53 protein-coding genes (1 of these 53 only partly in view) are annotated in these 56,691 nt (G+C 64.5%); 30 read left to right on the top strand and 23 right to left on the bottom strand.

Annotated elements, in window-relative coordinates:
• The 9 genes from trbL to AC1VNY_RS07140 all read left to right on the top strand — a co-directional run.
• On the top strand, positions 1–631 hold the 3' portion of the coding sequence (gene trbL, locus AC1VNY_RS07180) for a P-type conjugative transfer protein TrbL (RefSeq protein ID WP_482404651.1). 527 nt of this gene lie to the left of the window's left edge; only the last 631 of its 1,158 coding nucleotides appear in the window; the start codon falls outside the window, past its left edge; it ends in the stop codon at positions 629–631.
• Between the two features lie 3 nt (positions 632–634).
• Positions 635–1,339: a conjugal transfer protein TrbF gene (gene trbF, locus AC1VNY_RS07175; protein WP_482404650.1), complete on the top strand. Its 705-nt coding sequence runs from the start codon at positions 635–637 to the stop codon at positions 1,337–1,339.
• Positions 1,336–2,361: a P-type conjugative transfer protein TrbG gene (gene trbG / locus AC1VNY_RS07170; protein WP_482404649.1), complete on the top strand. Its 1,026-nt coding sequence runs from the start codon at positions 1,336–1,338 to the stop codon at positions 2,359–2,361. The genes trbF and trbG overlap by 4 nt, the downstream gene beginning before the upstream one ends.
• A gap of 86 nt (positions 2,362–2,447) precedes the next feature.
• Positions 2,448–3,647 (top strand): TraB/TrbI/VirB10 family type IV secretion system protein, encoded by a 1,200-nt coding sequence (locus AC1VNY_RS07165; RefSeq protein ID WP_482404648.1) that lies wholly within the window; start codon positions 2,448–2,450, stop codon positions 3,645–3,647.
• 4 nt (positions 3,648–3,651) lie between these two features.
• Positions 3,652–3,885 (top strand): DUF2274 domain-containing protein, encoded by a 234-nt coding sequence (locus AC1VNY_RS07160; protein WP_482404647.1) that lies wholly within the window; start codon positions 3,652–3,654, stop codon positions 3,883–3,885.
• Positions 3,886–4,274: 389 nt separating this feature from the next.
• Positions 4,275–4,592, top strand: coding sequence for a DUF485 domain-containing protein (locus tag AC1VNY_RS07155; RefSeq protein WP_482404646.1), 318 nt, complete (start codon positions 4,275–4,277; stop codon positions 4,590–4,592).
• Positions 4,589–6,283 (top strand): cation/acetate symporter ActP, encoded by a 1,695-nt coding sequence (gene actP, locus AC1VNY_RS07150; protein ID WP_482404645.1) that lies wholly within the window; start codon positions 4,589–4,591, stop codon positions 6,281–6,283. The genes AC1VNY_RS07155 and actP overlap by 4 nt, the downstream gene beginning before the upstream one ends.
• A gap of 37 nt (positions 6,284–6,320) precedes the next feature.
• On the top strand, positions 6,321–7,676 hold the full coding sequence (fahA, locus tag AC1VNY_RS07145) for a fumarylacetoacetase (protein WP_482404644.1): 1,356 nt from the start codon (positions 6,321–6,323) through the stop codon (positions 7,674–7,676).
• Between the two features lie 15 nt (positions 7,677–7,691).
• On the top strand, positions 7,692–7,844 hold the full coding sequence (locus AC1VNY_RS07140; protein WP_482404643.1) for a hypothetical protein: 153 nt from the start codon (positions 7,692–7,694) through the stop codon (positions 7,842–7,844).
• Here AC1VNY_RS07140 and AC1VNY_RS07135 read toward each other — a convergent pair.
• Positions 7,807–8,883 carry an AraC family transcriptional regulator gene (locus AC1VNY_RS07135; RefSeq protein ID WP_482404642.1) on the bottom strand — a complete coding sequence of 359 codons (1,077 nt, stop codon included), beginning with the start codon at positions 8,881–8,883 and terminating at the stop codon, positions 7,807–7,809. The two genes, AC1VNY_RS07140 and AC1VNY_RS07135, sit on opposite strands and share 38 nt — an antisense overlap.
• 270 nt (positions 8,884–9,153) lie before the next feature.
• On the opposite strand from AC1VNY_RS07135, the gene AC1VNY_RS07130 reads away from it, so the two are divergent.
• Both AC1VNY_RS07130 and AC1VNY_RS07125 read left to right on the top strand, forming a co-directional pair.
• Positions 9,154–9,900 carry an enoyl-CoA hydratase/isomerase family protein gene (locus tag AC1VNY_RS07130; protein WP_482404641.1) on the top strand — a complete coding sequence of 249 codons (747 nt, stop codon included), beginning with the start codon at positions 9,154–9,156 and terminating at the stop codon, positions 9,898–9,900.
• Between the two features lie 2 nt (positions 9,901–9,902).
• On the top strand, positions 9,903–11,114 hold the full coding sequence (locus tag AC1VNY_RS07125) for a CaiB/BaiF CoA transferase family protein (RefSeq protein ID WP_482404640.1): 1,212 nt from the start codon (positions 9,903–9,905) through the stop codon (positions 11,112–11,114).
• Between the two features lie 227 nt (positions 11,115–11,341).
• Here AC1VNY_RS07125 and AC1VNY_RS07120 read toward each other — a convergent pair whose 3' ends face one another.
• Positions 11,342–12,436, bottom strand: a complete 1,095-nt coding sequence (locus tag AC1VNY_RS07120) for a site-specific integrase (protein WP_482404639.1) — start codon at positions 12,434–12,436, stop codon at positions 11,342–11,344.
• A gap of 134 nt (positions 12,437–12,570) precedes the next feature.
• On the opposite strand from AC1VNY_RS07120, the gene dusA reads away from it, so the two are divergent.
• Positions 12,571–13,566 (top strand): tRNA dihydrouridine(20/20a) synthase DusA, encoded by a 996-nt coding sequence (gene dusA, locus AC1VNY_RS07115; protein WP_482404638.1) that lies wholly within the window; start codon positions 12,571–12,573, stop codon positions 13,564–13,566.
• 69 nt (positions 13,567–13,635) lie between these two features.
• Here dusA and AC1VNY_RS07110 read toward each other — a convergent pair whose 3' ends face one another.
• The 5 genes from AC1VNY_RS07110 to AC1VNY_RS07090 all read right to left on the bottom strand — a co-directional run bounded on the left by AC1VNY_RS07110 (position 13,636) and on the right by AC1VNY_RS07090 (position 18,052).
• Entirely contained in the window at positions 13,636–14,553 is a 918-nt protein-coding gene (locus AC1VNY_RS07110) for a LysR family transcriptional regulator (protein ID WP_482404637.1), read from the bottom strand.
• 162 nt (positions 14,554–14,715) lie between these two features.
• Complete coding sequence (locus tag AC1VNY_RS07105) at positions 14,716–15,837, bottom strand: muconate/chloromuconate family cycloisomerase (protein ID WP_482404636.1); 1,122 nt, start codon at positions 15,835–15,837, stop codon at positions 14,716–14,718.
• A 124-nt stretch (positions 15,838–15,961) separates the two neighbouring features.
• Positions 15,962–16,831 carry an intradiol ring-cleavage dioxygenase gene (locus tag AC1VNY_RS07100; protein WP_482404635.1) on the bottom strand — a complete coding sequence of 290 codons (870 nt, stop codon included), beginning with the start codon at positions 16,829–16,831 and terminating at the stop codon, positions 15,962–15,964.
• 70 nt (positions 16,832–16,901) lie between these two features.
• Entirely contained in the window at positions 16,902–17,426 is a 525-nt protein-coding gene (locus AC1VNY_RS07095; RefSeq protein ID WP_482404634.1) for a flavin reductase family protein, read from the bottom strand.
• Positions 17,423–18,052 carry an FAD synthetase gene (locus AC1VNY_RS07090; RefSeq protein WP_482404633.1) on the bottom strand — a complete coding sequence of 210 codons (630 nt, stop codon included), beginning with the start codon at positions 18,050–18,052 and terminating at the stop codon, positions 17,423–17,425. The genes AC1VNY_RS07095 and AC1VNY_RS07090 overlap by 4 nt, the downstream gene beginning before the upstream one ends.
• 263 nt (positions 18,053–18,315) lie before the next feature.
• Here AC1VNY_RS07090 and AC1VNY_RS07085 point away from each other — a divergent pair, with 263 nt between their 5' ends.
• Together AC1VNY_RS07085 and catC are read left to right on the top strand one after the other, a co-directional pair.
• Positions 18,316–19,893 carry a 4-hydroxyphenylacetate 3-hydroxylase N-terminal domain-containing protein gene (locus AC1VNY_RS07085; protein WP_482404632.1) on the top strand — a complete coding sequence of 526 codons (1,578 nt, stop codon included), beginning with the start codon at positions 18,316–18,318 and terminating at the stop codon, positions 19,891–19,893.
• 98 nt (positions 19,894–19,991) lie between these two features.
• Positions 19,992–20,282 (top strand): muconolactone Delta-isomerase, encoded by a 291-nt coding sequence (catC, locus tag AC1VNY_RS07080; protein ID WP_026192617.1) that lies wholly within the window; start codon positions 19,992–19,994, stop codon positions 20,280–20,282.
• Between the two features lie 46 nt (positions 20,283–20,328).
• Here the strand turns inward: catC and AC1VNY_RS07075 are convergent, their stop codons facing one another.
• The 5 genes from AC1VNY_RS07075 to AC1VNY_RS07055 form a co-directional block, all read right to left on the bottom strand.
• Entirely contained in the window at positions 20,329–21,312 is a 984-nt protein-coding gene (locus AC1VNY_RS07075; protein ID WP_482404631.1) for a cysteine synthase A, read from the bottom strand.
• Between the two features lie 398 nt (positions 21,313–21,710).
• Positions 21,711–22,301 (bottom strand): TIGR02281 family clan AA aspartic protease, encoded by a 591-nt coding sequence (locus tag AC1VNY_RS07070; RefSeq protein WP_482404630.1) that lies wholly within the window; start codon positions 22,299–22,301, stop codon positions 21,711–21,713.
• A gap of 25 nt (positions 22,302–22,326) precedes the next feature.
• Positions 22,327–22,530, bottom strand: a complete 204-nt coding sequence (locus AC1VNY_RS07065) for a DUF1289 domain-containing protein (RefSeq protein WP_026192618.1) — start codon at positions 22,528–22,530, stop codon at positions 22,327–22,329.
• Between the two features lie 256 nt (positions 22,531–22,786).
• Positions 22,787–24,394, bottom strand: a complete 1,608-nt coding sequence (locus AC1VNY_RS07060) for a sensor histidine kinase (RefSeq protein WP_482404629.1) — start codon at positions 24,392–24,394, stop codon at positions 22,787–22,789.
• A 305-nt stretch (positions 24,395–24,699) separates the two neighbouring features.
• A complete protein-coding gene (locus AC1VNY_RS07055; RefSeq protein ID WP_304499696.1) occupies positions 24,700–25,572 on the bottom strand; it encodes an NAD(P)-dependent oxidoreductase in 873 nt (290 codons plus the stop codon).
• Between the two features lie 202 nt (positions 25,573–25,774).
• Here AC1VNY_RS07055 and AC1VNY_RS07050 point away from each other — a divergent pair, with 202 nt between their 5' ends.
• The 5 genes from AC1VNY_RS07050 (at position 25,775) to AC1VNY_RS07030 (ending at position 30,690) form a co-directional block, all read left to right on the top strand.
• Positions 25,775–26,212: a VOC family protein gene (locus AC1VNY_RS07050; RefSeq protein WP_016843272.1), complete on the top strand. Its 438-nt coding sequence runs from the start codon at positions 25,775–25,777 to the stop codon at positions 26,210–26,212.
• A 131-nt stretch (positions 26,213–26,343) separates the two neighbouring features.
• Positions 26,344–27,474: an Mrp/NBP35 family ATP-binding protein gene (locus tag AC1VNY_RS07045; RefSeq protein ID WP_411783276.1), complete on the top strand. Its 1,131-nt coding sequence runs from the start codon at positions 26,344–26,346 to the stop codon at positions 27,472–27,474.
• 195 nt (positions 27,475–27,669) lie between these two features.
• Positions 27,670–27,906 carry a hypothetical protein gene (locus tag AC1VNY_RS07040; RefSeq protein ID WP_482404628.1) on the top strand — a complete coding sequence of 79 codons (237 nt, stop codon included), beginning with the start codon at positions 27,670–27,672 and terminating at the stop codon, positions 27,904–27,906.
• Between the two features lie 307 nt (positions 27,907–28,213).
• Entirely contained in the window at positions 28,214–29,302 is a 1,089-nt protein-coding gene (locus AC1VNY_RS07035; RefSeq protein ID WP_482404627.1) for a TRAP transporter substrate-binding protein, read from the top strand.
• A 299-nt stretch (positions 29,303–29,601) separates the two neighbouring features.
• Complete coding sequence (locus AC1VNY_RS07030; protein WP_411783275.1) at positions 29,602–30,690, top strand: TRAP transporter substrate-binding protein; 1,089 nt, start codon at positions 29,602–29,604, stop codon at positions 30,688–30,690.
• Positions 30,691–30,757: 67 nt separating this feature from the next.
• Here the strand turns inward: AC1VNY_RS07030 and AC1VNY_RS07025 are convergent, their stop codons facing one another.
• From AC1VNY_RS07025 to AC1VNY_RS07015, 3 genes are read right to left on the bottom strand one after another with little or no spacing between them, the layout of a single operon-like run.
• Entirely contained in the window at positions 30,758–32,311 is a 1,554-nt protein-coding gene (locus AC1VNY_RS07025; RefSeq protein WP_482404626.1) for an efflux transporter outer membrane subunit, read from the bottom strand.
• A 12-nt stretch (positions 32,312–32,323) separates the two neighbouring features.
• Positions 32,324–35,569, bottom strand: coding sequence for an efflux RND transporter permease subunit (locus AC1VNY_RS07020; protein ID WP_482404625.1), 3,246 nt, complete (start codon positions 35,567–35,569; stop codon positions 32,324–32,326).
• Positions 35,570–35,614: 45 nt separating this feature from the next.
• The gene (locus AC1VNY_RS07015) at positions 35,615–36,805 is read right to left on the bottom strand and encodes an efflux RND transporter periplasmic adaptor subunit (protein WP_482404624.1); all 1,191 of its coding nucleotides are present in this window, start codon (positions 36,803–36,805) and stop codon (positions 35,615–35,617) included.
• Positions 36,806–37,156: 351 nt separating this feature from the next.
• Between AC1VNY_RS07015 and AC1VNY_RS07010 the strand changes: the two genes are divergently transcribed.
• Entirely contained in the window at positions 37,157–37,831 is a 675-nt protein-coding gene (locus AC1VNY_RS07010; protein ID WP_411783274.1) for a response regulator transcription factor, read from the top strand.
• A 2-nt stretch (positions 37,832–37,833) separates the two neighbouring features.
• On the top strand, positions 37,834–39,162 hold the full coding sequence (locus tag AC1VNY_RS07005) for a sensor histidine kinase (protein WP_304555839.1): 1,329 nt from the start codon (positions 37,834–37,836) through the stop codon (positions 39,160–39,162).
• Between the two features lie 32 nt (positions 39,163–39,194).
• On the opposite strand, the gene AC1VNY_RS07000 is transcribed toward AC1VNY_RS07005, so the two are convergent.
• The 6 genes from AC1VNY_RS07000 to AC1VNY_RS06975 all read right to left on the bottom strand — a co-directional run bounded on the left by AC1VNY_RS07000 (position 39,195) and on the right by AC1VNY_RS06975 (position 45,772).
• Positions 39,195–40,475, bottom strand: a complete 1,281-nt coding sequence (locus AC1VNY_RS07000; RefSeq protein ID WP_482404623.1) for a M20/M25/M40 family metallo-hydrolase — start codon at positions 40,473–40,475, stop codon at positions 39,195–39,197.
• Positions 40,476–40,692: 217 nt separating this feature from the next.
• Entirely contained in the window at positions 40,693–42,294 is a 1,602-nt protein-coding gene (locus tag AC1VNY_RS06995) for a TRAP transporter large permease (RefSeq protein WP_482404622.1), read from the bottom strand.
• Complete coding sequence (locus AC1VNY_RS06990) at positions 42,291–42,830, bottom strand: TRAP transporter small permease subunit (RefSeq protein ID WP_028334243.1); 540 nt, start codon at positions 42,828–42,830, stop codon at positions 42,291–42,293. Before AC1VNY_RS06990 ends, AC1VNY_RS06995 begins: the two co-directional genes overlap by 4 nt.
• A gap of 342 nt (positions 42,831–43,172) precedes the next feature.
• Complete coding sequence (gene moaA / locus AC1VNY_RS06985; protein ID WP_016844402.1) at positions 43,173–44,207, bottom strand: GTP 3',8-cyclase MoaA; 1,035 nt, start codon at positions 44,205–44,207, stop codon at positions 43,173–43,175.
• Between the two features lie 255 nt (positions 44,208–44,462).
• On the bottom strand, positions 44,463–44,930 hold the full coding sequence (locus tag AC1VNY_RS06980; RefSeq protein WP_482404621.1) for a hypothetical protein: 468 nt from the start codon (positions 44,928–44,930) through the stop codon (positions 44,463–44,465).
• Between the two features lie 161 nt (positions 44,931–45,091).
• Positions 45,092–45,772, bottom strand: a complete 681-nt coding sequence (locus tag AC1VNY_RS06975) for an HAD hydrolase-like protein (RefSeq protein WP_035633942.1) — start codon at positions 45,770–45,772, stop codon at positions 45,092–45,094.
• Between the two features lie 76 nt (positions 45,773–45,848).
• On the opposite strand from AC1VNY_RS06975, the gene AC1VNY_RS06970 reads away from it, so the two are divergent.
• The 6 genes from AC1VNY_RS06970 to AC1VNY_RS06945 all read left to right on the top strand — a co-directional run bounded on the left by AC1VNY_RS06970 (position 45,849) and on the right by AC1VNY_RS06945 (position 50,674).
• Positions 45,849–46,682 carry an SDR family NAD(P)-dependent oxidoreductase gene (locus AC1VNY_RS06970; protein ID WP_482404620.1) on the top strand — a complete coding sequence of 278 codons (834 nt, stop codon included), beginning with the start codon at positions 45,849–45,851 and terminating at the stop codon, positions 46,680–46,682.
• A 106-nt stretch (positions 46,683–46,788) separates the two neighbouring features.
• Positions 46,789–47,487, top strand: coding sequence for a ribose-5-phosphate isomerase RpiA (gene rpiA, locus AC1VNY_RS06965; protein ID WP_482404619.1), 699 nt, complete (start codon positions 46,789–46,791; stop codon positions 47,485–47,487).
• 23 nt (positions 47,488–47,510) lie between these two features.
• Positions 47,511–48,044 carry a DUF2059 domain-containing protein gene (locus AC1VNY_RS06960; RefSeq protein WP_028344553.1) on the top strand — a complete coding sequence of 178 codons (534 nt, stop codon included), beginning with the start codon at positions 47,511–47,513 and terminating at the stop codon, positions 48,042–48,044.
• A gap of 171 nt (positions 48,045–48,215) precedes the next feature.
• Entirely contained in the window at positions 48,216–49,601 is a 1,386-nt protein-coding gene (gene gor, locus AC1VNY_RS06955) for a glutathione-disulfide reductase (RefSeq protein WP_482404618.1), read from the top strand.
• Between the two features lie 452 nt (positions 49,602–50,053).
• Entirely contained in the window at positions 50,054–50,263 is a 210-nt protein-coding gene (locus AC1VNY_RS06950) for a DUF2934 domain-containing protein (protein ID WP_038384032.1), read from the top strand.
• A gap of 57 nt (positions 50,264–50,320) precedes the next feature.
• The gene (locus tag AC1VNY_RS06945) at positions 50,321–50,674 is read left to right on the top strand and encodes a cupin domain-containing protein (RefSeq protein WP_482404617.1); all 354 of its coding nucleotides are present in this window, start codon (positions 50,321–50,323) and stop codon (positions 50,672–50,674) included.
• Between the two features lie 175 nt (positions 50,675–50,849).
• Here AC1VNY_RS06945 and AC1VNY_RS06940 read toward each other — a convergent pair whose 3' ends face one another.
• Complete coding sequence (locus tag AC1VNY_RS06940; RefSeq protein ID WP_482404616.1) at positions 50,850–51,776, bottom strand: alpha/beta hydrolase family protein; 927 nt, start codon at positions 51,774–51,776, stop codon at positions 50,850–50,852.
• Positions 51,777–51,927: 151 nt separating this feature from the next.
• Between AC1VNY_RS06940 and AC1VNY_RS06935 the strand changes: the two genes are divergently transcribed.
• From AC1VNY_RS06935 to AC1VNY_RS06925, 3 genes are all read left to right on the top strand, one after another.
• Positions 51,928–53,316 carry a class II 3-deoxy-7-phosphoheptulonate synthase gene (locus AC1VNY_RS06935; protein ID WP_028334252.1) on the top strand — a complete coding sequence of 463 codons (1,389 nt, stop codon included), beginning with the start codon at positions 51,928–51,930 and terminating at the stop codon, positions 53,314–53,316.
• Between the two features lie 54 nt (positions 53,317–53,370).
• Positions 53,371–53,724: a diacylglycerol kinase gene (locus AC1VNY_RS06930; protein WP_028334253.1), complete on the top strand. Its 354-nt coding sequence runs from the start codon at positions 53,371–53,373 to the stop codon at positions 53,722–53,724.
• 148 nt (positions 53,725–53,872) lie between these two features.
• Entirely contained in the window at positions 53,873–55,624 is a 1,752-nt protein-coding gene (locus tag AC1VNY_RS06925; RefSeq protein WP_482404615.1) for an NAD+ synthase, read from the top strand.
• Between the two features lie 7 nt (positions 55,625–55,631).
• On the opposite strand, the gene AC1VNY_RS06920 is transcribed toward AC1VNY_RS06925, so the two are convergent.
• A partial coding sequence (locus AC1VNY_RS06920; protein ID WP_482404614.1) for a DUF2865 domain-containing protein occupies positions 55,632–56,691 on the bottom strand: 1,060 nt, incomplete at its 5' end.

The raw sequence follows: 56,691 nt of genomic DNA, 5'->3' as shown, positions 1-56,691 counted from the left end.
CTTCATCCTGGTGCCGTTCGCGCTCTGGGGCAAGACGGCCTTTCTTGCCGAAAAGACGCTCGGCAATGTCGTTGCCTCCGGCGTCAAGGTGATGGTGCTGGCGATTATCGTCGGCATCGGCTCGACTATCTTCGGTCAACTCGCGAGCACTTTGACACGGCCGGTCGATATTGCGTCGGCCATGAGCTTGCTACTTGCGGCGCTCGCTCTGTTTGGACTTGGAATCTTCGGCCCGGGCATTGCTGCGGGTCTCGTGTCCGGTGCACCTCAACTGGGGGCCGGGTCGGCGGCGGGTACGGTGGCCGGTGCTGCTGCTGTCGCAATCGGAGGCGGAGCGGTCGCCATGGGCGGCCTTCGCATGGCCGCCGGCGGATCGATGACGGCGGTCCGTTCCGCGGCGTCGCTGAGTGGAGCATCGTCGATTGGCGACGGTGCGGCCCGCGCGGCCGCGCCCGAGCAGCCGGCAGGCGGAGGCGTTGGACAAGCGGGCGGAGCTGCGGCTGCCGGCCCTTCGCGCGCAACTGCGACCCCCGCCCGACACGCCAGGGAAGCCGCACAGATTGCTGCCCATACCCTGAAAGAAGGGGACAAGGGCGGTCATTCCTCGGGTCCCAAGCTCGGGGAGGACTGAGATATGGCCGGTCATCCATTTCAACGCGTTTCGGTTCGGTACGGAGAAACACCAGAGCCCGTGACGCCTTACCAGAAAGCGGGACAGGTCTGGGACGAGCGGCTGGGGTCCGCGAGGGTTCAGGCGAGTAATTGGCGGCTCGCTGCGTTGGGTGTCACTGCAGTGTGCGGTGTTCTCGGCTTGATCCTGCTTGCCGTGATTGGCCGCTCAGGGATCGTCCCCTATGTGGTCGAGGTCGACCGGTTGGGTGAGGTCCGCGCAGTTGGACCTGCGCTGGAGGCGTATCAGCCGTCGGATGCGCAGATCGCGCACTTCCTGGCGCGGTTCATCGAAAACGTGCGTTCGTTGTCGATCGATCCCGTGATCGTCCGCAGCAACTGGCTACGGGCCTACGACTTCGTCACCGATCGGGGCGCGCAAGTTCTGAACGACTACGCGCGCGAAACCGATCCGTTCGCGAAAATCGGGTCCAGAACCGTCACCGCAGAGGTGACCTCGGTGGTGCGTGCGTCCAGCGACAGCTTCGAAATCCGCTGGAAGGAGAACAGTTTCGAGAATGGCTCGATTGCCAAGACCGAGCGGTTCACGGGTCTCGTAACCACGGTTCTCAAGCCGCCGGCGGACGCCGAGACGCTGCGAAAGAACCCGCTTGGCCTCTACGTCCATTCCCTCAACTGGTCGCGCGACCTCATCGGAGATGCGAAATGAATTCTGCTGCTTCAACAAAGCGTGCATCGGCCAGTATCCTGACCCTGTCGCTCGTGCTCGGAGGATGCGCCACAAAGCTCAACCTCGAAGCGCCCTATGACGAGATGACATTCGAGCAGGCTCTCCCCGAGGCGGATCCGCCGAAGCCCGTCGAGATTGTTGAAAGGCCCAAGGTCTTGCCTCTACCTGGCCAACTCAAGCCCTATCCAAAGAAGGGCGGAAAGGAAGAAAAGCTGCCACCGGAGCAGGCGATCGCCAAGGCGAACAAGGCTGCGCGGATGGAGCCGACCCGGGCGGGCTACATCAATGCGATCCAGGTCTATCCATGGACCGAAGGAGCCCTCTATCGGCTCTATGCGAGCCCCGAGAAGGTCTCGACCATCGCGCTTCAGGCCGGCGAGGAATTGATCGATGTCTCGACAGGCGACACGGTTCGCTGGGTGGTCGGCGATACCTCGAGCGGTCAGGGTAGCAACCGGCGTGTCCATATCCTCGTCAAACCGACGCTGCCGGACATCCAGACCAATCTGGTGGTCCTTACCGACCGGCGCGCCTACCACCTCGAGCTGGTCTCAACCAAGCAGACCTACATGGCATCGATCTCCTGGACGTACCCAACGGATACGCTGGTTGCACTTCACAAGCAGAATGCAATCGCCCAGGCAAACGAGGAGCGGGTCGCCGATCGCGGCGTGCGGCTCGACAGCCTGAACTTCCGCTACCGTATCGAAGGCGATGACCCACCGTGGCGACCGGTGCGTGCGTTCGATGACGGCCGCAAGGTCTATATCCAGATGCCATCCGGCCTGTCGCAGGGCGAGGCGCCGCCCCTGTTCGTCGCGGGCGCCGATGGCCGTCCAAATCTGGTCAACTATCGGGTCAGGGGCTCCTACTACATCGTCGACCGCATGTTTGGCGCCGCCGAGCTCCGTCTCGGCGAGGATCCCCAACGTATCGTCCGGATTATCCGCATCGATGCGCGGCCGGTGTCACAGGCCGTCAGCAGTGGGAGCGCCTCATGACGAGTGGGTTGGATCGGGAGCCACCGGAGCCTCTGGAGCTGCGGGCACGACCGCGATCCATCCGGCGGTTGAACAGGCGCGCGCTCATGATCGGCTGCGCTGTCACTGCACTGTTCATCGCCGGAGCGACGATAGTTGCGCTGCGGCCGCTGCGGCCTTTGAAGCACGCCGACCGCGCAGAGCTCTACAACACCGACCGGAAGCAAACGGCAGAGGGCCTGAACAAGCTGCCGAGGTCTTATGAAGAGCTTCCGCCGTCAATGCCGCGGCTTGGACCGCCATCCCCGGGCGATATTGGACGAGCTTTCGCCGAAAACGAAAAGAAAGCCGGAATCGCGCCATCATGGGATCCAGGCTTCCGTAGCAATCCGGAAGAGGACACAGAAAGGGCGGAGCGCATCCGGCAGGTGCGCATCGCGCAACAAGCGAGGGAATCGGGCTTGTTCGTCCGCCTGTCGGAAAAGCAGGACAAGCGAAAGCAGGCCGGTGTCACGGACGTGGCAGCCAGCCAGCCGTCCCCGTTTCGGCCGCTGGCGGCCGATTCCGGGCCGTCCGCAGCGGAGCTTGCGAAAACCGCGCGGGCAATGGTCGATCGATCGGACGAGATCGTACCCTCGTCGCAGGCACGAAAGCTCGCCTTTGTGGGAGCGAAGGCCGACACCGAGACCACCAATCCGCACGCGGTCGTCGCCGCGCCCTCCAGCTATGCCGTGATGGCGGGGTCGATTATTCCAGCGAGCCTGGTGACGGGGCTGAATTCAGACCTGCCGGGAGCGACGATCGGTCAGGTCACGGAGAACGTCTATGACACGGTAACGGGCGAGCATCTGCTAATCCCACAAGGGACGCGGCTCGTGGGCAAGTACGATAGCTTCGTCGCCTTTGGCCAGAAGCGGGCACTGGTCGTCTGGACGCGACTGATCTTGCCGAACGGAAATTCCGTCGTGATCGAGAACCTCCCAGCTACTGATGTCGCGGGCTATGCCGGGCTCGAGGATGAGGTGGACTTCCATACCTGGCAACTGCTCAAGGGCGTGGCCTTGGCGACCCTGATCGGGGTAGGGACACAGCTTTCGATAGGAAATGACGAGAGCGATCTCGTGAAGGCGCTACGGGAAAGCACTCAGCAGACGACCAATCGTGCGGGCCAGCGCCTGGTGGAGCGCGAACTCGACGTGCAGCCGACGATCACGGTGCGACCGGGATGGCCGCTGCGGGTGATTGTTTCGAAAGATCTGGTGCTGAAGCCCTACCTGGACGTTCAAGCTGCGGAAAAGGGCAGGTGAGGGTATGAAGCTTGCGAAGTTACCCGATCGGACGCCTGAGAAGCTGAGCGTTATGCTGATGCCGAATCTTGCGAAGCGACTGCGCGAGTACGCTGATTTCTATGCGCAGACGTACGGCAATCGTGAGGAAGTCGCGACTTTGGTGCCGTTTATGCTCGAGGCGTTCCTTGACGGGGACGCAGATTTTCGGAAGGGCAGCAAAGAGAGACGCGCTGAACAGGCGTCTCGCCTTGGTTGACCACTCTGCGCCTATCTTACGAAGTACGTCCCGGGGAAGAGGTAGAAACTGTTTCTGGGACTAAGCCGCAACCATTTCTGAGAAAAAGCGGACGCCGGTCTTTTTCAGAAGTGTTGAAGACAAGCTTATCCCAGAAGCGCTAATCCTGCGCGACTGTCCGGCTTGTGGATCGTCGGCGGCATGACGAGATGGGCGACGGCGCAAAAATCGCGGACAACCCGGCGTGGCATGAAATCACTCGGAGTTTGGCAGGATATCACCTTGCCGGACGCGGTCCGGATTCTAATGCTCCGAGCCTGGAGAGGAGACACCCCGAGCCCTGAATCTCTGCGGCGCAACGCACGCGGAAGGGCACGGCGATCAGCAAATGTCTCCGAGGGAGGAATCGGATGCCGCAACTGTCGCCCGATCGCACGCGACAAATCCTTGCCGATAGCGCGTTCAGGGAGCTCGTTTCGGGACGCGCGAGACTGCGATGGGGTCTGTCCATCCTGACGCTAGTCATGTTCTTCGGCTTCATTGCGCTGATCTCGACCGCAAAAGCCGCGCTCGGCGCGAGCTTCGCCGGCAGTGCGATGCCGCTCGGCTTCGCGCTCGCGCTTCTCATGGTCACGGCGATCATCGCGTTTACGGGCTTCTATGTTCTGCGCTCGAACGCGCGCTTCGACGAACTCGCGCGCAGCGTCAACCGGGAGCTCGGCCGATGATCGCCAGATCGCAGTTGATCGCGCTTTGCGTTGCGTTTCCATCCGTGGCCATGGCTCAGGGAGCGCCCGCGGCGGGAGCCCGTGGACCCGACTGGATCGCGGTCGGCATGTTCCTCGTGATCGTCGCCGTCACGCTCGTCATTACCTGGCGCTCGGCCGGCAGTACGCGATCGAAGGCCGGGTTCTACACCGCCGGACACGCGATCACGCCGCTGCAGAACGGGCTGGCGACCGCCGGCGACTTCCTGTCGGCGGCGGCCTTCCTCGGCATCTCCGCGCTGGTCTATGCCAACGGCTTCGATGGCTTCATCTATGCGCTCGGGTTTCTCACGGGATGGCCGATCGTGCTGTTCCTGATGTCGGAGCGGATGCGCAATCTCGGCAGCTACACCTTTGCGGATGCAGCGGCGTTTCGCCTGCGGCGGACACCGGTCCGGCTCGTTGCCGCGACCGGAAGTCTCGTCGTCGTGCTGTTCTATCTGATCGCGCAGCTGATCGGCGCCGGCAAGGTGATCCAGCTGCTGTTCGGCATCAACTACATCTTCGCCGTGCTCGGCGTCGGCGTGCTGATGATCTTTTACGTGATCGTCGGCGGCATGCAGGCGACTACCTGGGTGCAGATCACCAAGGCCGTGCTGCTGCTGTGCGGCGGAACGCTGCTCGCGCTGGCTGCACTGTGGCATTTCGACTTCAGCCTCGGGCGGCTGCTTGGGGCCGCGAGCAGCATCCATCCCAAGGGAGCCGCCATTCTCGTCCCCGGCGGACTGTTTGCCGAGCCGGTGTCGGCGATCTCGCTTGGCCTCGCTTTGGTGTTCGGCACCGCCGGCCTGCCGCATATCCTGATGCGGTTCTTCACGGTGAGAGATGCCGCGGCCGCCCGCAAATCTGTGTTCTATGCGACGGCCTGCATCGCCTATTTCTGCTGGATCATTCCGGTGCTCGGCTTTGCCGCCGTGGCGATCCTGATGGCCGATCCGAGCTACTTCAATGTCGCGGCATCCGGGCAGTTCAACAAGATCGCCGATCTGATCGGCGGGCCCAACATGGCGTCGATCCATCTTGCGCATGCGATGGGCGGTCCGCTGCTGCTTGGCTTCATCTCCGCGGTGGCATTCGCGACCATCCTTGCCGTCGTCGCCGGCCTGACGCTCGCCGGCGCCTCGGCCGTCAGCCATGACATCTACGGCCAGGTGCTGGCCGGCGGCAAGGCATCCGAAGCGCGCGAGGTGCTGGTGTCGAAGATCTCGGCGACGGCGATCGGCGTCGTCGCGGTTCTGCTGGCCTATGCCTTCGAGAACCAGAACGTGGCGTTCATGGCGGGTCTTGCGTTATCCGTCGCCGCGAGCTGCAACTTTCCGATGCTGGCGATGGCGATGTTCTGGCGTGGCACCACCACGCGCGGGGCCGTCGCCGGCGGTCTCGCTGGCCTCGTCGCATCGGTCGTGCTGGTCGTGCTGAGCAAGACGGTCTGGGTCGCCGTCCTCGGCTTCCCGACGGCGCTGTTCCCTTACGACAATCCCGCGCTGATCTCGATGCCGCTCGCATTCCTGTTCGTCTGGCTGCTCTCGGTGACGGACCGCAGCGAGCGCGCGGCGCGCGAACGCGAGGCATTTGCAGCGCAGTTCATCCAATCCGAGATCGGAACGGCTTTGGCCAACGAACGCCCGGCTCTCGCAGCCGCGGCATCGTGACGTTGGACGGCACGAACCGAAGAGCCTGGAAAACAGCATGACCAACGCAGTTCAACTCGACGAGACCCACGACCCGGCACGGCGGAGCTTTGTCGAATCGGCAGACGGCGGGACGACCGACTTCCCGATCCAGAATCTGCCGCTCGGCATCTTCAGCACCGCGGCCGATCCGTGGCCACGGATCGGCACGGCCATCGGAGACTTCGTCTTCGACCTGAAGCGGGCGCTCGGGTCGGGTGAACGTCTCGCGGCGCCGATCCGCCAAGCGCTGCAGCAGGGCACGCTCAATGCGCTGTTCGCGCTCGGACCCGTGGCGATGCGGGAGCTGCGCCGCCGCGCCGCCGATCTGCTTGGTCAGGGCAGCGCGGCCAACGACCCCAGGCGCCGCGCGTCCGAATTGTTGACGCCGCTCGCGGACGCGACGCTGCATCTGCCGACACGCGTCTCGAACTACACGGACTTTTATGCCGGCATCTATCACGCGCAGGCCGCAGGCGCGCTGTTGACGCCGGAAAATCCGCTGCCCGCGAACTACAAATGGGTGCCGATCGCTTATCACGGCCGCGCCTCATCGGTGCAGGTCGGACGCGGGATGGTGCGGCGGCCGCTCGGGCAGCGCCCGCCCGCGGCGGCAGGCGGTGCGCCGAGCTTCGGCCCGTGCGAACGGCTCGATTTCGAGCTTGAGATGGGCTTCTACCTCGCCGCCGGCAACCGGCTCGGCAATCCCGTTCCGATCGCCGAGGCATCGCAGCAGATCGTCGGCTATTCGCTGCTGAACGACTGGTCGGCGCGCGACATCCAGCGCTGGGAGATGTTTCCGCTCGGCCCGTTCCTCAGCAAGAGCTTTGCCACCTCGGTGTCGCCCTGGGTTCTCACGTCGGACGCGCTGGCGCCGTTCCGCGTCGCGGCGCTGGCGCGGCCGGACGGCGATCCGCGTCCGCTCGATTATTTGCTCGACGTGGCCGATCAGTCGCACGGCGGACTCGATGTTCATCTCGAAGTTCTGCTCTCGACCGCACAGATGCGTGCCGCGAACCAGCCCGCCGCGGTAATTGTCAGGTCCAATGCAAAATACCTGTACTGGACGCCGGCGCAGATGGTCGCGCACCACAGCATCAACGGCTGCAATCTGCAGCCCGGCGACCTGATCGGCACCGGTACGATTTCGGGGCCAAGTCCGGCCCAGCTTTCGAGCATGCTCGAGTTCACCGCCGCCGGATCACGGCCGGCCGCCCTTCCGAACGGCGAGCGCCGCGGTTTCCTCGAGGACGGCGACGAGGTCATCTTCCGCGGCCGCTGCATCCGGGAAGGTTTTGTGACCATCGGGTTCGGTTCATGCGTCGGCAAGATCGGGCCCGCCGATGCCGTGATTGCTGGAAGCAACCATCCCTGACAGGGGGAGCCTGATATGGAGTGTCAATCGCTGCTCATCCACGCGCACCTGCAGAACGGGGCGCTCGACCCGGACGACTTCCGGTTCGGACAGCTTCTGACTTTGACGGTCGGGCTGTCGCTGCTGCTGCTCACGCGTCTGGCGATGCTGCTGCTCGCTGCGCTGTAGGGCGACGGAAGTCCGACGGCGAGCGGTTGGTCCATTTCTTGAACGCCTTGCGAAAGCTGGTCGCATCGGCAAAGCCGACACGCTCGGCGACCTGGTCGATGGCCAGATGGGTGTTCTCGAGCAGCTCCGTCGCAATCGACCGCCGCATCCCGTCGACGATCGATTGGAAGGACTGCCCGTCCTCCGCCAGCCTGCGGTGGAAGGTTCGCAACGACAGCCCGAGCTGCGATGCGATCTCCGGCGCACCGGCAAATCGGTTGGGGCTATTGAGGCATGCGGCTCTGATCCGTCTGACCAGCTCCGATTCGCCGGGCCGCTCGGTCATGACGACGTCGCAGAGCTGCTGGCAGATCTTCGCGGTGATCGGGTTGGCATTGGGGCAGGGCAGATCGAGCACCTTGGCGTCGAAATGCCATTCCATGCGATCGGCGCCGAAGTCGATCGGGCAGTTGAACATTCGCTCATAGTTGCGCCAGTGCACGGGCGCAGGAAAAGGAAAGATCATCCGCTTGCTCGGGAACGGCGACTCGAGGATGCGGCTGAACACCGCGGTCATCGAGCTGCGCCAGAATTCCGCGGCGAACGGTAGCAGCTCGCCGAGCGGGTCAAGGCCATGGCTGCGCAGGATCGCAGTCATGCCATGCTCGATCCGGAAGCTGATCTGTCGCACCGCCGGCCCCGCCATCGTGATGTGATCGAGCGAGAACATCAGCGCTTCGCCGAATGTCCGGCTCGACACCAGTGCATAGCCGTAAATGCCGTAATCGCTGATGCGCTGCCGGGCTCCCGCGAGCAGCCCGATGTCGGATCGCTTCGCCAGCCGCGTCGCGTTGCGGTAGATCGCCAGTCGCTGGCGGTGCGAGATGCGGGCATGGGGATCTTCGAGCTGCGAAGCATCGAGGCCGGTCCGCGCGAACAGCTCGCGCACCGAGACGCCCTCCGCGGCGAGCTCGGCCGCCAGCGCGCCGAGGCCGAGCAGGCTCTGCGTCGGCGCATCCGGATCGCTCGAGATCGGCATCACGATCTTGATCGGCTTCATGGCGCGTCCTCCGCCTCCGCCTGGCACAGATTGACAGGTCGACGAACGGCTCTTCCTGCCGTTTGGCAATTTTCGACATCATAAATGGCAGAGCTTGACGTTGTCACGCTTGTTATGACGGGTGACATTCAAATGATCAGAACAGCGGGATCTGCGCCGAGCAGGCCCGCAGCGAGGAGACGTCTGCCCGCTGTGATACCGCGTCGAAAGCGCGTCCAGCCGGCTTTTGCATCGAGCGGAGGGAACCCGATGGCGACAGTACTTCACGACATGGACGGCGGGGTCGGCGTGGTGACGCTGGCGAAGCCGCCGCACAATTTGCTCGACGACCAGCTCATCAATGATGTGGTCCGCGCCTACCACGCGGTGGTCGCGGCCGGTTGCCGCGCCATCCTGCTGCGCAGTGCGATGCGGCACTTCTGCGCCGGCGCGGAGATGGCCTCCTGGGGAACCGGCACCAAGCTGCACACCGATCAGGCCGGGCTCGAACGAGTCTGGCGCAGTCTCGAGGATGTGCCTGTCCCGACCGTTGCAGCCGTAAACGGCGGCGTGCTCGGCGGCGGGCTTGAGCTCGCTTTGACTTGCGACATGATCATCGCCGCGAACACCGCGTTCCTCGGCCAGGTTGAGGTTGCGGTCGGGTTGCTGCCGTTGCTCGGGGGCACGCAGCGCATTGCGCAACGCGCGGGCGTCGCGCGGGCCAAGGAGATCGCGATGCTCGGCCGCCGCCACACCCCCGAGGCGTTCGAACGCTGGGGCATCATCAACCTCGTCGTCCCGGAAGCCGAATTGGGCGCATCGTCGATGACCATGGCGCGGCAGCTCGCCGCCGGGCCGACCAAAGTCATCGCGGGCGTCAAGATGCAGGCGAACCTGCAGGCGCGCGGCGGCGTCGCGGCCGCCGACGCGCGGCAGGTCGAAATCAACGACATGATCTGGAGGGCTAAGGATCGCCAGCGCGGTGCCGATGCCTTCTTCGCGTCGGGTCCGGCAACGGCCGTCTTCGAGGGAGATTGATGATGTCGGCTGCGCCTCTCCAAGGATTGCGGGTCGTCGATTTTACCCGTGTGTTGGCCGGTCCGCATTGCACCAAGGCGCTGCGTGACCTCGGCGCCGACGTCACCAAGATCGAGCCGCCGTCCGGCGACATCGGCCGTGCGGGATTGCCTTACGTCGGCGGCATGGGTCTCTATTTCGTGCAGCAGAACGCCGGCAAGCGGAATCTCAGCATCGACCTGAACTATGCTGAGGGACGCGAGATAGTCACCCGCCTGTGTAGGGATGCGGACGTCATCGTCGAGAATTTCCGTCCCGGCACCTTGGCGCGGTTCGGCTTCAGCTACGACGACGTCCGTGCCTTCAACCCCAGCATCATCTATGTCTCGCTGAGCGGCTATGGGCAGTCGACCTCCTGGCGCAATCGGCCGGCCTTTGCGCCTACGGTGCAGGCCGAGACCGGCCTGACCTCGATCGTGCAGGACCATTTCGGCGCGGCATTGTCGGAGCCTCGCGGCGATTCCTGTAGCCATGCCGATGTTTATACCGGGCTGCAGGGCGTGATCGCCGTGCTTGCTGCACTCCAGCATCGCAACCGCACCGGCGAGGGACAGCACGTCGACGTGTCGATGGCTGCGACGATGCTGTCGGTCAACGAGCGCGCCGGCGCAATGATGTCAGGGATCGACACCGACGGCGAGCCGATTGCGCTGTCGGCAAATGAGTCGCACATCTTCGAGATGTCCGACGGCATCCGCCTGACGATCGCCGCCAGCCCAATCTATTCGCCGATGTTCACGCGCTACTGCGCGATGATGCGGCGAAGCGATCTGCTGGCTGATCCGCGCTACGCCACCGCTAACCTGCGTCGGCACAACCTCGCGCCGCTGCTCGCTGAAATCCGCGCCTGGATCACGACGTTCGAGAATCTCGAGCAGTTGCAGGCGCAGGTTAGCGAAGCCGGGCTCGCGGTCGGGCGCGTGCGCACCGTCAACGAGTTCGTGGAGACCGATTGGGCCAAGGAGTGGAATGCCGTGGTCGAAGTCGATGACCGGGCCGGCGGACTCGTCCGAATGCCAGGCAATCCCTGGATCTTTAGCCGCTCGGAACTGCCATTGCCAGGCTTGCCGGCCTATCAGGGCGAGCACAACGAAGACATCCTTGACCAGCTCGACTTTGCGCCCGAGAGGATCAGGGATCTAGCGCAGCGCAACATCCTGCTCAGCCGTCGATAGACGGAGCTTGTGCGGGCCATGGTTGAAAGAGTGGTTCGATTGGATGGAGGACGGAATCCGACGGCATCAGGCGATCCGTGACGACCTTCTCGGCATGTTCCGCAGCGTAAATCTTGTGACGCGAACTCGCCATGCAGGCGCCTAACTGTTTCCGACCCTCTCACCGCAGGCTCTAACGTTCGATGCCCGGTGCTTGCAGGCAACCGCGGGGGGCTCGCGTTGGTTTACTAAGAAGCTGCTAGTGTCGCGATGAATTGCTCCAAAGTCGGTTGCGCCATTTTTTGCAACCGGTGAAGCTCCTCCGGCTTCAGATTGGTGTAGCGCCTCAGGTTCTTCCAGTTCTTGTGCCCGGTCACGAGTGCGACCTTTTCTATGGGGAGTCCAGCCTCGAATAGCCGGCTCGTCCCTTCATGTCTCAAATCATGAAAGTGGAGATCTTCAATCTTCAACTCTTTGCAGGCGCGGATGAACGCTGTGCCAACTGATTTGCTGTGGTACGGGAAGATACGCCCTTGACCTCTAGTCACTACTCTCTGTTGGAGCAGGATTTCCCACGCATCATATCCAGTCAAATTGAGAAGTGGGATAAGTTGATCATTGCCGATTTTCTTACGAGGGTCCTTTCGATCACGGAGAAGGACCAGTCGCTTTTGCATATCCACGTGTGACCATTCCGGGCGACAGATTTCCGCTTGCCGCATCGTCGTAGCTACTGCGTAGCGGACAATGCGGCCCATCGGAATGTATTGGCGCGGGTTGGTCTCGAAGTATTCAATGAGCTCATCTAATTCATTTTGGGTGGGTCTTCGATCTCGTTCTTGACTGCTTCCGATCAGCGATAAATGGCTCAAGGCAACACGCGCAAGCCGCGCCTCCTCGGCGGAAACTTCAATGCCGTGAACTGCAGCGGCCATCGTTAGGACCGTTCGAATGTAGGAGAGGTCGATTGCAAGCGTTGTCGGTCCAGCTCCTTGTTTCGCCCGCATCCGCCCGAATTCAATCAGCCGCTCGCAGTTGAGTTCGGATAATTTCACGGCTCCGAGCGAAGCCTCTAAGCTGGTTAGGACTGCAGCCTTCGTCCGGCGGGGCGGTCTGCCGATCTCTTGCATATCTTTCCGGTGCAACTTGATCAGATCACCAAATGTACGAATGTTTCGCGAACTGCGTGGCTTCAACGGACCCCGGCGATCGATATTGCGCTCCATATCGAGCGCCCATTCTTCGCCATCCTTGCGGCGGCGGAAGGTTTCTGCCACGTAACGGTTCTTGCGGCGCACCTGGACGCGCCAGTTCCCGGACGGCAACTGAGTGAAGCTGGCCACGGTCGTGTGCACTCCCCAAATCGTGTGCGCTACGTGTGCACTCAAAGGTCAAAACGGGTACAAACGTGTGCAAATTCGGCTAGTTTGGCGTGCACACGTTCATGGTTCATCCTATTGAAGCCTAAGGTAAATAATTGAAATCGCAAGACTATCGCTTTTCTGTGGCTCCGATGCTCGATTGGACCGACCGGCATTGCCGGGTCTTCCATCGCCTGATGTCGCGGCGGGCGCGGCTTTATACGGAGATGCTGACGACCGGCGCCATCATTCATGGCGACCGGGCGCGGCTGCTCGACTTCGACGCCAGCGAGCATCCGGTGGCGCTGCAGCTCGGCGGTTCCGATCCGCGCGATCTTACGGCCGCCGCGCAGATCGGCGAGGAGTTCGGTTACGACGAGATCAACCTCAATGTCGGCTGTCCCTCCGATCGGGTGAAGAATGGCCGCTTCGGCGCCTGCCTGATGGCTGAACCGGCGCTGGTTGCCGAAGGCGTTGCGGCGATGAAGCGTGCGGTGCGGATTCCCGTCACGGTGAAATGCCGGATCGGCATCGACGATCAGGATCCGGAAGTCGCGCTCGACACGCTGGCCCGCGGGGTGATTGCCGCGGGCGCGGATGGGCTTGTCGTGCACGCGCGCAAGGCCTGGCTCAACGGATTGTCGCCGAAGGAGAACCGCGACATCCCGCCGCTCGACTACGATCGGGTCTATCGCCTCAAGGCGGCATTGCCGCACGTGACCATCATCATCAACGGCGGCATCACCAGCCTCGCCGAGGCAAAGCGGCATCTGGCGCATCTCGATGGCGTGATGCTGGGGCGGGCGGCCTATCAGGAGCCATGGCGGCTGCTCACCGTCGATTCCGAGCTGTTCGGCGAGACGCCGCCGCACGCGACGATGAAGGACGTGTTCGCGGCGATGCTGCCCTATATCGAGCGGCAACTGGCCGAGGGCACCCGGCTGCATTCGATCACGCGGCATTTCGTCGGCGCCTTCCATGGTGTCCCCGGTGCGCGTGCGTTCCGCAGGTATCTCGCGGAGAACGGCGTTCGGCCGGGGGCTGACATCGACGTGCTGCGCGAGGCGATCGCACGCGTTGACGATCGCGCGCCGGCGGCGGTCGCGGCCTGAGAGCGCTAGATTCTTTGTTTTGACGCGTTTTCTTCACGCGAACCGGTATCTACTTCGCTTGAAAACGCGCTAATGCTTGCGCTGACGCCGCGTGACGTCTTGAGCGACCTTCAGGAAATTGAACAGATGCGGCATCCGGTTGTCGCGCCGGTAGTTCAGCGACAGCGCAGTGCCCGGATTGTGTCCCTCATAGGCGCGGTAGGCGACGCCGGGCCGTTCCGCCTCCGACACCGATTTCGGCACCAGCGCGATGCCGACGCCGACCGACACCAGGCTGATTGCGGTCTGGTAGTCCTGCGCCAGCACCTGCGATTTCGGAATGAAGCCTTCTTCGAGGCAGATGTTGAGGATGTGGTCGGCGAAGCTCGGTCGCGGCTTGCGCGGGTAGAGGACGAACGTTTCGGCCTTCAGCGCCGCCAGCCGCGGGATCTGCTGATCGAGCAGGGGTGAAGTATCTGATAGCGCGAGGATCAGCGGCTCCTGCAGCAGCGGCTCCGACTTCAGCTCCTCGTCGTCGAGCGAGGGGCGGGCGATGGCGATATCGATCTCGCGCTGGATCACCGCGCGCTTCTGCTCGGCGTTGTTCATCGCCGAAAGCGCGAGCTCGACGTCAGGATAGGCCGAACGAAACGCCTGGATCACGCTCGGCAGCACGCCATAGGTCGCCGATCCGACGAAGGCGACGCGCAGATGACCGGAAAAGCCTTCGCCGATCCGCTTGATCTCGCGGTGCGTCCGGTCGAGCCGCTCCAGCACGTCGCGCGCCCGCTCCAGCAGAACGCTGCCGGCCTGGGTGAGCCGGATCTGGCTGCGGCTCCGGTCGATCAGCATGACGCCGAGATCGCTCTCGAGTTGCGCGATCTGCCGGCTGAGCGGCGGCTGCGCGATCGCAAGCCGCGATGCGGCACGGCCGAAATGCAATTCCTCGGCGACGGCGACGAAATAGACCAGCCGCCTGAGATCCATGACATCGTCGCGATCGGTCACGGCTAGCCGAACGCCTGTTCGCGCGCTTCCAGGGAAGCCGCGGAAAAATCCTGCCGGGTTCGATATCGCGTGGTCATCAGCGCACGATCGAGAGGGTTCCAGCGCGAAGACTGGGCGTGGGTCCCTGGATTGTCAATTGTCCGCGGGAACGGCGCCATCCGGCTAGTCCTTCCGGGCGAAGGCGCGGATCTTGTCCTCGTCGACCTCTACGCCGAGACCGGGGCCATCAGGGACACAGATCTCGAATTCGTCGAATCTGATCGGGTTGACGACCAGATCCTCCACGAGGATTCGCGGACCGAAATGCTCGGTGCCCCATTCGAGCTTGGGCAGGGTGGCGAAGGCGGCGAGATGCGCCGCTGCGCCGATGCTGCTCTCCAACAGGCAGCCGCCATAGAGCTCGAGTCCGTGCGCGGCCGCGACCGCAGCGGCGCGCTTCATCTCGAACAGGCCGCCGCTCTTCACGAGCTTCAGCGAGTAGACGCTGCCGCAGCCCATCGCGCCTGCGCGCGCGATGTCCTCCTTGGTGAAAGCCGCTTCGTCCACCAGCAACGGAATCGAGGTGCGGGCCGCCACACGCGCCATCGCTTCCAGTTGCAGCGCCGACACCGGTTGTTCGATCAGGGCAACGTCCAATTCCTCCAGCGCGGGCATGAAGCGGATGCATTCGGCCTCGGTCCAGCCCTGGTTGACATCGACGATCAGGCGCACCTCCTCGCCGAGGCCGTCACGCAATGCTTGCAACCGCTTCAGATCGGCCTGCGGCCGGTTGAACCCGAACTTGATCTTGAACTGGCGATGTTCGCGGCGCCGCAGCTTCTCTTTCGCTTCTTCCACCTCCTGGCCGCTGTCGCCCGAAGCCAGCGCCCAGATCACCTCCATGCGTTCGCGCACGGCGCCGCCGAGCAGCGCGCTGGCGGGCAGGCCCAGCGCTTTGCCGGCGGCGTCGAGCAGGGCGGACTCGATGGCGCCCTTGGCGGCGAAATTGCGGGTGGCGGCCTTGCTCATGCGCAAGGCATTGGCTTCGAAGGCGAGGGCAGGCTGTCCGAGCAGCGCCGGCGCCAGATAATTCGTGACCGCGGCCTTGATCGACTCCACGCTCTCCTCGGCCCAGCGCGGCCCGCCGAGCGTCGAGGCTTCGCCGATACCCGTCACGCCGTTATCGAGCAGGACGCGCACCAGCACGTAACCCTGATGCGTGACTTCCGTGTTCGAGAGCTTGTGCCGGCGGCGGGTCGGCGCCTCCACGATGGTCGCACGGATACTGCGGATCGCAGTGTCCATTGCGTGAGCCTGCACTCGCTCCACGGGCTCGGCGATTTCGATCACGGCACGACTCATATGTCCTCGCAGGTCAGTTCAGAATGAGCCCTGCCAGGCGGTGGAGCCTGGCAGGACGTAACGGGCATTATTCGGCGGCGACGAGCCGTTCGACGGCGGCTTTCTTGAGCTTGAAGTCGAAGTTGAGCACCAGATCGGTGTCGGCGCCGGCGGGGGCCTTGGCGAACTTGCCGATCAGGCTCTGCTTCACGGCGAACACCGAGTCGTTGTCGAGATACTTGGTCTCGGAATCGTAGATCTGCGAGATCAGCGATTGATAGCCGTCCTTCGAAAGCATGAAGTGGATGTGGCCCGGACGCCAGGGATGGTGGCCCATATACTTCAGCAGCTCGCCGCCGGCGCCGTCATAGGGGATCGGGTAGGGCTCGGGGCGGAGCGCCACGAAGGCATATTCGCCGTTGGCGTCGGTCGTGAAGCGTCCGCGCAGATTGTAGGCCGGCTGCTCCGGATCCTGCAGGTCGTAAAGGCCGTTCGGCGCGTCTTCCCAGACGTCGATCGTAACGCCCTCGATCGGTCGCCCCGCCGTGTCGCTGATGCGCCCGCTGACCTTGACGGTCTGCGCGTTGTCGAACGTCTTCTTGATGATGGAGGCGCCCTTGGCCAGCACCGGCGGATTTTCCCTATAGAACGGCCCCAGCACGGTGGATTCGCTCTCGCCGTCGGTGACCCGGTGGTCGAGCATGTCGACCAGCACCTCGACGCCGAGAATGTCGGCGATCAGGATGAACTCGTTGCGCTTCTCGTCCGAGATGTCGCCGGCGCGGCGCAGGAATTCGCATGCGGCGAACCATTCGGCGAAGGTCAGGTCGACCTCCTTGCAGAAGTCGTGCATGTGGCGGATCAGGCTCGTCATGATCTGCCGGTTGCGATCCGGAATGTCCTTCGAGAGCGCGGCGATCACGTGGTCGGTGATGGTGTCCTTGTTGACGTTCAGCATGGTCGTTCCTCCTTTTCTTGCAGTTTGCTCAAACTTGCATCCCCGTTTTCGGGAATATCGGTCGCTGGTCTCACCAGACAAATTCGTAAGCGGCATTCTCCAGCGTCGCGGGCGCAGGGTGCGGGTCGGCAAGGCCGCCGAAGCGGCCGCGGAAGAACAGCAGCGGCTTCTTGCTGGGCTCCAGCGACATCTCGCGGACGTGGCCGAGGAAGATCGTGTGGTCTCCGGCGACGATCTCATCGGCGAGATCGGTCACGAAATATGCCGCCGCGTCGGCGATCACAGGCAGGTCGTTGCGGCGTTCGAAGACGTCGCAGAGGTCGAGCCTTGGCTTGCCGGCGAAATGCCAGGCGACATCCTCCATGCCCTCGGCGAGGATGCTGACCGCAAAGCGGCCGGTCTTCTGGATGTTGCCGAGCATCTTCGCGCTTTTCGCGATCGAGATCGCGACCAGCGGCGGATCGAGCGAGACCGACATGAAGGCGTTGGCCGTCATGCCGTGATCGCGGCCCTCGCAATGCGTCGTGATGATGGTGACGCCGGTGCCGAACTGGCCACAGGCATTGCGCAACTCTCGCGGATCGATGGCGGTCATCGGCTTGCGACCTCAAGTTGGGCCAAACCGGATCGGTCGGCCGGTGGCGCGGTCACGATATCCCGCCAGTTTTCCAGCGTCGCCGCGGCGGCGGCAAGGCCGGATTGCCGCAAGCTCCGGATCCGGCTGCTGGAGACGATCTCGCCATTGCCACAGCGCACCGGCGGCAGGATGCGCGTGTTGAAGTGCTGCCGCAGCAGCAGGGCGGTGCCGCCCTTGCAGGACCCGAAGCGGAAATCCTCGCCGACGATCACCTCACGCGGTTGCAGCTTATGCAACTCGGCGAGGAAATCGAGCGCGGTGCGCCGGACGTAGATCTGGTTGAAATCGGCGACGACGACGTGGTCAGGCGCGAATGTTGCGATGCGCTCGAGCTTTTCGCGAAGCGAAATCAGCGGCTCGGCCTGGCCGAAATACACCTTTGGCGGCGGATCGAAGGTGTAGACCACGGCTGGAATGCTGCGGCGCCGCGCTGCCGCGATGGTCCGCCGCAGCAGTTCCTGATGGCCGCGGTGAACGCCGTCAAATGCACCGATGGTCACGACGCAGGCGTCGAGGGCCAATTCCCCATCGCGATGGAAAGCGACAGCAGCGCTGTCAAAACCCGTGCCTAAACCCGTGGCCATGGCTCGCTCCGGTTTCGCTCCCTTGCCGTGCTGCGTCAGCTGCGGCGTTGCGCCGGCCGAACGATCCTTGCCATCCGGTCCGTGCCATCGAGTGATAACCCGAGCCGGGCCGGTCCGCGCGGTATGGTGTGATACCTTTCGCCCGCTCCGGGTGAGCGCGTAGCGTTTCCTCCGATGTCACGCCGTCCAAGAGCGTGACGAGATGGTCTTGGGGCCGGTGTGGCAACGCCGCCGGTCCAACGACACAAGCGGAGGAGAAACCCATGACTACTGCGGCAGCCCTGCGGGCCGACGTGCCTGCGTCAACGACCAGCGTCTATACCGGTACGGAATTCCTGGAGAGTATCCAGGATGGCCGGGAAATCTACATCTACGGCGAGCGCGTCAAGAACGTCACCCAGCATCCAGCCTTTCGCAATTCGGCGCGGATGGTGGCGCGCTGGTACGACCGCTTCCATGAGAAGAAGGATCAGATCGGCGTCCTGACCGACACCGGCTCGGGACAGCTGACCCATCCGTTCTTCCTCGGCTCGAAAACGGCTGACGACCTCGTCAAGGGCCGCGATGCGATCGCCGAATTGCAGAAGGTTTCTTTCGGCTGGATGGGCCGCTCGCCGGACTACAAGGCGTCGTTCCTCGGCACGCTGGGGGCGAATTCGAGCTTCTATGGCGACTACGCCGGCAATGCGAAAAAGTGGTATGCCCGGACCCAGGAGCGTCTCGACTTCTGGAACCATGCCATCGTCAATCCGCCGATCGATCGCGACCGCGCCATCGAGGAGGTGCGTGACGTCTTCATGCATGTCGAGAAGGAGACCGACGCCGGCCTGATCGTTTCGGGCGCGAAGGTGGTGGCGACCGGCTCGGCGCTGACGCACTACAATTTCATCGCGCACTACGGCATTCCGATCAAGGACAAGTCGTTCGCGCTGATCTTCACGGCGCCGATGGATGCCAAGGGCATCAAGCTGATTGCCCGCTCGTCCTACGAATTCACCGCGGCGGCGACCGGCTCGCCGTTCGACTACCCGCTGTCCAGCCGCTTCGATGAGAACGATTCGATTCTCGTGTTCGACAAGGTGCTGGTGCCCTGGGAGAACGTCTTCATCTATGGCGACGTCGACAAGATCAACCAGTTCTTCCCGGCCTCGGGCTTCATCCCGCGCTTCACGCTGCATGGCGTGACGCGGCTTGCCGTCAAGCTCGACTTCATCGCCGGTCTGTTCTCGATGGCCGTCGAGGCGACCGGGTCGAAGGATTTTCGCGGCGTGCAGACCGCGGTGGGCGAGGTGATCGCCTGGCGCAATCTGTTCCACGGCATTGCCGACGCGATGGTGAAGTCGCCGATCGCCTGGCAGGGGACCGATGGCTACAATCTGCCGAACCTGAACTACGGGCTGGCCTATCGCGTGTTCGCGCCGATGGCCTATCCGCGGATCAAGGAATTGATCGAGCGTCATGTCGCAAGCGGCCTGATCTATCTGCCGTCGAGTTCGGCCGATCTGGAGAGCGAGGCGATCCGGCCCTATCTTGACCGCTTCGTGCGCGGCTCCAACGGCTATGCCGCGATCGACCGGATCAAGCTGCTGAAGCTGCTCTGGGACGCGGTCGGCTCAGAGTTCGGCGGCCGGCATGAGCTCTACGAGCGCAACTATGCGGGCAATTACGAGAATCTGCGCGTCGAGACGCTGATGGCCGCGAGCGCCACCGGCGACCTCGGTGCCATGCAGGATTTCGTGCGCAATTGCATGAGCGACTACGACGTCTCCGGTTGGACGGCGAAGGACCTCGTCAATCCCGACGACATCAACCTCGTCAGCCGCGGTCTGGTGCAAGGCTGACGATAAGGCTGACGATCTGATAGATCGATCAATGGAGCCGCCGCGATCTTGCGGCGGCTCCACGCCGTTTCACCCCATTGCTGAGAGAGTTCATCACCATGCTGTTCCACGTCGAAATGGATGTGCGGATTCCGCACGATCTCCCGGTCGAGAAGGTCGACGCGCTGAAGGCGGCGGAACGGGTCCGCGCCATGGAGCTGCAGCGCACGGGGGCCTGGCGCCATCTGTGGCGGGTGGCGGGGCGCTACGCCAATGTCAGCATCTTCGACGTGTCTGGCGCGCAGGAATTGCACGACATCCTGTCCAGCCTGCCGCTGTTTCCGTTCATGGAGATCCAGGTCACGCCGCTGTGCCGGCACCCGTCGTCGATCCACGACGACGACCGGTAGCACCGGGTTGAGGCCTCCGGAGCGATTGCGTCGGGTTGGCTCCCGTTCACGTCATCCAGGGCGGGAGCGGGAGATTCTTCTTGCGGAGGAAGTCCGGATTGAAGAGTTTGGACTGGTAGCGCTGGCCACCGTCCGCAAGGATGGTGACGATGGTCTTGCCTGGACCGAGGTCGCGTGCAAGCCGCATCGCTCCCACGATGTTGATCGCGCTCGAGCCACCCAGAACCAACCCCTCATGCGCGACCAGGTTGAACAGGACGGGTAGCGCCTCCTCATCAGTGATCTGGTAGGCCATATCGATCGGCGTGCCCTCGAGGTTCTTCGTCACACGGACCTGGCCGATGCCTTCTGTAATCGACTCACCCTCTGTCGTCAGCTCGCCCTTTGTGAACCAGTTGTAGAGGGCGGCGCCCATCGGATCGCTCAGCGCAATCTTCACGTCGGGGTTTCGCTCCTTGAGGGCGAGCGCGATGCCACCCAACGTCCCGCCGCTGCCGACGGCGCAGGTGAAGCCATCGATCCTTCCATCCGTCTGTTGCCAGATCTCGGGGCCGGTCGTGCGATAGTGGCCGTCGCGGTTGGCGACGTTGTCGAATTGATTTGCCCAGAATGCGCCCAGTTCCTCGGCAAGGCGGCTGGAATAGCGCGCATAGTGGTTCGGATGGGAGGACGGCACGGCGGGCATCAGGCGCAGATCGGCCCCGCACAGCCGCAGCATGTCCTGCTTTTCCTGACTTTGCGTATCGGGCATCACGATCACGGATCGATAACCGCGCGCATTGGCCACGAGCGCAATGCCGATGCCGACATTGCCGGCCGTGCCTTCCACAATGACACCGCCCGGCTTGAGCCGGCCGCGCTGCTCGGCGTCGTTGATGATGGCGAGGGCTGCACGATCCTTGATCGAGCCGCCCGGATTAAGAAATTCGGCCTTGCCGTAAATGTTGCAGCCCGTGATCTCCGATGCCGCGCGCAGCCTGATCAACGGCGTCTTGCCAATGGAGTCCAGAAAACCGGATCGAACGTTCATGGTTGCCCCGCCTGGCCAAACAGTAGCTTGATGCTGTTTTTCTCTTGATCTCGGAAATTTCCTTGCCGCACGGCATGCGGGATTGGAAATCCTAGTCTCTGACCGCGTCGTCATCGGACACGTCGCGTGCCGACATGCTGGAGCAGATAGCGAAACTCAATAGAGCCAGTTTTCGTGCACCGTACAATCCTCGTTTTTCGACAGTGCGACTGCAGATCGCTCATGCGGTTGGTACGTTGTGTCATTTCACTGCGGAAGTTGGTCCGCATCGCGTACGGACCGCACAATCGTGCGGCCATCAAGTGCGATCTGTGGATGTGCGCCCCGGATTGCCACGCGCATGCAGTGGAGACGGCATAAGCCGCCCCTGGCCTTCGTTGCGTGAGCGCTGGCGCAGCCTAATCGACGGCCGTGCGCGGGCGCCGGTGGCGGCTTGAGGTGTTGATACTGCCGGTGACGTCGGGGTAGCCGGTCAGGCTCAGCGTGTCGGCGCGGACGCCCCAGCTCTCGAGCCGATCGAGGAAGCTCATGCCGAGCAGGTTGGTCTTCATCTGCCCGCGCTGCATCACCAGCGCCGGCACCGATTTCTCGACCAGCTTGCCGACCGCGAGCCGATCGAGCGTCAGCCGCGCCGCCTTGGTGTGACCGCCGGCGGTCTCGAGGTCGACATTGTATTCGAGCATATCGATCGGCAGCCCGATCGCCTTCGCGGTTTCCCAGGTGAGCACGACCGAGGTCGCGCCGGTGTCGATCACCATCGGGGCGCTGACGCCGTTGATCTTGGCGCGGAACGCGAACTCACCGCCCTGGCCGCGCGCAATCTGCACCGCAGGGGCGGAGCTGGAGGTGAAGGCTGAGGCGGTGATGCTGCGGCCGAAGATCTGGGTCAGATTTTCCCTGGCGCGGGCGATCTGCTCGGGGTCGCCATAGGCGACGACGGCGCCGGCGGTTGCCATCAGAAGCACGATGACGAGGAGGATACGGGTCACGGCGCAACCCCCGCCGCAACGCCGATCACGCGCGTTTCGGACGCGGCTCCATGCGCTCGAGCCCAGCCTCGGCCATGCGCGCCGGCAGCGTCGCCATCACCGACAGCCGCTCCGTGCGGTCCATCTTGTGCCAGCGCGCGATCTCCGGAAGCGTGCGGCCACAGCCGAAGCAGAGCTTCGTCCTGGGGTCCATCATGCAGACTGCGATACACGGCGTCTCTGAGCTCATTGTTCAAGTGTTGAACGGTTTCAGCGGCCAGTGCAAGCCGGCTGACGTGGGATGCTGCATCACGCCTCCGCTTTTTGTCGCGAGCATGGTCCCGGCGCGAACGCCTTGGGTTTATTGCCAAAGCATTTTCGAGCGAAGTGGAGACCGGTTCGCGTAAAGAAAACGCGTCAGAACCAAAGTCTAGAGTCCCGTTCCGAATCCATCGGAACGGAAAGGGCTCTGGCGATAACCGCGTCACGATCTTCCGCGACATGCTCTACAATCCGGTGCCGGCACTCATGATCGACTTGCGGCGCACGCGTTTCCGGTCGGCGCCCATCGCGGGCTCGACGGGCTCCGGCGGCTGCATCGGCGGCGCTTCTTCTGCCATCGGCGCCAGCGCGCTCATCACCCGTTCCGGCGGCAAGGTGACGATCACCTCGGTGCCGATGCGCAGCTTCGACTTCAGCGTGAAGGTGCCGCCATGCATGTCGATCAGGCTTTTCGCGATCGGCAGGCCAAGGCCGGCGCCCTGTTCCGCCGACTTGATCGAGTTGGAGCCCTGGCCGAAGGAGGCCAGCACGACCGGGATCTCGTCCTCGGCGATGCCGCTGCCGGTGTCCTTGACGCTCAGATACTGCCCGCCCGACGCGGTCCAGCCGACCTTCAGCCAGATTTCACCGCCCTGCGGGGTGAACTTGATCGAGTTGGAGAGCAGGTTGAGCACGACCTGTCGGATGGCGCGCTCGTCGCCCCAGATCCTGGGCATGCCGTGCTCGAATACCTCGTGGATGGTGATGCCGCGGCTGGAGGCGCGCAGCTTCAAGAGATGGTGGCAGTCGGCGACGACATGCACCAGCGCCACGGCCTCTTCATTCAGCTCGTAGCGACCGGCCTCGATCCGCGACAGATCGAGGATCTCGTTGATGAGATTGAGCAGGTGCACGCCGGAATTATGGATGTCGGCGGAATATTCCTTGTAGACCGGCACGGTATGCGCGCCGAAGATCTCGCTCTTCATCACCTCGGAGAAGCCGAGGATGGCGTTGAGCGGCGTGCGCAGTTCGTGGCTCATCTGGGCGAGGAAGCGCGACTTGGCGACGTTGGCGGATTCGGCACGGTGGCGCGCCTCGTCGGAGATCGCCTTGGCCTGCTCCAGTTCGCCGATCAGCGCATCCTTTTCGGCGCGGGCTTCCAGCGTCGCCAGCGTGGTCGAATGCAGGCGGTGCGCGAGCAGGGCAAAATAGCCTTCGGCGGCAAGCGCGAGCAGCGCCAGCACGTAATTGTCGAACGCGCCGTTGAGCACGAGGTCGAGCGCGATCCCGACTGTCACCGGAACGGTCGCCGCAAGGGCTGCGATCGGCAGGCTCGCGGCCAGCATGCTGGAGACCGCGATCACCAGCAGCATCAGGAACATCATCAGCGTGTTGGAGGCGAGATCGCGCCCGGCGGGGTGGATCAGGATCGCGGTCCAGCACAGGCCGTAGAGCAGGTCGAGCAGCACGAAGCGGGTCCGCCATTTGCGGGTGACCGCGACCGAGGTTGGTTCGGCGAGGAAGCGGGAACAGCTGCGGATGATGGCGAGATGGACGCAGAGGATGCCAACCGTCCAGGCGCCGGCCACGATCGGCTTCATCCAGAGGCCAAACAGCACGCCGGTTGCCACCACGAGCAGCATCACGACGTATGACGCCGACATGCGGGTCTGGGCGTATTGGCGGAGCAGTTCGGCGTCGAACGCCGGGCGGGTTCCACTGGTTGACGTTAACCGATCCCGCGCCTCGCGCACCCGCTGCGCGGCGACGCGCCGGCTGTTCACCGGCACCGTCACCTGAGGTCCTGCCGGAAGCGCTACAACTTCAGGCTTTTCTGCGGGATTACTCATAAACAACACAAATCCTGCCAGCGAACCGCGCGGGCCTTTTGCATTGTCTATCTGTGACGCTAAATCATTAAGCGATGACTTAAAGAGCTAAGGAAAAGCGTAAACGGGAAGTTAAATTAACTTTTGCGCCGGGGGCTGCGCCGTTGTGCGCGATGGCGGGCGCACACGCGTACGCCGGGTCTGACAATTCCATGCTGTCATGGCCGGGCTAAGCCGTTGTCCCGGCAATCCACGTCTTGCTTTTCGTAGATCCACAGGGGTGGATGCCCGGGACAAGCCCGGGCATGACGAGATTGTGGGAAGCGTTAGCGCTGCAGACGGGCGAGCAGGCTCGACGTATCCCAGCGCTTGCCGCCCATCTTCTCGACCTCGGCATAGAACTGGTCGACCAGCGCGGTGGCGGGCAGGGTGGCGCCGTTGCGGCGGGCTTCCGCCAGCGCAATCGAGAGGTCCTTGCGCATCCACTCGACCGCGAAGCCGAAATCGTACTTGCCCTCGTTCATGGTCTTGTAGCGGTTTTCCATCTGCCAGGACTGCGCCGCGCCCTTGGAGATCGTCTCGATCACGGCGGCGACGTCGAGGCCGCTCTTCTTGGCGAAGTGGATGCCCTCCGACAGGCCCTGAACCAGGCCTGCGATGCAGATCTGGTTGACCATCTTGGTGAGCTGGCCGGCGCCGGCCGGGCCGAGCAATTTGCACATCCGCGCATAGGCGCCGGTGATGATCGGCTCCGCGCCTGCATAGGCGTCTTCGCTGCCGCCGCACATCACCGTCAGCACGCCGTTCTCCGCGCCGGCCTGGCCGCCGGACACCGGCGCGTCGACGAATTTGAACCCGGCCTTGGTCGCGGCGGCATCGAGCTCGCGGGCGACCTCGGCGGAGGCGGTGGTGTGATCGACGAAGGTCGCGCCCTTCCTGACCCCGGCGAAGGCGCCATCGGGGCCGATCGTCACCGCGCGCAGGTCGTTGTCATTGCCGACGCAGCACATCACGAAATCCTGACCTTCGGCGGCGGCCTTCGGGGTCGGCGCGGTCTTGCCGCCGAACTTGTCGGCCCATTCCTTCGCCTTCGCCGCGGTCCGGTTGTACACGGTGACCTCATGGCCGCCTTTTTTCACGAGGTGTCCCGCCATCGGGAAACCCATCACGCCGAGACCGAGAAAAGCGACTTTAGCCATGTCTGTTACCTTGTGATTTGCCGTGGTGACCGCCCTTGAGACCGCCGGAAAACGTCGCGGCGGGCAGGGCATTCCGTCCATGGAAGGAGCCGCACCATACCCCCTGTGCAGCGGAGGGCAACGGCCTTGGTGGGATGGCAGAAGGCGGTTTTGTGCTAGGATTGGCCCACCAACGAAGTTCACAAAAAAGGGAGTGTGTCGCATGGGCATGAGCGTCGGTGTGCTCGATCATTTCAATATCCGGACCCGGAATCTCTCCGCCACGGTGCGGTTCTACGAGGACATTCTGGGCCTGGAAAAGGGCGCGCGGCCGAACTTCGCGTTCCCCGGTGCGTGGATGTACAGCGAGGGCAAGGCGGTCGTGCATCTGGTCGATATTTCGGCGACCGACGAGGCACAAAAGCCTGACTCGGGCGTCGTCCATCACGTCGCCTTTGCCAGCCAGGGCTTCGATGGGATGAGGCAGCGGCTTCAGTCCAAGGGCATGGAATTCGATTCACGCCAGGTTCCCGGCGGCGATCTCTGGCAGATCTTCGTCAACGACCCCAACGGGGTCATGATCGAGCTGAACTACGAGGCCGCCAAGGAAGGCGGCTCGGCTGCGCCGGCCGAGCGGCGGGACGACGTCGGAGCGAGGTAGCCTTTTGCGCTGCAACGCTCTATGGGTCGTCTCTTGGGCATGATCCGGAAAAGTGCGAAGCGGTTTTCCGGCGCGACAAACGCGACGCGTTTGCGCGGAGATCATGCCGCGAAATGTCCAGGAGATGCGCGGTGAGCGTGACGCAGCAACAGGTTCTCGATTGCCTTGCCAAGGTGATGTCGCCACGCGGCACGGCCTTGACCAACGCCAATGTGCTGTCGGCGATCACTGTCACCGACGGCAAGGTGTTCTTCTCGATCAATGTCGACGCCGCGGAGGCCCGCGCCTGGGAGAGCGTGCGTGCGCAGGCCGAGAACGCCGTGCGCGCCATTCCCGGCGTCAGCGTCGCGATGATCGCGCTGACCGCCGAGCGCAAGGCGGGCGGTGCGGCGCCGGCGCCGCGGCCCGCCGGCGGCGTCCCGCCGGCGTCCGCCCATCGCCATCCGCATCCGCCCGGCGGGCAATCGCCGATGGCCCGGCAGGCCGAGATCCCCGGCATCTCCGCCGTCATCGCCGTCGCCTCCGGCAAGGGCGGCGTCGGCAAATCGACCACGGCGCTCAACCTCGCGCTCGGTCTGCGCGACCTCGGCCTGCGCGTCGGGCTGCTCGACGCCGACATCTATGGCCCGTCGGTGCCGCGGCTGACCGGCATCCGCGAGAAGCCGCAGCTCAATGACGACAAGAAGATGGTCCCGCTGCAGCGCTTCGGCCTGTCGATCATGTCGATCGGCTTCCTGGTCGAGGAGGACACCGCGATGATCTGGCGCGGGCCGATGGTGATGTCGGCGATCACCCAGATGCTGCGCGACGTCGCCTGGGGCACGCTCGACGTGCTTGTGGTCGACATGCCGCCCGGCACCGGCGATGCCCAGCTCACGCTGGCGCAGAACGTCCCGCTCAAGGGCGCCGTCATCGTCTCGACCCCGCAGGACCTCTCGCTGATCGACGCCCGGCGCGGGCTTGCGATGTTCAAGAAGGTCAACGTGCCGGTGCTCGGCATCGTCGAGAACATGAGCTATTTCCAGTGCCCGCATTGCGGCACCCGCTCGGATATCTTCGGCCATGGTGGCGCCCGCCACGAGGCCGAGAAGCTGGGGGTGCCGTTCCTCGGCGAAATCCCCCTGCACATCGCAATCCGCACCGCCTCCGATTCCGGCAACCCGGTGGTCGAGAGCGAACCGGACGGCCCGCACGCGGCGATCTACCGCGCGATCGGCGGCAAGGTCCGCGAGCAGCTGCAAGGCGTCATCGCGGCAGCCTGAGCCTGCGCTGCCGTCCCGCTGGGCCGATCGGCCTCGAAGCGTCGGGAGCCGGCGGGCCTTCTTCACAGGCCTGTGGCCCCTGGGCCTTTGGACGATTGCTGAATCGGTTCCGGCCTGTATGTTTATGCAGGAGTGGCCGAATCGTACCACGGGTGAAGCCAAACTGCGGGAAGGGGCCGTGAGGCGACCATCGATATGGCAGCATCACGCGAAGCAAACAAACAGCACCGCAAACATCTGACGCGGGAGAAGCGCGCAGAGGCCTCCCGGCTGGCATTCAACATGGCCAAGAAATCCGACTCGATGGGCGAGGCTGCCGAGGTGATCGCCAAGACGTATGGCGTCAGCAAGACGACCGCGCAAAGCTGGATCCGGCGCGGGCGGTATTTGGCTGATCAAGCCAAGAAGGCGCGAGAGACGACGCGGCGCTGATTGCTCCCGTAACCCGGTGGTTGAGAGCGGACCGGACGGCCCGCACGCGGCGATTTACCGCGCGGTCGGCGGCAGCTCCGCGGCCACCTGCCAGGCGTCATCGTCGCCGCCTGAAGGCGCATTTTCCGGCTGATTTCCAGCCTCATCAGACTTTCGTTTAATTGGCGCGGTCATGCCATTGTCGCGTTTCCGTGAAGCCGCCTTCCGTGTTAAAGGGCCGACCCAGAGCGCCTCGGCAGGCCTTCACGCGCCTGCCGGAGAACTGCTTGCGGTCACTGGGAAACGCCCCTGAAGGAGAAGTCTTACGATGAAGCGTCGTGATTTTTTGAAAGTTTCTGCGGCCGGTGCTGCCGCGACGGCGGTTGCCGCGCCGGCGATCGCGCAGTCCTCGCCTGAAATCAAGTGGCGCCTGACCTCAAGCTTCCCGAAGTCGCTGGACACCATCTATGGCGGTGCCGTCGAGCTGTCGAAGTACGTCGCCGAAATGACCGACAACAAGTTCCAGATCCAGGTGTTCGCGGCGGGTGAAATCGTCCCCGGCCTGCAGGCACTGGACGCGACCTCCAACGGCACGGTCGAGATGTCGCACACCGTCGCCTACTACTATGTCGGCAAGGACCCGACCTTCGCGATCTACGCCTCGGTGCCGTTCGGTCTCAATGCCCGCATGCAGAACTCCTGGTGGTACCAGGGCGGTGGCCAGGAACTCGGCAACGAGTTCTTCAAGAAGTTCGGCGTGATCGGTTTCCCGACCGGCAACACCGGCACCCAGATGGGCGGCTGGTTCCGCAAGGAGATCAAGACCGTCGCCGACATGTCGGGCCTGAAGATGCGCATCGGCGGCATTGCCGGCCAGGTGCTGCAGAAGGTCGGCGTGGTGCCGCAGCAGCTCGCCGGCGGCGACATCTATCCGGCGCTCGAAAAGGGCACCATCGACGCGGCCGAGTGGGTCGGTCCCTATGACGACGAGAAGCTCGGCTTCCAGAAGGTCGCCAAGTACTACTACTACCCGGGCTTCTGGGAAGGCGGTCCGACCGTGCACTCCTTCATCAACCTGGAGAAGTGGAACGCGCTGCCGAAGAACTACCAGGCGATCCTGGCCAACGGCGCCGCCAACGCCAACAGCTGGATGGCCGCGCGCTACGACATGCAGAACCCCTCCGCGCTGAAGCGGCTGGTTGCCGGCGGCACGCAGCTGCGTCCGTTCACCAACGAGGTGCTCGAGGCCTGCCTCAAGGCGACCAACGAGCTTTGGGGTGAAATCTCGGCCAAGAATGCCGACTTCAAGAAGTCGATCGAGGCCATGCAGGCGTACCGCTCCGACCAGTATCTGTGGTGGCAGGTCGCCGAATACACCTTCGACAGCTTCATGATCCGCTCGCGCACCCGCGGCTGATCGGCACGGCGTTTCGGATGAGCGTTCGCGTAGAGAGAACGCAGGCAAACAAGAACCAACGGCTTCGGTCCTAGGATCGAAGCCCGCCACGAGCTTCGAGCAAAAATAACCCGGCCTCCGCAACGAGGCCGGGTTTTTTGCGTCTGGCATTCGGGAAGGGGATGTTCCATGCTCGCATCCGAAGCCTCGGCACGAAGGCGGCGTGTGATCGGTCATTGATCATGACGGTAAAGAAAAGCGGCGCGACGATCGAAAGCAGTCGACGCTCGGACAACACAATCGAACAGGGCAGGATTCAAATGAAGCGAAGAGATTTCATCAAGGTCACGGGTCTGGGCGTCGCCGGCGCAGCCACGGTCGCAGCTCCCGCGATCGCGCAGTCGATGCCGGAGCTCAAGTGGCGCTTGACGACGAGCTGGCCGAAGTCGCTCGACACGCTGCACGGCGGCGCCGAGCTGATGGCGAAGGCGGTGGGTGAAGCCACCGACAACAAATTTCAGATCCAGACCTTTGCTGCCGGCGAGATCGTGCCGGGCCTGCAGGTGCTCGACGCCGTGCAGAACGGCACCGTCGAGATGGGGCACACCGCGCCCTATTACTATTTCGGCAAGGACCCGACCTTCACCTTCGGTTCCGCGGTGCCGTTCGGGCCCAACATGCGCCTCAATCAGGCCTGGTTCATGCTGGGCGGCGGCAAGGATCTGCTCAACGAGTTCTACAAGAGTTACAACGTCACCTCACTGCTCGCCGGCAACACCGGCTGCCAGATGGGTGGCTGGTTTCGCAAGGAGATCAACAGCGTCGACGATCTCAAGGGCCTCAAATTCCGCATCGGCGGCTTTGCCGGCAAGGTGATGCAGAAGCTCGGCGCGGTGCCGCAGCAGCTCGCCGGCGGCGACATCTATCCGGCGCTGGAGAAGGGCACCATCGATGCGGCCGAGTGGGTCGGTCCCTACGACGACGAGAAGCTCGGCTTCTACAAGGTCGCGCCGAACTATTACTTTCCCGGCTGGTGGGAGGGCGGCCCAATGCTGGTGGCGATGATCAACCTCGACAAGTGGAACGCGCTGCCGAAGCATTATCAGTTCGTGCTCGAGCAGGCCGGTCATCTCGCCAACAACTGGATGATGGCGCGCTACGACCAGGCCAATCCGATCGCGCTGAAGAAGCTGCTTGCGGTCGGCACCAAGCTGCGTCCGTTCCCGGCCGCGGTGATGGAGGCTTCCTTCAAGGCCGCCAAGGAGCTGCATGCCGAGGTTTCGGCGACCAATGCCAACTTCAAGAAGGTCTATGACTCGCTGACCTCGTTCTCCAACAACGGCTATCAATGGTTCCAGGTCGCCGAGGTCGGCTACGACAACTTCATGGCGCGCCACTCGCAGGCGTGATTGCGCGCTGGCATCACCGCAACAGCAAGCCCCGAAGCGATCGCTTCGGGGCTTCGCATTTGAACGATCAGGTCTTCGACGCGACGCGGCTTTCGAACACGCATGATCGCCAATCGCTGGTCGCACAATCGGTCGGCCAGCCGCCGCCGAGCGCCATGAACAGCGCCGCGGTGTCCGACAGCCGCGTCGCCACCGCCTGGACGCGGGTGATCGCGGCGTTGAAATAGGCCTGCTGCGCATTCAGCACCGTGACCTGCGTGACCTGCCCAAGCACCAGCTGCTTCTGCACGATCTCGAGGCTGGCCTTCGCGGTGTCCTCCGCCTTGATCGCGCTCTGCACAGCACGGGCATCCGCCTGCAGGCTGCGCAGCGCGTCGGCAACGTTCTGGAACGCGGTGATGACGGCTTGCCGGTACTGCGCGTTGGCTTGCTCGAGCGCGGCTTCGGCCGACCTTTGCTTGTGGTACAGCGTAAGGCCGTCGAACACGGTCTGCGTCGCGCTGCCCGCGACGGTGTAGAACAGCGTTCCCGGCGTGAACAGTCCGGCCAGTGTGGTGGCGCTGGCGCCGGGGTTGGCGCTGAGCGTAACGTTCGGCAGCCGTGCCGCGATCGCAACCCCGACCAGCGCGCTCGCCGAATGCAGATTGGCTTCGGCCGCGCGCACGTCAGGACGCTGCGCCACCAGCGTGCTCGGCAGGCTGACCGGCAAATTGGCCGGCAGGGCAAGGCGCTGCAGATCGAATTTTTGCAGGATCTCGTCGGCGGAGAATTGTCCGGCCAGCGCAGTCAGCAGGTCGCGCTGGATCGCGAGCTGCTTCTGCAGCGGCGGCAGCGTCTGCTCGGCCTGGGCCAGCGCGGTCTGCTGCGCCAGCACATCGACCTGGGCCGCCTGGCCGGCCTCGAACTGGTTCCTGAGGATGCCGAGGATATCGCGCTCGATCTTGACGGTGCGCTCGGTGGCCGCGATCTGGCCGCGCAGCGAAGCCTCCTGGATTGCCGCGGTCACGACGTTGGCGGTGAGCGTCAGATAGGCCGCCTCGAGCTGGAACCGGGCCTGCTCGGTCAGCGCATCGAGGCTCTCGACTGAACGGGCGTTCGCGCCCCAGATGTCGGGCACGAAGCTGATGTTGAGCTGGGCGGTGTGCAGGGTATAGCGCTGTTGTGACGGATCGCCCGGGGCCGCCTGCGTCGTCATGTTGGAGATCTGCTGGTCGGAGGGCGTGTAGTTCACCCCGGCCTGCGGAAAGTACAGGCCGCGCTGCGCCAGCGCGTTGTAGTTCGCGACCTTGATCGCCGCTTCGGCGGACTGCAGCGACGGATTGCGCTCGACCGACAGGCGGATCAACTGGTTGAGCGGCGCGGAGCGGAACGCCGCCCACCAGCGCGTCGGGATATCGGCTCCAGTGCTGAAGCGCTGCTGCGCCAGGCGCGGCCCCGCCGGATCGGTCGCGGGCGATCGCAACGGCTCCGGCGTGTAGCCGGCGACATCAGGCGGAGGCGGCGCGGTGAAGTTGGGACCGACGGCGCACGCCCCGAGCATCAGCGCGCCTGTGCCGATCAGCAGCACGCGCAGCGCGGCGACGACGGCCGGGCAGGGTATTTTGGCACTGAACGCGTACATCGCAGGATGCCCCTAATGCGCGGCTTCGGGCGGGGCCGCAGCCGGTGTCTCGCTGGGCGAGGCGGCGCGCTCGTGCGACAGGAAGATCTTGCGCAGCGCGGGCGCGACGATCAGCAGCAGCAGCGGGCCGATGAACATGCCGCCCACCACCACGGTCGCGAGCGGCCGCTGCACCTGGCTGCCGATGCCATGCGACAGCGCGGCCGGAAACAGCCCGACGCCTGCCGACAGCGCGGTCATCAGCATCGGGCGCATGCGCTGCTCGGCGCCGTTGAACACCGCCTCGGCGATGCTCTGGCCCGACGCGCGCAGCTCGCGGAAATAGGTGATGTTGAGGATGCCGTCCATCACGGCGACGCCGAACAGCGAGATGAAGCCGATCGCCGCCGAGATCGAGAAATTGAGCCCGGCGAGATACAGCGCGATCAGGCCGCCACCGACCGCGAACGGAATTCCGGCCAGCGCCAGCAGGCTGTCGCGCAGCGAGTTGAACAGGCTGTAGAGCAGGACGAAGATCAACAGCAGCGTGACCGGCACCACGATCATCAGCCGCGCCTTGGCGGCCTCGAGATTGTCGAACTCGCCCGACCAGATCATCCGGTAGCCGGTCGGCAACGGCACCGCCTCCGCGATCTTCGCTTGCGCCTCCGCCACCGTGCCGCCGAGGTCGCGGCCGCGGACGCTGAACTTGATCGGAATGTAGCGCTGGCTGCGTTCGCGGTAGATGAACAGCGCGCCGGTATCGAGCGAGATGTCGGCGAGTTCGCTCAAGGGAATATAGGCGTTGGTGCCCGACGGGGTCGCATAGGCGACCTTGATGTCGCGCACTGCGTCGATGCTCTGGCGGAATTTCGGATCGAGCCGCACCACGACGCCGAATTGCCGGTCGCCCTCGAGCACCGTCGTGGCATTGGCGCCGCCGAGCGCCGCCTGCACCACGGTGGTAACGTCGCCGGTGTTGAGGCCGTAGCGCGCGGTCTTTTCCCTGATAACGCGGATATTGAGGTTGGGCTGGCCGACCAGATGGAAGATGCCGAGATCGGCGACGCCGCGGATCTTGGCCATCTCCTGCGCGACCTTGGCCGCGAGCCCTTCGAGCACGTCGAGATTGGGGCCGATGATCTTGACCGAGTTCGCGCCCTTCACCCCGGACAGCGCCTCCTCGATGTTGTCCTGGATATACTGCGAGAAGTTGAAGGTGACGCCGGGCAGCTCCTCGTCGAATTCCGTCTGCAGCTGCTCGGTGAGCTTTTCCTTGGTCAGGCCCGGAGGCCACTGGTCGAACGGCTTGATCGGCGCGAACAGCTCGACGTTGGAGAACGGCGAGGCGTCGCTGCCATTGTCGGGGCGGCCGTGCTGCGACACCACGGTGATGATCTCGGGGTGACGCAGCAGGATCTCGCGCATCTTGCGGGTCGGGTCGGTGCCGGCCTCGAGCGAGATGGTCGGCGGCATCGAGGCGCGGATCCAGAAATTGCCTTCCTCGAGCGCCGGCAGGAATTCGCTGCCGAGCCGGCTCGCCGCCAGCGCGCTGAGGCCGAGGAAGATGGCACCGGCCGCGATCGCGACTTTCAGATGCGACAGTGACCAGCGCAGCACCGGCGTGTAGGTCTGGCGCAGCCGGCGGACGATGATGGTCTCGGTCTCCTCGATATGCTTCGGCAGCAGCAGCGAGGCCAGCACCGGCGTGACCGTGAAGGTCGCCAGCAGCGCGCCGGCCAGCGCATAGCCATAGGTCCGCGCCATCGGGCCGAAGATTTGCCCTTCGACACCCTGCATGGTGAACAGAGGCACGAAGGCGGTCACGGTGATGGCCGCGGTGAAGAACACCGCCTTGTCGACCTGCAGCGCGCTGACGAAGATCATGCGGAGCCGCTCGGTCCAGCCTGGCGCGGGCCCACCCTGTTGCGTCGTCGGATCACTCCCCCAATAGCCCTCGGCGAGGTTCTGCAGCAGGCGTAACCGGCTCTCGGGCGTGGACTGGAAGTTGCGGAAGATGTTCTCCATCATGATGACGGCGGAATCGACGATGATGCCGAAATCGACCGCGCCGAGCGACAGCAGATTGGCGTCCTCGCCCTGCAGCACCAGGATGATGATGGCGAAGAACAGTGCGAACGGGATGTTGGCGCTGACGATCAGCGCGCTTCTGAGGTCGCCGAGGAATATCCACTGGATCACGAACACCAGAAGGCAGCCGAACAACAGATTGTGCAGCACCGTGTGGGTCGTCACGCCGACCAGCGAGCTGCGGTCGTAATAGGGGACGATTTTGACTCCTGATGGCAGTGTGCCGTCGCTGTTGATCCTGGCGACCTCTTCCTCGACCTTGGGGATGATGTCGTTGGTGTGCTGGGTGCGTCCCATCACGACGATCGCGGCGGCCACGTCGTCATTGCCGTCCTTTCCGGCAATCCCGAGCCGCGGCACATAGCCGACCGAGACTCTGGCGACGTCCTTGATCTGGATCGGCAGGCCGTTCGACTGGGTCAGAACGATGTTCTCGATGTCCTCGACACGGTAGCCCTTGGTGACGTCGTCATCGCCGCCGGAATTGATCAGGCCGATGCCGCGGATATTGACCGATTGCTGGCCGATCGCGATTTCGCGGCCGCCGACATTGACGTTGGAATTGCCCAGAGCGCTGATCAGCTGCGGCACGGTGATATTATAGGCTTCGAGCTTGGCGAGATCGGCGTCGACGTTGAACTGCTTGGTGGTGCCGCCCCAGGAATTGATCTGCACCACGCCCGGCAGCGTCATCAGCCGGCGGGCGACGACGTAGTCCTGCAACGTCCTGAGATTGGTCAGGCCAAAATTGGGCGGACCGACCAGCTGGTAGCGGTAGATCTCGCCAACCAGGCTGGATTGCTGGATCTGCGGGATCTGATTGCCGGGAAGCTGGACGTTTTGCGTGAGATTGTTGGTGGCCTGCGAGAGCGCGAAATAGTAGTCGACGCCGTATTTGAAGGTGACCCGTACGAACGACAGGCCGTAGAACGAGGTCGAGCGGATGTTGACGACGCCCGGCGTCGAGTACAGCCCGACCTCCATCGGGATCGTGTAGTACTTCTCCATCTCCTCGGCGGAGAGCCCGGCCGCCTGCGCCGTGATCTCGAGGATGACGGGCGCCGGGTTCGGATAGGCCTCGATGTTCAGCCTGGTGAATGCGGCGAAACCGGCGGCGCAGAACACGACAAGGCCGAGCACGATGACGGCGCTTCGGGTCAGACCGAACTGAAGGAGGCTCTTGACCAAGGTGCTGCACTTACTCTTGAGCGGGCGAGGGCGCGGCCAGGACGGCTATCCGGCGGCCGCGTTGGCGAACTTGTTGCTGAGGAAGATCGCGCCGGTGGAGGCGACCTTCTCGCCGGCGCCGAGGCCGCTGAGGATCTGCCGCCAGCCGTCCTGCTCCAGGCCGATCGTGACCGTGCGGCGGCTGAATTTGCGGCTGTCGGTCGTGATCCACACCGTCATCGTTCCATCGCCCTCGCGCACGATGGCATCCGAGGGCACGCTGACCGACAGCCTCGGCGGCTCGGTCTCGATGGTGAAGCTCGCCAGCATGCCGGCGCGCAGCTTGTGCCGGGGGTCGTCGATCACCGAACGCACCAGCTGACGGTGCGAAGTAGGATCGATGTTGAGGCCCAGCGTCGTCACGCGGCCGCGAAACACCTCGCTCGGATAGGCGGGCACCCGGACCTCGACCGATTGGCCGATCCGGTAAGAGGGAGCATCGGTCTCGATCACGTTGGCGACCATCCACATTGTCGAGATGTCGGCCAGTGAGTAGGGCGCCGGTGCATTGCCGGGCTGCACGTAGAGACCAGGCGCTGCGTTGCGCGCAATGATCCGGCCGGAGATCGGGCTCGGGACCACCAGGATGGAATCAACCTTGCGGTCGGCGACGATGCGGTCGATCTCGGCGTCGGTCTTGCCGAAGATGCGCACCGCGTCGCGCGCGGCCTTGTAGTTGCCCTCGGCCGTTTGCTGATCCGACGTCGCCTGGTCGACGTCCTTCTGCGCGCCGCCGCCGGTCTTCAGCAGCTGTCTGACCCGCGCCAGCGTTCTGGTCTGCAGTTCGAGCACGCCGGCGGACGCCAGCAGCGAGGACTCTGCCTGCAGCAGATCGGGGCTGTCGATGGTGAACAGCGTCTCGCCCTTCGCAACCTCGTCACCGACATTGAGGGGCGCGTCGACGATCCTGCCGGGGTTCGGCGCGAATGCCTGCACCAGCATGTTCTGGTTGAAGTCGATCGAGCCGACCGCGTTCTTCAGCGTCCGGAATGAACGTTGCTCGGCGGCCATCACCTTCAGGGCGGCCGCTTGCTTGTCGCTCAGCGCGACGTATTGCTGCCCGACATCGACATCCTGCGATGCGCTCTCGTGCGATGCGGGCCCTTCGGCTTTGGCGCTCACGACACCATCGGCGCGCGTCATGAACCAGGTGCCGGCGAGCAGCGTCGCCAGCAGCGGCAATGCCGCAAGGCTCATTTGCTTCCTTTGAAATGACATCCGCCGCCCGGCCAATCCTGCATGAAGACCCGCGCGAGAGGCGAGGCCTTGCCGCAACGTGGCAGCCGTCGATCTCTCGGCGAGAACGGGCAAACCGTTATCAGGGCCAGCTGACGCCAGCCTTACATTGGCGCGCGCGATGGTGCATCCAAATGCGCGAATTTTGATTGCAGTGGATGCGCGTTTATCTATTTTCAGCTGCAGGCCGGCGGAGCTGGCCGGAGCCGACACATCGTGCTTGTCTCGCACCGGAGGCATCGGGCTCAGATACGTTTTGGTGCCGCAACAAGGTACGAAAAAGATCGATCGAATGAGGACTGGATTGCTGCGATGCGCCTTCTGATCGTCGAGGACAATGTCGAGCTCTCGCGGCTGCTCGCCAGCGGGCTGATGGCGGCGGGATATGAGTCCGATGTCGTCAACAGCGTTGCCGAGGCGCGCGATGCGCTGCGCAGCGTCAGCTATGCCGCCATGATCCTCGATCTCGGACTGCCCGACGGCGATGGCTTGTCGGTGCTGTCGGAGCTGCGCCGCAAGACCGATCCGCTGCCGGTCCTGGTGCTGACCGCGCGGGGCGGCTTGCAGGATCGGGTCAGCGGCCTGCGCAGCGGCGCGGACGACTATCTGGCGAAGCCGTTCGCGCTGGAAGAGCTGGTGGCGCGGCTCGAAGCCATCCTGCGCCGGCCCGGCCAGCTGCTCGGCTCCTCGCTGAAGCTCGCCAATCTGGTCTACGACACCGAGAGCAAGCAGGTGTTCGTCGACGGCGCTCCGCACGTGTTCTCCGCGCGCGAAACGTCGGTTCTGGAGATCCTGCTGCGGCGGCAGGGGCGGGTGGTGCCGAAGAAGAATGTCGAGGACCACATCTTCGGCCTGTCCGGCGAGGTCGCCTCGAACGCGGTCGAGGTTTACGTGTCGCGGCTGCGCAAGCTGCTCACCGAGCACCGCGCCAAGGTCATCATCCACACCATTCGGGGCGTCGGTTATCTGATGGCGGAGGAGAAGTAGGCGTGTTCCGCTTCAAGTCGCTGACGTCGCGGATCGTGTTCCTGCACATCGTGGCGGTCGCGGTCGCGGCGATCTTCCTGCCGCTGCTGCTGCTGTGGCTGTTGAATTCGGAGATCAATCAGCTGCATCGCGAAGCGATGCGCGACCAGGCCGCCGATCTCGGCCAGAACCTCTCGGTCGACGCCACGGGCAAGGTGCAGCTCAACTTGCCGGACAGCCTGAGGGGGCTCTATTCCGACGCCTATGGCCGCTACCGCTACGACATCTACGATGCCGACGATCATCTGCTGTTTTCGTCGCATCGCGAGCCGCCGCGACTGCCGGCCTTGGCCAACCGGATTTCCGGTGCTAGCGTCACCAGGCTGCTCGGTGGCCAGACGCTGCGCATCCTGGTCGCCGAGGACCTGTCGCATCGCGACGTCATCATCGACGACATCGTGTCCAATTTCTTCCGGCGGGTTGGCTGGATCACCATCCCGATCCTTCTGATCCTGCTTGCGACCGACATCCTGATCTTCCGCCGCGCGGTGATTCCGCTGTTGCGGGCCTCGGAGGAGGCGAGAAGCATCGGGCCGGCAAGGACTGATATCCGCCTTCCAACGGAGGGGATTCCGAGCGAGATCCTGCCGCTGGTGACGGCCGTCAACCAGGCGTTCGATCGCCTTGAGGAAGGCTTTCACGTGCAGCGCCAGTTCACGGCCGATGCCGCGCATCAACTGCGCACGCCGCTTGCGATCCTCAGAACCCGGATCGAGACGCTCGATGCGGCCAAGGGGACCAGGGAACTGCATGCCGACATCGAGAGCATGAGCCGCATCGTCAGCCAGCTGCTCGAGATCGCCGAACTCGACACGCTGGTGCTTGATCCCGGCGAGACCGCGGATTTGCGCGCGGTGTGCGCCGAGGTGGTCGGCTCGATCGCGCCCTACGCGCTGGCGCAGCACAAGGACATCGCGCTGCGCGGCACCGACAGTCCGGTGCAGGTCAGGGGCAATGCGGAGATGCTGCAGCGGGCGATCTTCAATCTGGCGGAGAACGCCATCAAGTACACCGCCGATGCGACCTCGGTCGATGTCGAGGTGCACGACAACGGTTCGGTGCAGGTGCGCGACTGCGGGCCGGGGATTGCGCCCGCCGAGCAGGGCCTGATCTTCCAGCGCTTCTGGCGTCGCGATCGCCAGCGCACCGACGGCGCGGGGCTCGGCCTCTCGATCGTGCGCGGCGTCGTCGAGGATCACGATGCGACGGTGAGGGTGGAGAACCTGCCGTCCGGCGGCGCCCAGTTCACGCTGAGCTTCCGCCTCGCCAAGCCAGAGCCGGCAGCGTCCTGAGCCGGCCCGCGAACGTGCCGCGGCCTGCCGGTCTATTTCACCTTGCCGTCGGACAGATCCATGATCATGCGCGTGGTCAAATACAGGCGCGGCACGATGCTGTTGATCTGCACGTATTCGGCATCGTTGGAGTGCGCGCCGAAGCCCGACAGGCCCATGCCTTCGACCACGGCCCCCTTGGTCTTGAGCGCGGCAAACGCCGCATCGGTGCCGCCGCCGGTGGCCCGCTCGGCCACGTTCAGCGACAGGCCCAGCTCCTGATAGATCGTCTTGCCGTGGCCGGCCACACGGCGCGAGGCGTCGCTCGCTTCGAGCGGCGGGCGGCGCACCTCGAACTTCACGTCCACCCTGGAGTCCGGCAGCAGGCGGTTCTTGATCTTGTCCCGCAGGGCTTTCTCGAGCTCGTCGAAATCCGCCACCTTGAGCGCACGCGCATCGGCCTGGGCCGTGGCTTCGGCGGGGATCACGTTGCGGTTGGTGCCGGACTTGGACACCGTCCAGTTCAGCTTCAGGCCCTGCTCCGGCTTGGACAGGTCCTTCATCTGCAGCACCTGGTGTGACAGCTCATAGAGCGCATTCACGCCGCCTTCGGGCCTGGCGCCCGCATGCGACGACTTGCCGTGCACCGTGAGGTAGGCCGAGCCGATGCCGCTGGTGGGAAGGCGCAGCGTGCCGTCGGTGCCGCCGCCCTCGAACGAGAACACGGCATCCTGTTCCGCGGCGAGACGGGTGATGGTGCTGCGCCAGCCGGGCGAAGAGATCTCCTCGTCGCCATTGATCAGCACCGTGAGCGTACCGTAATTTTTGAAGTTCAGCTTCTGCAGCAACGCCACGGCGTGGAGAATGGTGGCGACGCCCTGCTTGTCGTCGGCAATGCCGAGCCCATAGGCCTTGTCGCCATCGATGCGGAAGGGTTGGTCCTTCAGCATGCCCTTGAGATACACCGTGTCCATGTGCGCGATCAGCATGATCTTCGCGCTGCCGGTGCCCTTGAATACGGCCTGCACGGCGGGGCCGATCTTCTCGGGCGTGTCGTCGAGGCGGTAGATATCCGTGGTCTGCAGGATATCGACCGCGCCGCCGAGCTGCTTGAGCTGGCCGGCGACGCGCTCGGCAAGCTGGTTCAGGCCGTCGACGTCCTTGCTGCCGGATTCGATCTGCACGAGGTCGCGCAGGGTGTCGAGCAGCGGCTGCTGCTCCTGTTGCGCCAGCGCGCGAAGGTCGGCTGCGTGCGCCGCGGGTGCGGCAAGCGCCAAAGCAAACGACAGCATCAGCGGGCGAATGAGCGAGCGGGCGGGATGCAATTGGGGCATGGCGGCGATCTGTGAGTTGGAGGACGATCCGTATCCCCGTCTTCACAGGCCTCGCCGACGCCGTCAACAGCGGCGTGCCTTGCGCCGCAAGCGCGTTTGCGAGCGAAGTGGACGCCGGTTCGCGTGAAGAAAACGCGACAAGACAAGAATCCAGAGCATCGGTTCTGATTCAATCAGAACCGAAATGCTCTGGGCACGCCGAATGCGCTGATGCCGGCTACTGCTTCGGCTGGCCGAAGTCGAGCGGCGGCAGCTCGATCTGCGGCACCTCGATCTTGACCTTGTTGAGGTCGACATCGAGCGGCTTGTCGAGCAGTCCGGTGACGACGACCGGGAACGCAATCACCAGCGCCACCATGATCGCCTGCAGGCCGATCCAGGGCATGGCGCCCCAGTAGATGTCCGAGCTCTTCACTTCCTTCGGCGCCACGCCGCGCAGATAGAACAGCGCGAAGCCGAACGGCGGATGCAGGAACGAGGTCTGCATGTTGACGCAGAGCATCACGCCGAACCAGATCAGCGCGGCGTCGGGACCGACCACCGGCGCCAGCACCTTCTGCGCGATCGGCGCGATCATCGGCAGGATGATGAACGCGATCTCGAAGAAGTCGAGGAAGAACGCCAGGAAGAAGATGAACAGGTTGATGAAGATCAGGAAGCCCCAGACGCCGCCGGGCAGCGAGGTCAGATGGTGCTCCAGCCAGGTGCCGCCGGATACGCCGAGGAACACGACCGAGAAGCAGGTCGAGCCGATCAGGATGAAGGTGACCATGCAGGTGATCCGCATGGTGGTCTCGTAGCCCTGCTTGATCAGGTCGCGCAGGTCCGGGATCTTGACGGCCTCGAGGCAGATCCAGACCACCGCGGCGTAGGTGATCGCGAAGGCGAGCTTGAAGAGCAGGTTCTCGCTGTAGAGCATCGCGATGATGGTGCCGATGCCGCCGGCGATCACGCCTGTTATCAGCACCTTGTTGCCGATGGCGCTGAAATCCTTGTGGTGGATGGCTGCGAGCACGATGGCGCCGACCGCGCCCATGGCGCCGGCTTCCGTCGGGGTCGCAAGGCCCATCATCATGGTGCCGAGCACGACGAAGATCAGCACCGCCGAGGGGATGATGCCGAGCAGGCACTTCTTCCACAGCGCCCAGCCGGTCAGCGTGCGCGCCTCGATCGGCACCGCCGGCACATGACTCGGCTTGAAGATGCCGAGCAGGAAGGTGTAGCCGGCGAACAGCAGGATCTGGAACACCGACGGGCCCCAGGCGCCGAGATACATGTCGCCGACCGACTTGCCGAGCTGGTCGGCAAGCACGATCAGAACGAGAGAGGGAGGGACAAGTTGCGTGATGGTGCCGGAGGCGGCGAGCACGCCCGTGATGTAGCGGATGTTGTAGCCGTAGCGGATCATCACCGGCATCGAGATCAGCGCCATGGCGATCACCTGCGCAGCCACCGTGCCGGTGATGGCGCCGAGGATGAAGCCGACGATGATCACGGAATAGCCGAGGCCGCCGCGGATCGGGCCGAACAACTGGCCCATCGAATCCAGCATGTCCTCGGCGAGCCCGCATCTCTCCAATATCGCGCCCATGAAGGTGAAGAACGGGATCGCCAGCAGCAGCTCGTTGGACAGCACGCTGCCGAAGATGCGGCCCGGGATCGCCTGCAGGAAGTTGAGGTCAAAGAAGCCGAGATAGATCGAGAGGAACCCGAACGACAGGCCGACCGCGGCGAGCGTGAACGCCACCGGATAACCGATCAGCATCGCTACGATCAGGCCGCCGAACATCAGTGGCGGCATCATCTCCAGCGTGATCATTGAGTCGGCCTCTCATACTTCGCGTCGATGGTCACGTAGCCCTGCAGCGCGGCGATCCGCTTGATCACCTCTGAGACGCCTTGCAGCGCAAGCATCACGAAGCCGGACGGGATAACGAACTTGATCGGCCAGCGTAAGAGGCCGCCGGCGTTGCCGCTCATCTCGCCGACCGCGTAGGCCTGGTAGAAGAACGGCCACGACAGATAGGCGAGCAGGAGGCAGGCCGGGATCAGGAAGAACAGCGTTCCGATCAGGTCGAGCCAGAGCTGGCCGCGTTCGGACAGCATCAGATACATGATCTCGACGCGGACATGCTCGTTGCGCTTGAAGGTGTAGGAGGCGCCGAACATCACGAGGATCGCGAACATGTACCACTGCGCCTCGAGCCAGCCGTTAGAGGAGTAGCTGAACGCGTAGCGGATCATGGCGTTGCCGGCACTGACCAGGCACGAGATCAGCACCAGCAGGTTGCAGATGTAGCCGATCTTCTCGTTGAGTTGGTCGATGGCCTGACTTAATGCCAACAATGGGCGCATCACGATCTCCACGGCCGCGCCATCCGCGCGCCGAATATCTCTTCAAGCATCATCTGGCCGCCGCGCGCATGCGCACGGAGCCACGGCTCACTTTCAGGAGCAGTTGCAAACGTTCGTCCTCCCCCGAAATCCGCTTCAGCCGTTCTTGGCTGCCGGGGGTCGTCGGCAGGAGCCGACGGAGGGCAGCGGCCTATGCTGGCCAGACTAGCGTGAAAGCTGATTCACCAAATCAGCGCCGTGGAACGCCGTCAATCGGAAAATGGGCAAATTGACGCCGCGGCAAACTGTTGTCCCGCCTTGGTAATCGGGGGACAGGCCGCGCGTCGGGAGGGAGCTTGAAAACTAGCCGCCGGTCACGCTCATGTGGCGGCTGACGCTCGGACGGTTGTGGCGGCGGTCGATGATGAAATCGTGCCCCTTCGGCTTCAGTCCGATGGCCCGGTCGATGGCTGCCGCCAGCAGGTCGTTGTCGGCGGAGGCGCGCAGCGGCCGGCGCAGGTCGGAGGCATCCTCGTGGCCGAGGCAGGTGTGCAGCGTGCCGGTGCAGGTGATCCGCACCCGGTTGCAGGATTCGCAGAAGTTATGGGTCATCGGCGTGATGAAGCCGAGCTTGCCGCCGGTCTCGGCAACCCGGACGTAGCGGGCGGGGCCGCCGGTGTCGTCGGAAAGATCGGTCAGCGTGTAGTGCTTCTCGAGCCGCGCGCGCATCAAGGACAGCGGCACGTACTGATCGATCCGGCCTTCGCCGATGTCGCCCATCGGCATCACCTCGATCAAGGTCAGGCCCATGCCCTTGCCGTGCGCCCATTCCATCAGCGCGGGAATCTCGTCCTCGTTCATGTTCTTGAGCGCGACCGCGTTGATCTTGACCGCGAGTCCCGCCGACCGCGCAGCCTCGATGCCCGACAGCACCTTGTCGATGTCGCCCCAGCGGGTGATGGCCCGGAATTTTACGGGGTCGAGCGTGTCGAGCGAGACGTTGACGCGGCGCACGCCGCAATCGGCCAGCTCCTGGGCGAAGCGCGCCAGCTGCGAACCGTTGGTGGTCAGCGTCAATTCGTCGAGTGCGCCCGTGGTCAGATGGCGCGACAGCGAGCGCACCAGGCCCATCACGTTGCGGCGGACCAGCGGCTCGCCGCCGGTGAGGCGGATCTTGCGCACGCCCTTGGCGACGAATGCCGAGCAGAGCCGGTCGAGCTCTTCCAGCGTCAAAAGATCGGCCTTCGGCAGGAAGGTCATGTCTTCCGACATGCAGTAGAAGCAGCGCAGGTCGCAGCGGTCGGTGACGGAGACGCGCAAATAACGGATGGTCCGGCCGAACGGGTCGGTCATCGGACGAAACAGCGTGTCGGAATGCGCTTGCGTGGATCCGTTCATTCAGTTCGGGCCTTGCAATCTGTTTCCTGGCTGCCGCGCCGTGATCGGCTCCGGCATCCGCAATCTATGCATGTTGGCGCGTTGTCACAATGCGTCCCAAGGGATGATCGTATGGATGATCCGCAACATGCAAAGCGATAGGCGAGGCATATCGCGCGATGCATGATCGCAATCGCGGATGTGTCTCGACCACATACAAAAACCCGGCTTTGGGCCGGGCTCTTGTGCAGTGCAAATCCGGTACAGCCGCCCGCGCTAGCGCGACGGAGCCGCTGCCGGCGCCGGCGCAGCCGCGCTCGGGGCGGGGAACGCGGAGTCAGGAGCGGCGGCCGGCTTCGGCTTCTTCTTCCGTATCGGCTTCTTCGCCGCGCGCGGCGGCGGGCCGGCCGGCTGCAACTCGGCGAACACCGGACTCGGATCGAGCGTGGTGGTGGCCGGCGTGGTGAAGTCGCCGGGAACGCGGGTCACGGTGACCGGTACGGTCGCCGGCTGGAACTTCGGCATGTTGAAGGTGACGGAGAAGTTGGTCTCCGGCGCCGGGATCGACACGGTGCAGGGCGTCTTGCAGCCCGGCCCGAGCGAGGTCACGGCGTCGGCGCCCGGCGGGTTCGAATCCAGCTGCACCGGCATCGGCGGCGGCGCCGACTTGAACGAATCCAATGAGAAGGAGGAGCAGCCGGCCAGGCTCAGCCCGGCGGCCGCAATCACGATGATACGACGCATGATCCACACTCTACTGCGGCAATCAGCCACAATCCCCGGAGCGGACCATAGGTGCGTCGAAACAGAGGCGCAACAGCGGGGGGCCTGCTCGTTAAAGGATGGTTAATGGCAGAAACGCATGGCTAAATATTGCCAAGCGATATCAGTATGTTGCGGAGAGGTTATGCCGCGCTCAGGCTGGCGACGGCGTCCGGCAGATCGCGCATATGGCTGATCAGCCGGTCCGGCTTCAGCTCGGTCATCGGAACGTCCGTATAGCCAAAATCGACGCCGATCACCGGAACCTGGGCGCGCCTTGCGACCCCGACATCGGGGCCGGCATCGCCGACCATGATAGCGCCCGGCAGCCGGCCGCCGGCGCGGGCCACCGTCTCGCGCAGGAACGTCGGATCGGGTTTTGCGATGCCAAAGGTATCGGCGCCGCAGATCGCGGCGAAGCGCTTGGTCAGGCCGAGCCGGTCGAGCAGCAGCTTCGACAGCCATTCCAGCTTGTTGGTGCACACCGCAAAGCGATGGCCCTTTGCCTCGAGCCGGTCGAGCGCGCCCTCGAGCCCGTCGAACGGCCGCGAGCCGTCGGCGATATGCTCGGCATAATAGTCGACGAAATCCTTGGTCAAGCGATCGAGATCACCGACGCTGACCGCGCGTCCTTCCACCTCGAGCCCGCGTTCGAGCAGCTTGCGCGCGCCGGCGCCGATCATGTTGCGCGCGGCCGCCAGCGGCACAGGCCGCAGGCCCTCGCGGTCGAGCACATGGTTCAGCGCGGCGATCAGATCGGGCGCGGTGTCGACCAGCGTGCCGTCGAGATCGAATACGACGATGGGGGGAGAGGAGGCGGACATGGTGCTTTTGGCTATCGGGCCAAGCGCTGCGATGCAAGAGTAGATGTGGGCACGTCATGAAATAGGGGAGGCTGAGATGCGGGAACTTGCCGGAAAAGCCGCTTTTGTCACCGGCGCGGCCAGCGGAATCGGACTTGCGATGGCAACCGCCTTCGCCCGCGAGGGCATGAAGGTGATGCTCGCCGATATCGAAACCGGTCCGCTGGACAAGGCCGTCGATGCGCTGCGCGCCGGCGGCGCGGATGTCCATGGCGTGGTCTGCGACGTTGCCGATCCCTTGAGCGTCGATCGCGCGGCAGAAGCATCGTTCCGCGCCTTCGGCAAGGTTCATGTCCTCTGCAACAATGCCGGCGTCGCGGCCGGCGGCGGTATCGACCCGATCTCGGTCGACGACTGGCGCTGGGTGATCGACGTCAATTTGATGGGCGTCGTGCACGGCATCAGGAGCTTCCTGCCGCACATCCGCCAGCACGGCGAGGGCGGCCATATCGTCAACACGGCATCGATGGCCGGGATGAATGCCGGGCTTGGCCTGAGCCCGTATTCGGCGACCAAGTTCGCCGTCGTCAGCCTGTCCGAAGGGCTCGCCATGCAGCTCAGGCCGCTCGGGATTGGCGTCAGCGTGCTCTGTCCGAGCTTTGTGCGGACCCGGATCGGCGAGAGCGGGCGCAACCGCCCGGAGCAGTACGGCCAGACCCGTCAGCTCGATCCCGCAAGCCCGATGGCCGCTGTCGTCGCCGAGATCGCGCGCCGCCTGGAGGCCGGTCTCGATCCGGCGTCGGTTGCGGGGCAGGTGCTGGCCGCGATCCGCGACGACCAGTTCTACATTTTCACCCACCCCGGGATGCGGGCCGAGGTCGAACAGCGCTTTTCGACGATTTTGGCCGCGATGGACGCCGTTTCGGCCTAAAGACTGGTCCGCTTGCCGCTATTCCTGCCTGCAAAACGACGCTAGATATGCGCCCGCCGGGCCACCCGATGGCGGCCCGTAACCGACAACCGAGGGCTATCGGCACGTGGACATGGACGCACTGAAACGCCAGGCGGCGGCGCGCGCGCTCGAAGAGGTGCGCGACGGCATGAAGCTCGGGCTCGGCACCGGATCGACCGCCAAGCATTTCGTCGAGCTGCTCGGCGAGAAGGTCCGCTCGGGCATGAAGGTGATCGGCGTGCCGACCTCGGAAGCGACCCGCGCGGATGCGATCCGCTGCGGCGTTCCGCTGACCACGCTGGACGAGATCGACCATCTCGACCTCACCATCGACGGCGCCGACGAGATCGACCCGGCGCTCAACCTGATTAAGGGCGGCGGCGGTGCGCTGCTGCGCGAGAAGATCGTCGCGGCCGCCAGTGATCGCATGATCGTGATCGCCGACGACAGCAAATGGGTCGACGTGCTCGGCCGGTTTCCGCTGCCGGTCGAGGTGATCCCGTTCGGGCTCGCCGCGACCCAAGCCGCGATGGCGCGGGCATTCGCTTCGGCCGGCGTGTCAGGCGAAATGCTGATCCGGAAGGGCAAGGACGGTCACGTTTTTGTCACCGATGGCGGCCACTGGATCGTCGATGCCCATCTCGGCCGGATCGGCGATCCGCCGCGTCTTGCCGGTTTGCTCAGCGTGATTCCGGGCGTGGTCGAACACGGCCTGTTCATCGGGCTTGGCAGCGTCGCCGTGCTGGCCGGCGCGCATGGAATTCGGGTTGTTGAACGGCCATGAGGCCGCAAGCAAGGAGACTTGGAATGAAGCGTTTTTCGGGACTTTTGTCGGCTGCGGCCCTGGCGGCTGGACTGGCGCTCGCACCGGCGATGGCGCAGCAGCCGCAGCTGCCCCCTATGCCCAAGGACGTCAAGCAGTCGACCCCCGCGGCGATCGGATACGCCAAGGAAATCCTGACGATGAAGAACGTCTCGGTGATGTATGCCGGCGCCGTTCCGGGCATCATCGAGAAGACCAAGACCGGCCTGCTGCAGCAGTACCTGAACTACCAGAAGGATCTCAACGAGGTCGCGCTGGTCATTGCCAAGAATCTGGCTGGCAGCGAGAAGGAAATCGGCGAGGGCATGGCGCAGCTCTACGCCGCCGAGTTCACCGAGCAGGAGCTCAAGGATCTCGTGATCTTCTACAAGACGCCGCTCGGTCAGAAGCTTTTGACCTCCGAGCCCAAGGCAATCAACGATTCGCTGAGATATATGCAGGAGTGGGCGCAGCAGTTTGGCGTGATCGTCAACGCCCAGTTCAAGGCCGAGATGAAGAAGCGCGGCAAGGATATCTGAGCGCGCGGCGCTATTGGACCCTCATGGTGAGGAGCGCGGAGCGCGTCTCGAACCATGAGGCCCCTCTGTGGCCTCCATCCTTCGAGACGCCCGCTTCGCGGGCTCCTCAGGATGAGGGGTACCAGTTGCAAGAGCCGTTTTTCGGCGTGGTTGCCAAGGTTGGGTGCAAAAATGGCCGAGTTTGACGTCGACCTGTTTGTCATCGGTGGTGGTTCGGGCGGCGTTCGTGCCGCCCGCATCGCCGCCGGCTACGGCGCGAAGGTCATGGTCGCCGAAGAGTACCGGATGGGCGGCACCTGCGTGATCCGCGGCTGCGTGCCGAAGAAGCTGTTCGTGATCGGCAGCCACGTCCACGACGAGATCGAGGACGCCGCCGGCTTCGGCTGGAGCATCGGGCAGGTCTCGTTCGACTGGGCCACACTCGTCGCCAACAAGGACAAGGAGATCGCCCGGCTCGAGGGCGCCTACACCACCAACGTCGAGAAGTCGGGCGCACGGATCGCGAAGACCCGCGCGGTGCTTGAGGATGCCCACACCATCAGACTCGCCACCGGCGAGAAGGTGACGGCGAAGTACATCCTGATCGCGACCGGCGGCGCGCCCAATCACGGGCCGATCGTGCCCGGCATCGAGCACGTGATCTCCTCCAACGAGGCGTTTCACCTCAAGGAGCTGCCGAAGCGGATCGTGATCCAGGGCGGCGGCTACATCGCGCTGGAATTCGCCGGCATCTTCGCCGGCTTCGGCTCCGACGTCACGGTGATCTATCGCGGCGACAACATCCTGCGCGGCTTCGACGAGGACGTGCGCAAGCATGTCCGCGCCGAGATGGAGAAGCGCGGCATCACCATCATCACCGGCTGCACGGTGGCGAAGATCGACAAGCACGGCCGTGACTTCACCACCCACCTGTCGAGCGGCTCAAGCATCGCCTCCGACCAGGTGATGTTCGCGATCGGCCGGCATCCCAATGTCGCCAATCTCGGGCTGGAGACCGCCGGCGTCGCCATCAATCCCGCCAATGGCGGCATCCAGGTCGACGGCTGGTCGAAGACCTCGGTCGACAACATCTACGCGGTCGGCGACGTCACCCACCGCACCAACCTGACCCCGGTTGCGATCCGCGAGGGCCATGCCTTCGCCGACACGGTGTTCGGCAAGCGCCCGGTCGAGGTCGACCACGCCACGATCCCGACCGCGGTGTTCTCGCAGCCGGAGGTTGGCACCGTCGGTCTGACTGAGGAAGAGGCGCGGGCGCAGTTCAGCCACGTCGACATCTACAAGACTGATTTCCGCCCGATCAAGGCGACGATGTCCGGCCGCGACACCCGCGTGCTCATGAAGCTCGTGGTCGACGGCGCGAGCGACCGCGTGCTCGGCTGCCACATCGTCGGCGATGGCGCCGCCGAAATCACCCAGGCCGTCGCGATCGCCGTGAAAATGAAGGCGACCAAGGCCGATTTCGACGCCACCGTCGCGCTGCATCCGACCGCCTCCGAAGAGCTGGTCACGATGCGCACCCCGACCGCGCGCCACGTGCGCCAGGCGGCGGAGTAGGGAGCTACCCGCAGGCCGGCCTCGACCCTGGTGCCGTCCCGGCCGAGGCACTCGCAGATGGGAATTGGGAGCGATCGATCGGGAACGGGGAACGACCCCTGCCTGACAGCCCAACGCCGCCCGCTTAAAATGCATGCGAGCGGCGCTGTCTCTAGCCCCAGGACGGTAACGGCAAAATCCTGATGAAGTTAAGTCTGCACGAGCCCGCAAAGGTTTCATACCTCAGAAGGGGTAGCTTGCTTCCGTAAGACGGCGCGTACCGCGGCAGCGCAACCCTCTGGCCCCCAATTTGTGCATCAGGGCCGATACCCCCATCACACGCGGTGAAGGGCCGTGCGGTGCACAGCATAGGCACCCGTGGCAGCGCGTCATGTCGCGCACCCTGGAACCTTGCGCTATGCTGGCAGTTCCACTCTCAAACAGTTTGAACTCACAAATTGAGGGAGCCGCGCATGCCAGGACCATCCGAGCAGGAGATTCGGACCCGAGCTTACGAATTATGGAAGGACGCCGGCGAGCCACAGGGCAACATGGATCAGTTGTGGTATCAGGCCGAAAAGGAACTGCTGGCGCGCAAGGCCGCCAACGGCGAAACGCCCTGCGACAAGAACGGCCATCGAGAGCCGACGACTTATCCGGAGAGACTAAGGGGCGTGCATTGAGTGCGTCGCACGGCTGAGCTAACGAGTCCGGCAGGCTGGCCCGGACGCGGAGGCATCATGAGCGGCGCGATCGATCTTTCGCAGAAACTATCGACATTCTCCGACCACTGGTCGCCGCGCACCGTCGCGCAATTCAACGCCTGCGACGTCATGGTGGTGAAGGTGCAGGGCGAGTTCGTCTGGCACAAGCACGACGACACCGACGACTTCTTCCTCGTCCTGAAAGGCATCCTCGACATCGAGCTGCGCGACCGCACCGTCACGCTAACTCCCGGGCAGATGTACATCGTGCCGAAAGGCGTCGAGCATCGTCCGGTCGCACGGGAAGAGGTGCATCTGCTGCTGATCGAACCGACCGGGACGCCGAACACGGGTGATGCGGCGACGGCGGCGGCAAGGAAAGTGGTGTGAGACTGGCAGCATGGGTGGAGCGAAGCGATACCCATCATCTTGACCGCGGATCGGAGTTGAAGAGCAAGGCTCGGGCGATTGATGTCGCGCGAACGCGAAAGTATGGCTCACCGGCAGCGCAATACATGCGGTGTCGTCCCTGCTTTCGCAGGGACGACACGGGAGAGTGCCGCGCTTACCCCTCCGCCTCAATCCACTCCGCGGCGCCGCGCCACAGCGCATCGCGGTGTTCGCTGCGGAAGAAGCCGAGATGGCCGATCGCTTTTGCGCCGGCGTCGGCGGGACGGATCGAGATGATCTCGGGCGTGATCGACGTGAAGGCGGAGCACAGCAATTCGACCGCCGGCCGCGTTGCCCAGGTGTCGTCGGTCATGACAAGCGCGCGGAGCTTGCCCTTGAACTTCGGAAAATTTTCGCGCGCCGTCAGCGTGGCATCATCGAGCAGATAGCGCTCCCGCATCACCCAGCTCCGCCATTGCTCGAACGCGCCCCTCGGCAGGTCCATGCCGAGGCCGGCCCAGGCGGGCAGGTAGCCGAGCGTGCGTGCCAGCGGCAGGCCGACGCCGTTCAGGAAAGCGACGACGCGGTAGCGCTCGGGCGAGGCCATCAGCTTCCAATAGGCGGCCTGCGAGGCGATCAGGAGCGCGCGCGGGATCTCGGCATTGTTGGCCAGGAGGCCCAGTGCCTGGCCGCCGAAGGAGTGGCCGACATAGGCGAAGGGGAGGTTGCGGTAGCGCTCGCGCATCCAGCTCACCGCCGCGGTGGCGTCGAGCGCGGCCCAGTCCGCCATCGTGGCCTTGAAGCCGGCCAGCGATTTCGGCTTGTTGAGGCCGGTCGCCGCCATCGGCCGGCTGTCGCCGGTGCCGCGGTAGTCGTAGGTCAGCACCGCCGCGCCGCGGCGGGCGAGGTAGCCGGCAAAGCCGCGATAGACCTTGCGGGGCACGGCGGTCGCCGAATTGATCAGGACGGCGTGGCGCCGCGTGCCGCGCGGCAGGAACAACGTCGCGGCGAGCGGATAGCCGTCTGCGGCCGGCACGACGATGTCGTCGCTAAAAACGTCGTCCAGCGCGGCGAAGGCCACGGCGATTTCCCCGGCATTCATGCTATGCTCTACCAAATGCGAATTCGGATTTCCCTGCAAGGGTTTGACCAGATTGCAGGAATCCTTCTAGCGGGAAAGCGGGGCCCTGTGTATAAGCCGGGCTTTCGTCATGCCGTGATTAAGTTGCGGTTTTTGCTCAGGAGTTGACCTCATGTCCGAGCGGTGGACACCCGATAGCTGGCGCGCCAAGAAGGTGCTGCAGGTGCCCGATTATCCCGATGCCAAGGCATTGGCCGATGTCGAGGCCCAGCTGGCGACCTTTCCGCCGCTGGTGTTCGCGGGCGAGGCGCGCAGCCTGAAGAAGGCGCTGGGGCGGGTCGCCGCCGGCGAGGCCTTCCTGCTGCAGGGCGGCGACTGCGCCGAGAGCTTTGCCGAGCATGGCGCCAACAACATCCGCGACTTCTTCCGCGTCCTGTTGCAGATGGCGGTCGTGCTGACCTATGCCGGCGCGCTGCCGGTGGTGAAGGTCGGCCGCATCGCCGGCCAGTTCGCCAAGCCGCGCTCGTCGCCGACCGAGAAGCAGGGCGACGTCGAGCTGCCGAGCTATCGCGGCGACATCGTCAACGACATCGCCTTCACGCCGGAAGCGCGCATTCCCGATCCGCAGCGCCAGCTGATGGCTTATCGCCAATCCGCCGCGACGCTGAACCTGCTGCGCGCGTTCGCCACCGGCGGCTTCGCCAATCTCGGCAGCGTGCATCAGTGGATGCTCGGCTTCCTGAAGGATTCGCCGCAGTCCCGCCGCTACAAGGAGCTGGCCGACCGCATCTCGGATGCGCTGAACTTCATGCGCGCCTGCGGCCTTGATCTCGAGAGCCATCCCGAGCTGCGCGCCACCGATTTCTACACCAGCCACGAGGCGTTGCTGCTCGGCTACGAGCAGGCGATGACGCGGGTCGATTCCACCACCGGCGACTGGTACGCGACCTCCGGCCACATGATCTGGATCGGCGACCGCACCCGTCAGCTCGATCACGGCCATGTCGAATATTTCCGCGGCATCAAGAATCCGATCGGCCTGAAATGCGGCCCGTCGCTGAAGCCGGACGAGCTGTTGAAGCTGATCGATATCCTCAATCCAGACGATGAGCCGGGGCGCCTGACCCTGATCAACCGGTTTGGTGCCGACAAGGTCGGCGACCATCTGCCGGGCCTGATCCGCGCCGTGCAGCGGGAAGGGCGCAAGGTGGTGTGGTCGTGCGATCCGATGCACGGCAACACCATCACCTCGACCTCGGGCTACAAGACGCGGCCGTTCGACCGCGTGCTGTCGGAAGTGCGGTCGTTCTTCCAGATCCACGCTGCCGAAGGCACCCATGCCGGCGGCGTGCACCTGGAGATGACCGGACAGGATGTCACCGAATGCATCGGCGGCGCGCGCGCCATCACCGACGAGGACCTCAACGACCGCTACCACACGGTCTGCGATCCCCGCCTCAACGCCGAACAGTCGATCGACATGGCCTTCCTGATCGCCGAGCTCTTGAAGCAGGAGCGCGCCGGCAAGGTCAAACCGATGCCGGCCGCCGCTGGGTTGTGATTTGGGGCAGTGACTTGAGGCAGTGACTTGGGGCAGTGACTTGGGGACTGTGACTTGCTGAGGTTCTGGCGAGCCACCATCAACTCGCGCAACGGGCTGGCATTCGCCATTCGCTCGGAGCAGGCGATTCGCGAGGAGGTGGTGGCGTTGGCGCTGTCGCTGCCGCTGGCCTGGCTGGTCGGCGCCACCGTGATGCGCCGGGTCGAATTGGTCGCAACCGTGGTGCTGGTGCTCGTCATCGAGCTGCTCAATACCGCGATCGAGAAGCTCGCCGATCGCCTGACCATGGATCACGATCCGCAGATCGGGCGGGTCAAGGACATGGGCTCGGCCGCGGTCGGCGTCGCGCTCGTCATGGCCGGCCTGTTCTGGCTGTTCGCCCTCGCCGAACGCATGGGCGCGTTCTGATCCCGAGCAGGATCCGGAAAAGTGGGAACCGGTTTTCCGATCAGATCATGCTCAAAACAAGCTCCCGCCGGTCATGGTGCGATTTCTGCAATCGCACCATGACCGGAAGGTGATTGAAGTTTGCGGTTGTGCAGGACAACTTAAGCGTATGAGCGAACAACAGATCAAGATTACCCTGGCGCAACTCAATCCGACGGTCGGTGACGTCACCGGCAACGCCGCGAAGGCGCGTGCCGCGCGCGAGACGGCCAAGGCCGACGGCGCCGACCTCGTGGTGCTGTCGGAACTGTTCATCGCCGGCTATCCGCCGGAGGATCTGGTGCTCAAGCCGGCGTTCCAGTCGGCCTGCCGCGCCGCGATCGAGGAACTGGCGCGCGAGACCAGGGATGGCGGCCCGGCGATGCTGATCGGCACGCCCTGGGTCGAGGACGGCAAGCTCTACAATGCCTGCGCGCTGCTCGACGGCGGCCGCATCGCCGCGCTGCGCTTCAAGGCCAATCTGCCGAACTACGGCGTGTTCGACGAGAAGCGGCTGTTCGCGCGCGGCCCGGCGCCGGGCCCGGTGACGGTGCGCGGCGTGCGCATCGGCGTGCCGATCTGTGAGGACATCTGGCTCGAGGAGTCCGAAGAGTACGAAAACGTCGTCGAATGTCTCGCCGAGACTGGCGCCGAGATTCTCGTGGTGCCGAACGGCTCGCCCTATGCCCGCGACAAGGCCGACCTCAGGCTGTCGATCGTGGTCGCACGCGTCACCGAGAGCGGACTGCCGCTGGTCTATCTCAACGAGGTCGGCGGCCAGGACGAGCTGATCTTCGACGGCGCCTCGTTCGCGCTGAATGCCGATCTCTCCGTCGCGGCGCAGCTTCCGGCGTTCGCGGAGAACGTCACGACGCTGACCTGGCGCAAGACCGCCGACGGCTGGCGTTGCAACGGGCCGATCACGGCGCAGCTCGAGGGCGACAAGGCCGATTACGCGGCCTGCGTGCTCGGCCTGCGCGACTATGTCCGCAAGAACGGTTTTCCCGGCGTGCTGCTCGGCGTCTCCGGCGGCATCGACTCGGCGCTGTGCGCGGCGATCGCGGTCGATGCGCTCGGCGCCGACAAGGTGCGCGGCGTGATGCTGCCGTTCCGCTACACCGCGCAGGTGTCGCTCGACGATGCCGCCAAGCTCGCCGCCGCGCTCGGCATCCGCTACGAGATCCTGCCGATCGCCGATGCCGTGAACGGCTTCGAGACGATTCTGGCGCCGGTGTTCAAGGGGCTGGAACGCGACATCACCGAGGAGAATTTGCAGGCGCGCGCCCGCGGCACGCTGTTGATGGCGATCTCCAACAAGACCGGCGCGATGGTGGTGACCACCGGCAACAAGTCGGAGATGTCGGTCGGCTACGCCACGCTGTATGGCGACATGAACGGCGGCTTCAACCCGATCAAGGACATCTACAAGACCGAGGTGTTCCGCCTGTCGAGCCTGCGCAACGGCTGGAAGCCGGACGGCGCACTCGGGCCGTCAGGCGAGGTGATCCCGGTCAACATCATCATCCGGCCGCCGACCGCCGAGTTGCGCGAGAACCAGACCGACCAGGATTCGCTGCCGCCCTACGACGTGCTGGACGCGATCCTCGAACGGCTGGTTGAGCGCGAGGAGCCGCTGGCGACCATCATCGAAGCCGGCTTCGACCGCGATGTGGTGGCTCGGATCGATCGCCTGCTCAACATCGCCGAATACAAGCGGCGGCAGGCGGCGCCGGGGGTGAAGGTGACGCGGAAGAATTTCGGCCGCGACCGCCGCTATCCCATCACCAACCGCTTCCGCGATTTCGGCAAGGCGCTGCCGGCGCCCGACGAGACGCTGGTGGCGCGCACCTCGCGCGCGTCGGCGGAAGCGTTCGAGGGCTGAGCTCTTCTTACCGCTTCGGGATGAAGGTCGGGCCGACGGTGCGGATCTGGCCGTCGCTCGCCGGCGCGGCTGCCGGTGCGGTGGCGTCAGCGGCTGCGGGCTGCTGTTGAGCTGCGGCTGCGGGCGCGCCCTTCTTGCCAGCGGCGGCCTTGGTCTGGGCGCGCTGCTGCATCTTCCGCGCGCTCTCCTCGGTGACGATGATGTCGCCCTGCTGCTCGGCGGACGCCTTGTCGTCGACCGCCTTCAGCGCCTCGGCCCAGCTCTGGCCGGCCGGCTTGCAGGAGCAGGACGGATTGAACTCGGTGCGGTACTTGAAGGCGTTCGGCAACGACGAGTAGGACACACCGCTGATCGAGACCGCCTGGTTGATATCCTCGCCGGGATTTCGGTAGGTGAACAGGCTGGCATCCGCGGCAGGGCACTGCGCCTTGCAGATTTGCTCGTCGGCGGCGAAGCGCGCCTGCACCGTTGCGAACGAGATCGGGAAATAGGCGCCGTCGCAGGTGCGGACGCAGACGGTGCGGAAGGTGCCGGACTGGGCGCCATACTGCGCGTCGGGCGGGGGCAGCGGATTGTTGGGATTGCCGCCGCCACCGCCGCCGAACAGGTTCTCGAGGAAGTTGCCGGGGCCACGCGCGGCCGCGGCATATTGCGGACCGCAATTGTTCTGCGCCAGTGCGGTCAGGACCGAGCGGCGCTGGTTCTCGCGGTCGGCGCCGCCGAGCCCGCCGGAGCGCAGCCGCTCGAGATTGGCGGTGATCTGGTCGAGATTGGCGCGCATCTGCTGGATCTGGGTGTTGACCGGACCGCACTGCGCCGAATTGTTATTGAAGAGCGAGAAGAACCCGGAGCTGTCGCAGCCCATGCGCCGGGCCTGCGCCGTCACCCGATCGAGCTCGCCCTGCTGGCGGGTTGCCGCGTCCTGGTAGCGGCGGATCTGTTCGTCCTTGGCCGGATCGCCGGAGCCGCCGCCGCGGTCGATCGCCGCCAGCTGGCCTTCGAGCCGGCCGCACATCGGATTGGCCTGCGGATTGGGCTGCGGCGCGGCTTGCGGAGCCGGACCGGGC

This window comes from Bradyrhizobium ferriligni, assembly GCF_056837965.1.
The sequence above is the reverse complement of the archived record's forward strand: the minus strand, read 5'-3'. Positions and strand labels throughout refer to the sequence as shown.

What these genes read in the sequence shown, in the direction of transcription:
- trbF (WP_482404650.1), top strand. Translation starts at nt 635, where the DNA reads ATGGCCGGTCATCCATTTCAACGCGTTTCGGTTCGGTACGGAGAAACA.
- trbG (WP_482404649.1), top strand. Translation starts at nt 1,336, where the DNA reads ATGAATTCTGCTGCTTCAACAAAGCGTGCATCGGCCAGTATCCTGACC.
- AC1VNY_RS07165 (WP_482404648.1), top strand. Translation starts at nt 2,448, where the DNA reads ATGATCGGCTGCGCTGTCACTGCACTGTTCATCGCCGGAGCGACGATA.
- AC1VNY_RS07160 (WP_482404647.1), top strand. Translation starts at nt 3,652, where the DNA reads ATGAAGCTTGCGAAGTTACCCGATCGGACGCCTGAGAAGCTGAGCGTT.
- AC1VNY_RS07155 (WP_482404646.1), top strand. Translation starts at nt 4,275, where the DNA reads ATGCCGCAACTGTCGCCCGATCGCACGCGACAAATCCTTGCCGATAGC.
- actP (WP_482404645.1), top strand. Translation starts at nt 4,589, where the DNA reads ATGATCGCCAGATCGCAGTTGATCGCGCTTTGCGTTGCGTTTCCATCC.
- fahA (WP_482404644.1), top strand. Translation starts at nt 6,321, where the DNA reads ATGACCAACGCAGTTCAACTCGACGAGACCCACGACCCGGCACGGCGG.
- AC1VNY_RS07140 (WP_482404643.1), top strand. Translation starts at nt 7,692, where the DNA reads ATGGAGTGTCAATCGCTGCTCATCCACGCGCACCTGCAGAACGGGGCG.
- AC1VNY_RS07135 (WP_482404642.1), bottom strand. Translation starts at nt 8,883, where the DNA reads ATGAAGCCGATCAAGATCGTGATGCCGATCTCGAGCGATCCGGATGCG.
- AC1VNY_RS07130 (WP_482404641.1), top strand. Translation starts at nt 9,154, where the DNA reads ATGGACGGCGGGGTCGGCGTGGTGACGCTGGCGAAGCCGCCGCACAAT.
- AC1VNY_RS07125 (WP_482404640.1), top strand. Translation starts at nt 9,903, where the DNA reads ATGTCGGCTGCGCCTCTCCAAGGATTGCGGGTCGTCGATTTTACCCGT.
- AC1VNY_RS07105 (WP_482404636.1), bottom strand. Translation starts at nt 15,837, where the DNA reads ATGGACACTGCGATCCGCAGTATCCGTGCGACCATCGTGGAGGCGCCG.
- AC1VNY_RS07100 (WP_482404635.1), bottom strand. Translation starts at nt 16,831, where the DNA reads ATGCTGAACGTCAACAAGGACACCATCACCGACCACGTGATCGCCGCG.
- AC1VNY_RS07095 (WP_482404634.1), bottom strand. Translation starts at nt 17,426, where the DNA reads ATGACCGCCATCGATCCGCGAGAGTTGCGCAATGCCTGTGGCCAGTTC.
- AC1VNY_RS07090 (WP_482404633.1), bottom strand. Translation starts at nt 18,052, where the DNA reads ATGGCCACGGGTTTAGGCACGGGTTTTGACAGCGCTGCTGTCGCTTTC.
- AC1VNY_RS07085 (WP_482404632.1), top strand. Translation starts at nt 18,316, where the DNA reads ATGACTACTGCGGCAGCCCTGCGGGCCGACGTGCCTGCGTCAACGACC.
- catC (WP_026192617.1), top strand. Translation starts at nt 19,992, where the DNA reads ATGCTGTTCCACGTCGAAATGGATGTGCGGATTCCGCACGATCTCCCG.
- AC1VNY_RS07075 (WP_482404631.1), bottom strand. Translation starts at nt 21,312, where the DNA reads ATGAACGTTCGATCCGGTTTTCTGGACTCCATTGGCAAGACGCCGTTG.
- AC1VNY_RS07065 (WP_026192618.1), bottom strand. Translation starts at nt 22,530, where the DNA reads ATGAGCTCAGAGACGCCGTGTATCGCAGTCTGCATGATGGACCCCAGG.
- AC1VNY_RS07060 (WP_482404629.1), bottom strand. Translation starts at nt 24,394, where the DNA reads ATGAGTAATCCCGCAGAAAAGCCTGAAGTTGTAGCGCTTCCGGCAGGA.
- AC1VNY_RS07055 (WP_304499696.1), bottom strand. Translation starts at nt 25,572, where the DNA reads ATGGCTAAAGTCGCTTTTCTCGGTCTCGGCGTGATGGGTTTCCCGATG.
- AC1VNY_RS07050 (WP_016843272.1), top strand. Translation starts at nt 25,775, where the DNA reads ATGGGCATGAGCGTCGGTGTGCTCGATCATTTCAATATCCGGACCCGG.
- AC1VNY_RS07040 (WP_482404628.1), top strand. Translation starts at nt 27,670, where the DNA reads ATGGCAGCATCACGCGAAGCAAACAAACAGCACCGCAAACATCTGACG.
- AC1VNY_RS07035 (WP_482404627.1), top strand. Translation starts at nt 28,214, where the DNA reads ATGAAGCGTCGTGATTTTTTGAAAGTTTCTGCGGCCGGTGCTGCCGCG.
- AC1VNY_RS07030 (WP_411783275.1), top strand. Translation starts at nt 29,602, where the DNA reads ATGAAGCGAAGAGATTTCATCAAGGTCACGGGTCTGGGCGTCGCCGGC.
- AC1VNY_RS07025 (WP_482404626.1), bottom strand. Translation starts at nt 32,311, where the DNA reads ATGTACGCGTTCAGTGCCAAAATACCCTGCCCGGCCGTCGTCGCCGCG.
- AC1VNY_RS07015 (WP_482404624.1), bottom strand. Translation starts at nt 36,805, where the DNA reads ATGAGCCTTGCGGCATTGCCGCTGCTGGCGACGCTGCTCGCCGGCACC.
- AC1VNY_RS07010 (WP_411783274.1), top strand. Translation starts at nt 37,157, where the DNA reads ATGCGCCTTCTGATCGTCGAGGACAATGTCGAGCTCTCGCGGCTGCTC.
- AC1VNY_RS07000 (WP_482404623.1), bottom strand. Translation starts at nt 40,475, where the DNA reads ATGCCCCAATTGCATCCCGCCCGCTCGCTCATTCGCCCGCTGATGCTG.
- AC1VNY_RS06995 (WP_482404622.1), bottom strand. Translation starts at nt 42,294, where the DNA reads ATGATCACGCTGGAGATGATGCCGCCACTGATGTTCGGCGGCCTGATC.
- AC1VNY_RS06990 (WP_028334243.1), bottom strand. Translation starts at nt 42,830, where the DNA reads ATGCGCCCATTGTTGGCATTAAGTCAGGCCATCGACCAACTCAACGAG.
- moaA (WP_016844402.1), bottom strand. Translation starts at nt 44,207, where the DNA reads ATGAACGGATCCACGCAAGCGCATTCCGACACGCTGTTTCGTCCGATG.
- AC1VNY_RS06980 (WP_482404621.1), bottom strand. Translation starts at nt 44,930, where the DNA reads ATGCGTCGTATCATCGTGATTGCGGCCGCCGGGCTGAGCCTGGCCGGC.
- AC1VNY_RS06975 (WP_035633942.1), bottom strand. Translation starts at nt 45,772, where the DNA reads ATGTCCGCCTCCTCTCCCCCCATCGTCGTATTCGATCTCGACGGCACG.
- AC1VNY_RS06970 (WP_482404620.1), top strand. Translation starts at nt 45,849, where the DNA reads ATGCGGGAACTTGCCGGAAAAGCCGCTTTTGTCACCGGCGCGGCCAGC.
- AC1VNY_RS06960 (WP_028344553.1), top strand. Translation starts at nt 47,511, where the DNA reads ATGAAGCGTTTTTCGGGACTTTTGTCGGCTGCGGCCCTGGCGGCTGGA.
- gor (WP_482404618.1), top strand. Translation starts at nt 48,216, where the DNA reads ATGGCCGAGTTTGACGTCGACCTGTTTGTCATCGGTGGTGGTTCGGGC.
- AC1VNY_RS06950 (WP_038384032.1), top strand. Translation starts at nt 50,054, where the DNA reads ATGCCAGGACCATCCGAGCAGGAGATTCGGACCCGAGCTTACGAATTA.
- AC1VNY_RS06945 (WP_482404617.1), top strand. Translation starts at nt 50,321, where the DNA reads ATGAGCGGCGCGATCGATCTTTCGCAGAAACTATCGACATTCTCCGAC.
- AC1VNY_RS06940 (WP_482404616.1), bottom strand. Translation starts at nt 51,776, where the DNA reads ATGAATGCCGGGGAAATCGCCGTGGCCTTCGCCGCGCTGGACGACGTT.
- AC1VNY_RS06935 (WP_028334252.1), top strand. Translation starts at nt 51,928, where the DNA reads ATGTCCGAGCGGTGGACACCCGATAGCTGGCGCGCCAAGAAGGTGCTG.
- AC1VNY_RS06925 (WP_482404615.1), top strand. Translation starts at nt 53,873, where the DNA reads ATGAGCGAACAACAGATCAAGATTACCCTGGCGCAACTCAATCCGACG.